The sequence below is a fragment of the Nocardioides sp. genome (assembly GCA_037045645.1).
Lineage (GTDB): Bacteria > Actinomycetota > Actinomycetes > Propionibacteriales > Nocardioidaceae > Nocardioides.
Genome location: JBAOIH010000001.1, coordinates 973,249 through 1,029,621 on the forward strand (window position 1 = coordinate 973,249; position 56,373 = coordinate 1,029,621).

58 protein-coding genes and 2 pseudogenes (2 of these 60 cut by a window edge) are annotated in these 56,373 nt (G+C 67.4%); 45 read left to right on the forward strand and 15 right to left on the reverse strand.

Annotated features, from left to right (window positions below; all coding sequences use genetic code 11):
• On the forward strand, positions 1–1,047 hold the 3' portion of the coding sequence (locus V9G04_04750) for an FAD-linked oxidase C-terminal domain-containing protein (GenBank protein ID MEI2712607.1). Its footprint begins 327 nt before the window's first position; 1,047 of the gene's 1,374 nt are visible here — the last part of the coding sequence; its start codon lies beyond the left edge, outside the window; its stop codon occupies positions 1,045–1,047.
• Positions 1,048–1,145: 98 nt separating this feature from the next.
• Positions 1,146–4,706 carry a chromosome segregation protein SMC gene (gene smc, locus V9G04_04755; protein ID MEI2712608.1) on the forward strand — a complete coding sequence of 1,187 codons (3,561 nt, stop codon included), beginning with the start codon at positions 1,146–1,148 and terminating at the stop codon, positions 4,704–4,706.
• Positions 4,707–4,821: 115 nt separating this feature from the next.
• Here the strand turns inward: smc and aceB are convergent, their stop codons facing one another.
• Entirely contained in the window at positions 4,822–6,438 is a 1,617-nt protein-coding gene (aceB, locus tag V9G04_04760; protein MEI2712609.1) for a malate synthase A, read from the reverse strand.
• A gap of 18 nt (positions 6,439–6,456) precedes the next feature.
• On the opposite strand from aceB, the gene V9G04_04765 reads away from it, so the two are divergent.
• The 6 genes from V9G04_04765 (at position 6,457) to V9G04_04790 (ending at position 12,660) form a co-directional block, all read left to right on the forward strand.
• The gene (locus V9G04_04765) at positions 6,457–6,900 is read left to right on the forward strand and encodes an acyl-CoA thioesterase (protein ID MEI2712610.1); all 444 of its coding nucleotides are present in this window, start codon (positions 6,457–6,459) and stop codon (positions 6,898–6,900) included.
• Between the two features lie 73 nt (positions 6,901–6,973).
• Positions 6,974–7,204 (forward strand): hypothetical protein, encoded by a 231-nt coding sequence (locus V9G04_04770; protein MEI2712611.1) that lies wholly within the window; start codon positions 6,974–6,976, stop codon positions 7,202–7,204.
• A gap of 57 nt (positions 7,205–7,261) precedes the next feature.
• Positions 7,262–8,389 (forward strand): signal recognition particle-docking protein FtsY, encoded by a 1,128-nt coding sequence (gene ftsY / locus V9G04_04775; GenBank protein MEI2712612.1) that lies wholly within the window; start codon positions 7,262–7,264, stop codon positions 8,387–8,389.
• A 331-nt stretch (positions 8,390–8,720) separates the two neighbouring features.
• Complete coding sequence (locus tag V9G04_04780) at positions 8,721–10,094, forward strand: ammonium transporter (protein MEI2712613.1); 1,374 nt, start codon at positions 8,721–8,723, stop codon at positions 10,092–10,094.
• Positions 10,091–10,429 (forward strand): P-II family nitrogen regulator, encoded by a 339-nt coding sequence (locus V9G04_04785; GenBank protein ID MEI2712614.1) that lies wholly within the window; start codon positions 10,091–10,093, stop codon positions 10,427–10,429. The genes V9G04_04780 and V9G04_04785 overlap by 4 nt, the downstream gene beginning before the upstream one ends.
• An 8-nt stretch (positions 10,430–10,437) precedes the next feature.
• A complete protein-coding gene (locus V9G04_04790; protein MEI2712615.1) occupies positions 10,438–12,660 on the forward strand; it encodes a [protein-PII] uridylyltransferase in 2,223 nt (740 codons plus the stop codon).
• Positions 12,661–12,896: 236 nt separating this feature from the next.
• On the opposite strand, the gene V9G04_04795 is transcribed toward V9G04_04790, so the two are convergent.
• The 3 genes from V9G04_04795 to V9G04_04805 are packed head-to-tail and all read right to left on the reverse strand — an operon-like array spanning position 12,897 to position 15,329.
• Positions 12,897–14,366, reverse strand: coding sequence for a DUF6297 family protein (locus V9G04_04795; GenBank protein MEI2712616.1), 1,470 nt, complete (start codon positions 14,364–14,366; stop codon positions 12,897–12,899).
• Positions 14,363–15,028: a heme ABC exporter ATP-binding protein CcmA gene (gene ccmA, locus V9G04_04800; protein ID MEI2712617.1), complete on the reverse strand. Its 666-nt coding sequence runs from the start codon at positions 15,026–15,028 to the stop codon at positions 14,363–14,365. The genes V9G04_04795 and ccmA overlap by 4 nt, the downstream gene beginning before the upstream one ends.
• A 7-nt stretch (positions 15,029–15,035) precedes the next feature.
• Entirely contained in the window at positions 15,036–15,329 is a 294-nt protein-coding gene (locus V9G04_04805; GenBank protein MEI2712618.1) for a hypothetical protein, read from the reverse strand.
• A gap of 61 nt (positions 15,330–15,390) precedes the next feature.
• Between V9G04_04805 and ffh the strand changes: the two are divergent.
• The 3 genes and pseudogenes from ffh to V9G04_04820 all read left to right on the forward strand — a co-directional run bounded on the left by ffh (position 15,391) and on the right by V9G04_04820 (position 18,440).
• Positions 15,391–16,980: pseudogene (gene ffh, locus V9G04_04810) on the forward strand (signal recognition particle protein).
• Positions 16,977–17,342 (forward strand): hypothetical protein, encoded by a 366-nt coding sequence (locus tag V9G04_04815; GenBank protein ID MEI2712619.1) that lies wholly within the window; start codon positions 16,977–16,979, stop codon positions 17,340–17,342. Before ffh ends, V9G04_04815 begins: the two are co-directional and overlap by 4 nt.
• Positions 17,343–17,363: 21 nt before the next feature.
• Positions 17,364–18,440, forward strand: a complete 1,077-nt coding sequence (locus tag V9G04_04820; GenBank protein MEI2712620.1) for an amidohydrolase family protein — start codon at positions 17,364–17,366, stop codon at positions 18,438–18,440.
• Here V9G04_04820 and V9G04_04825 read toward each other — a convergent pair.
• Genes V9G04_04825 through V9G04_04835 form a run of 3 tightly spaced genes read right to left on the reverse strand, consistent with a single transcriptional unit; the run spans position 18,399 to position 20,399 of the window.
• Entirely contained in the window at positions 18,399–18,959 is a 561-nt protein-coding gene (locus tag V9G04_04825; GenBank protein MEI2712621.1) for a GtrA family protein, read from the reverse strand. The genes V9G04_04820 and V9G04_04825 overlap by 42 nt on opposite strands.
• Positions 18,956–19,504: a hypothetical protein gene (locus V9G04_04830; GenBank protein ID MEI2712622.1), complete on the reverse strand. Its 549-nt coding sequence runs from the start codon at positions 19,502–19,504 to the stop codon at positions 18,956–18,958. The genes V9G04_04825 and V9G04_04830 overlap by 4 nt, the downstream gene beginning before the upstream one ends.
• Before the next feature lie 28 nt (positions 19,505–19,532).
• Complete coding sequence (locus V9G04_04835) at positions 19,533–20,399, reverse strand: VanW family protein (GenBank protein MEI2712623.1); 867 nt, start codon at positions 20,397–20,399, stop codon at positions 19,533–19,535.
• A gap of 380 nt (positions 20,400–20,779) precedes the next feature.
• Between V9G04_04835 and V9G04_04840 the strand changes: the two genes are divergently transcribed.
• The 16 genes and pseudogenes from V9G04_04840 to V9G04_04915 all read left to right on the forward strand — a co-directional run bounded on the left by V9G04_04840 (position 20,780) and on the right by V9G04_04915 (position 32,367).
• Positions 20,780–21,403, forward strand: coding sequence for a hypothetical protein (locus V9G04_04840; GenBank protein MEI2712624.1), 624 nt, complete (start codon positions 20,780–20,782; stop codon positions 21,401–21,403).
• Between the two features lie 72 nt (positions 21,404–21,475).
• Positions 21,476–22,042 (forward strand): GNAT family N-acetyltransferase, encoded by a 567-nt coding sequence (locus V9G04_04845; protein ID MEI2712625.1) that lies wholly within the window; start codon positions 21,476–21,478, stop codon positions 22,040–22,042.
• 234 nt (positions 22,043–22,276) lie between these two features.
• Positions 22,277–22,795 carry a 30S ribosomal protein S16 gene (gene rpsP, locus V9G04_04850; protein MEI2712626.1) on the forward strand — a complete coding sequence of 173 codons (519 nt, stop codon included), beginning with the start codon at positions 22,277–22,279 and terminating at the stop codon, positions 22,793–22,795.
• Positions 22,796–22,797: 2 nt separating this feature from the next.
• Entirely contained in the window at positions 22,798–23,040 is a 243-nt protein-coding gene (locus tag V9G04_04855) for an RNA-binding protein (protein ID MEI2712627.1), read from the forward strand.
• Between the two features lie 261 nt (positions 23,041–23,301).
• Positions 23,302–23,976, forward strand: coding sequence for a histidine phosphatase family protein (locus tag V9G04_04860; protein ID MEI2712628.1), 675 nt, complete (start codon positions 23,302–23,304; stop codon positions 23,974–23,976).
• Positions 23,977–23,990: 14 nt separating this feature from the next.
• A complete protein-coding gene (gene rimM / locus V9G04_04865) occupies positions 23,991–24,539 on the forward strand; it encodes a ribosome maturation factor RimM (GenBank protein MEI2712629.1) in 549 nt (182 codons plus the stop codon).
• Between the two features lie 6 nt (positions 24,540–24,545).
• Positions 24,546–25,211: pseudogene (trmD, locus tag V9G04_04870) on the forward strand (tRNA (guanosine(37)-N1)-methyltransferase TrmD).
• A 93-nt stretch (positions 25,212–25,304) separates the two neighbouring features.
• Positions 25,305–25,712, forward strand: coding sequence for a GNAT family N-acetyltransferase (locus V9G04_04875; protein ID MEI2712630.1), 408 nt, complete (start codon positions 25,305–25,307; stop codon positions 25,710–25,712).
• 181 nt (positions 25,713–25,893) lie between these two features.
• Entirely contained in the window at positions 25,894–26,244 is a 351-nt protein-coding gene (gene rplS / locus V9G04_04880; protein ID MEI2712631.1) for a 50S ribosomal protein L19, read from the forward strand.
• A gap of 28 nt (positions 26,245–26,272) precedes the next feature.
• Complete coding sequence (gene lepB, locus V9G04_04885; protein MEI2712632.1) at positions 26,273–27,079, forward strand: signal peptidase I; 807 nt, start codon at positions 26,273–26,275, stop codon at positions 27,077–27,079.
• Positions 27,076–27,822 carry a ribonuclease HII gene (locus tag V9G04_04890; GenBank protein MEI2712633.1) on the forward strand — a complete coding sequence of 249 codons (747 nt, stop codon included), beginning with the start codon at positions 27,076–27,078 and terminating at the stop codon, positions 27,820–27,822. The genes lepB and V9G04_04890 overlap by 4 nt, the downstream gene beginning before the upstream one ends.
• A complete protein-coding gene (locus V9G04_04895) occupies positions 27,819–28,127 on the forward strand; it encodes a DUF2469 domain-containing protein (GenBank protein MEI2712634.1) in 309 nt (102 codons plus the stop codon). Before V9G04_04890 ends, V9G04_04895 begins: the two co-directional genes overlap by 4 nt.
• 116 nt (positions 28,128–28,243) lie before the next feature.
• Positions 28,244–28,621, forward strand: coding sequence for a YraN family protein (locus tag V9G04_04900; GenBank protein MEI2712635.1), 378 nt, complete (start codon positions 28,244–28,246; stop codon positions 28,619–28,621).
• Positions 28,618–30,201 carry a YifB family Mg chelatase-like AAA ATPase gene (locus V9G04_04905; GenBank protein ID MEI2712636.1) on the forward strand — a complete coding sequence of 528 codons (1,584 nt, stop codon included), beginning with the start codon at positions 28,618–28,620 and terminating at the stop codon, positions 30,199–30,201. Before V9G04_04900 ends, V9G04_04905 begins: the two co-directional genes overlap by 4 nt.
• Positions 30,198–31,361 (forward strand): DNA-processing protein DprA, encoded by a 1,164-nt coding sequence (locus tag V9G04_04910; GenBank protein ID MEI2712637.1) that lies wholly within the window; start codon positions 30,198–30,200, stop codon positions 31,359–31,361. The genes V9G04_04905 and V9G04_04910 overlap by 4 nt, the downstream gene beginning before the upstream one ends.
• 109 nt (positions 31,362–31,470) lie before the next feature.
• Positions 31,471–32,367, forward strand: a complete 897-nt coding sequence (locus V9G04_04915; GenBank protein ID MEI2712638.1) for a tyrosine recombinase XerC — start codon at positions 31,471–31,473, stop codon at positions 32,365–32,367.
• On the opposite strand, the gene V9G04_04920 is transcribed toward V9G04_04915, so the two are convergent.
• Positions 32,284–32,955: a M23 family metallopeptidase gene (locus V9G04_04920; GenBank protein MEI2712639.1), complete on the reverse strand. Its 672-nt coding sequence runs from the start codon at positions 32,953–32,955 to the stop codon at positions 32,284–32,286. The genes V9G04_04915 and V9G04_04920 overlap by 84 nt on opposite strands.
• 393 nt (positions 32,956–33,348) lie before the next feature.
• Here V9G04_04920 and rpsB point away from each other — a divergent pair, with 393 nt between their 5' ends.
• The 12 genes from rpsB to rlmN all read left to right on the forward strand — a co-directional run bounded on the left by rpsB (position 33,349) and on the right by rlmN (position 42,931).
• A complete protein-coding gene (gene rpsB, locus V9G04_04925; GenBank protein ID MEI2712640.1) occupies positions 33,349–34,494 on the forward strand; it encodes a 30S ribosomal protein S2 in 1,146 nt (381 codons plus the stop codon).
• A 75-nt stretch (positions 34,495–34,569) separates the two neighbouring features.
• Positions 34,570–35,379 carry a translation elongation factor Ts gene (gene tsf / locus V9G04_04930; protein MEI2712641.1) on the forward strand — a complete coding sequence of 270 codons (810 nt, stop codon included), beginning with the start codon at positions 34,570–34,572 and terminating at the stop codon, positions 35,377–35,379.
• Positions 35,380–35,531: 152 nt separating this feature from the next.
• Positions 35,532–36,248, forward strand: coding sequence for a UMP kinase (pyrH, locus tag V9G04_04935; GenBank protein ID MEI2712642.1), 717 nt, complete (start codon positions 35,532–35,534; stop codon positions 36,246–36,248).
• A 56-nt stretch (positions 36,249–36,304) separates the two neighbouring features.
• Positions 36,305–36,859: a ribosome recycling factor gene (frr, locus tag V9G04_04940; GenBank protein MEI2712643.1), complete on the forward strand. Its 555-nt coding sequence runs from the start codon at positions 36,305–36,307 to the stop codon at positions 36,857–36,859.
• Positions 36,860–36,875: 16 nt separating this feature from the next.
• Positions 36,876–37,751 (forward strand): phosphatidate cytidylyltransferase, encoded by an 876-nt coding sequence (locus V9G04_04945; protein MEI2712644.1) that lies wholly within the window; start codon positions 36,876–36,878, stop codon positions 37,749–37,751.
• Positions 37,748–38,278 (forward strand): histidine phosphatase family protein, encoded by a 531-nt coding sequence (locus V9G04_04950; GenBank protein ID MEI2712645.1) that lies wholly within the window; start codon positions 37,748–37,750, stop codon positions 38,276–38,278. Before V9G04_04945 ends, V9G04_04950 begins: the two co-directional genes overlap by 4 nt.
• A gap of 44 nt (positions 38,279–38,322) precedes the next feature.
• A complete protein-coding gene (locus V9G04_04955) occupies positions 38,323–38,802 on the forward strand; it encodes a hypothetical protein (protein ID MEI2712646.1) in 480 nt (159 codons plus the stop codon).
• Positions 38,772–39,509, forward strand: coding sequence for a prolipoprotein diacylglyceryl transferase family protein (locus V9G04_04960; GenBank protein ID MEI2712647.1), 738 nt, complete (start codon positions 38,772–38,774; stop codon positions 39,507–39,509). Before V9G04_04955 ends, V9G04_04960 begins: the two co-directional genes overlap by 31 nt.
• Positions 39,506–41,113, forward strand: a complete 1,608-nt coding sequence (locus V9G04_04965) for a radical SAM protein (protein ID MEI2712648.1) — start codon at positions 39,506–39,508, stop codon at positions 41,111–41,113. The genes V9G04_04960 and V9G04_04965 overlap by 4 nt, the downstream gene beginning before the upstream one ends.
• The gene (locus V9G04_04970) at positions 41,110–41,451 is read left to right on the forward strand and encodes a hypothetical protein (GenBank protein MEI2712649.1); all 342 of its coding nucleotides are present in this window, start codon (positions 41,110–41,112) and stop codon (positions 41,449–41,451) included. Before V9G04_04965 ends, V9G04_04970 begins: the two co-directional genes overlap by 4 nt.
• A 12-nt stretch (positions 41,452–41,463) precedes the next feature.
• Entirely contained in the window at positions 41,464–41,814 is a 351-nt protein-coding gene (locus V9G04_04975) for a hypothetical protein (GenBank protein ID MEI2712650.1), read from the forward strand.
• 1 nt (position 41,815) lies between these two features.
• Positions 41,816–42,931: a 23S rRNA (adenine(2503)-C(2))-methyltransferase RlmN gene (gene rlmN / locus V9G04_04980; protein MEI2712651.1), complete on the forward strand. Its 1,116-nt coding sequence runs from the start codon at positions 41,816–41,818 to the stop codon at positions 42,929–42,931.
• A 4-nt stretch (positions 42,932–42,935) separates the two neighbouring features.
• On the opposite strand, the gene V9G04_04985 is transcribed toward rlmN, so the two are convergent.
• The 3 genes from V9G04_04985 to V9G04_04995 form a co-directional block, all read right to left on the reverse strand.
• The gene (locus tag V9G04_04985) at positions 42,936–43,457 is read right to left on the reverse strand and encodes a hypothetical protein (protein MEI2712652.1); all 522 of its coding nucleotides are present in this window, start codon (positions 43,455–43,457) and stop codon (positions 42,936–42,938) included.
• Positions 43,458–43,676: 219 nt separating this feature from the next.
• A complete protein-coding gene (locus V9G04_04990; GenBank protein MEI2712653.1) occupies positions 43,677–44,543 on the reverse strand; it encodes a Rossmann fold nucleotide-binding protein in 867 nt (288 codons plus the stop codon).
• Between the two features lie 58 nt (positions 44,544–44,601).
• The gene (locus V9G04_04995; protein MEI2712654.1) at positions 44,602–45,459 is read right to left on the reverse strand and encodes an RIO1 family regulatory kinase/ATPase; all 858 of its coding nucleotides are present in this window, start codon (positions 45,457–45,459) and stop codon (positions 44,602–44,604) included.
• A 155-nt stretch (positions 45,460–45,614) separates the two neighbouring features.
• On the opposite strand from V9G04_04995, the gene V9G04_05000 reads away from it, so the two are divergent.
• Positions 45,615–47,003, forward strand: coding sequence for a M1 family metallopeptidase (locus tag V9G04_05000; protein MEI2712655.1), 1,389 nt, complete (start codon positions 45,615–45,617; stop codon positions 47,001–47,003).
• Positions 47,004–47,062: 59 nt separating this feature from the next.
• Here the strand turns inward: V9G04_05000 and V9G04_05005 are convergent, their stop codons facing one another.
• The 4 genes from V9G04_05005 to V9G04_05020 all read right to left on the reverse strand — a co-directional run bounded on the left by V9G04_05005 (position 47,063) and on the right by V9G04_05020 (position 50,899).
• On the reverse strand, positions 47,063–48,037 hold the full coding sequence (locus V9G04_05005) for a type IV toxin-antitoxin system AbiEi family antitoxin domain-containing protein (GenBank protein MEI2712656.1): 975 nt from the start codon (positions 48,035–48,037) through the stop codon (positions 47,063–47,065).
• Positions 48,038–48,230: 193 nt separating this feature from the next.
• Complete coding sequence (gene ddaH, locus V9G04_05010; GenBank protein ID MEI2712657.1) at positions 48,231–49,046, reverse strand: dimethylargininase; 816 nt, start codon at positions 49,044–49,046, stop codon at positions 48,231–48,233.
• Between the two features lie 33 nt (positions 49,047–49,079).
• Positions 49,080–50,450, reverse strand: a complete 1,371-nt coding sequence (locus tag V9G04_05015) for an FAD-binding oxidoreductase (protein MEI2712658.1) — start codon at positions 50,448–50,450, stop codon at positions 49,080–49,082.
• Complete coding sequence (locus V9G04_05020; GenBank protein MEI2712659.1) at positions 50,435–50,899, reverse strand: Lrp/AsnC family transcriptional regulator; 465 nt, start codon at positions 50,897–50,899, stop codon at positions 50,435–50,437. The genes V9G04_05015 and V9G04_05020 overlap by 16 nt, the downstream gene beginning before the upstream one ends.
• A gap of 177 nt (positions 50,900–51,076) precedes the next feature.
• On the opposite strand from V9G04_05020, the gene V9G04_05025 reads away from it, so the two are divergent.
• The 5 genes in view from V9G04_05025 to V9G04_05045 are tightly spaced (at most 10 nt apart) and all read left to right on the forward strand, a layout consistent with a single transcriptional unit that may run on beyond the window.
• Positions 51,077–52,249 carry a spermidine/putrescine ABC transporter substrate-binding protein gene (locus tag V9G04_05025; GenBank protein ID MEI2712660.1) on the forward strand — a complete coding sequence of 391 codons (1,173 nt, stop codon included), beginning with the start codon at positions 51,077–51,079 and terminating at the stop codon, positions 52,247–52,249.
• On the forward strand, positions 52,233–53,396 hold the full coding sequence (locus V9G04_05030; GenBank protein ID MEI2712661.1) for an ABC transporter ATP-binding protein: 1,164 nt from the start codon (positions 52,233–52,235) through the stop codon (positions 53,394–53,396). The genes V9G04_05025 and V9G04_05030 overlap by 17 nt, the downstream gene beginning before the upstream one ends.
• A 10-nt stretch (positions 53,397–53,406) precedes the next feature.
• Entirely contained in the window at positions 53,407–54,510 is a 1,104-nt protein-coding gene (locus V9G04_05035; protein ID MEI2712662.1) for an ABC transporter permease, read from the forward strand.
• Complete coding sequence (locus V9G04_05040; GenBank protein ID MEI2712663.1) at positions 54,507–55,307, forward strand: ABC transporter permease; 801 nt, start codon at positions 54,507–54,509, stop codon at positions 55,305–55,307. The genes V9G04_05035 and V9G04_05040 overlap by 4 nt, the downstream gene beginning before the upstream one ends.
• A 1-nt stretch (position 55,308) precedes the next feature.
• Positions 55,309–56,373, forward strand: the 5' portion of a protein-coding gene (locus tag V9G04_05045; protein MEI2712664.1) for an FAD-dependent oxidoreductase. It continues 327 nt past the right edge of the window; only the first 1,065 of its 1,392 coding nucleotides appear in the window; the start codon lies at positions 55,309–55,311; its stop codon lies beyond the right edge, outside the window.

A 56,373-nucleotide genomic window follows, 5' to 3' on the forward strand; every position in this document is an offset into this window, starting at 1 on the left:
GCCGAACCCGGCGCGTTCAATGCCGAGGTCAAGACGGCAGCGCTCAGCCACGGGCTCTGGTATCCGCCGGACCCGAGCTCGTACGAGATCTGCTCCATCGGCGGCAACGTGGCTACCAACGCGGGCGGGCTGTGCTGTGTGAAGTACGGCGTGACGACCGACTATGTGCTCGGCCTCGACGTGGTGCTCGCGGACGGCACCCTGATCACGCTGGGCGGCAAGCGGATCAAGGACGTGGCCGGGCTGTCGCTGCTGAAGCTCTTCGTGGGCTCCGAGGGGACGCTAGGCATCGTCACTCGGGCGATCTTGCGACTGGTGCCCGCACCCCTGCCCGCCTCGACGCTGGTGGCGTCCTTCGATTCCGTCGCCGACTGCGCGGCTGCTGTCGTCGCGATCCGGCAGGTGATGCGGCCCTCGATGATGGAGTTGATGGACAACGCCGCCATCAACGCGATCGAGGACTTCACGCCGATGGGGCTCGACCGCGACACGGCCGCACTGCTGATCGTGCAGTCCGATGCCCCCGGCGCCGCGTGCGCCGACGAGATCGCACGCGTCCAGGCCGCCTGCGAGGCGGCGGGTGCGCGTGAGGTGTTCACCACCGACGACCCAGATGAAGGGGGGATGTTCGTCCAGGCACGCCGGGCCGCGTTCCCGGCGATCGAGGCGCGCGGCGCGCTGATGCTGGAGGACGTGGGGGCGCCGATCCCGGTGCTGCCGGAGTTGCTTGCGGCCGTGGCCGACATCGCGGAGACGTACGACGTGGAGATCCCGGTCGTGGCGCACGCCGGGGACGGCAACACCCACCCCATCATCGTCTTCGATCTGACCGACCCCGACGCCGAGAGGCGGGCGCGGGAGGCGTTCGCCGAGATCATGGCGGCGGCGATCCGGCTGGGTGGGACGATCACCGGCGAGCACGGGGTCGGGCGTACGAAGAAGGCGGCCTTGCCCGCGCAACTCGGCCAGGAGGTGATGGCGCTGAACCAGCGCATCAAGGAGGCACTCGATCCGGACGGGATCCTCAACCCCGGCGCGGTGTTGTAGGTCCCAGAGTGCGCGGTCGCCGTGACGTAGGCTGAGCCAGCGCTCGCTTCCCCGGCCATCCCGCGCACCGATGTTGTCGTCCCACGAGGAGCCGTGCGTTGTATCTGAAGAGCCTGACCCTCAAGGGGTTCAAGTCCTTCGCCTCCGCCACGACGCTCCAGTTGGAGCCGGGCATTACCTGCATCGTGGGCCCTAACGGCTCGGGTAAGTCGAACGTCGTCGACGCGCTCGCGTGGGTGATGGGCGAGCAGGGCGCCAAGAGTCTGCGCGGCGGCAAGATGGAGGACGTCATCTTCGCGGGTACGTCCGGTCGGCCCCCGCTGGGCCGCGCGGAGGTGCTGCTCACGATCGACAACACCGACGGCGCGCTGCCGATCGAATACTCCGAAGTGACCATCTCGCGCACGATGTTCCGCTCCGGTGGGTCGGAATACGCGATCAACGGGACCCACTGCCGACTTCTCGATGTGCAGGAACTGCTCAGCGACTCCGGCATCGGCCGCGAGATGCACGTCATCGTCGGCCAGGGCCAACTCGACACGATCCTGCACGCCACGCCGGAGGACCGGCGCGGGTTCATCGAGGAGGCCGCCGGGGTCCTCAAGCACCGCAAGCGCAAGGAGAAGGCGCTTCGCAAACTCGACTCGACCGAAGGCAACCTGACCCGCCTCAACGACCTGCTCGTCGAGATCCGCCGACAGCTCAAGCCACTGGGCCGTCAGGCCGAGGTGGCCCGCAAGGCGGCTGCGGTGCAGGCGACCGTACGAGACGCGCGGGCCCGGTTGCTCGCCGACGACCTCGTCACCGCGCGTACGGCGTTGGAGCAGGAGTTGGCCGACGAGTCGATCCTGGTCGAACGGCGTACGCAGGTCGAAGCCGCCGTCGCCAGCGCACGTGAACAGGAAGCCAGCCTCGAAGCAGCGCTGCGTGAAGACCTGCCGGCGCTGGCCGCGGCCCAGGACACCTGGTTCGCCCTGTCGGGGTTGCGGGAGAAGTTGCGCGGCACCCAGTCGCTGGCAGCAGAACGCGTACGCAATGCCGCGGGCGTGCAGGGCGAACTCGAGTTCGACTCCGGCCGTGACCCCGATGCTCTGGAGGCGCAGGCGGCGCAGGTGCGCGAGCAGGAGCAGGCGATCGACACCGAGATCAACGGTCTGCGTACTTCGCTGGAGACCGCGCTGGCCGCGAAGCGCGCCGCCGAGGACGCCGCGGCGAATGAAGAACGCCGGGTCGCGGGTCTGTTGCGAGCCGCTGCCGATCGGCGCGAGGGACTGGCCCGGCTGCACGGGCAGGTCAACGCGTTGAAGTCGCGTGCCAGTGCCGCCGCCGACGAGATCGGTCGACTCGGCGAGGCGCAGGAGGACGCCACGGCGCGTGCGGATCGAGCCCAACGCGACTACACGGCTCTGGAGACGCAGGTCGCCGGTCTGGACGCCGGCGAAGAGGGGCTGGACGCGGAGCACGAGGCCGCATCCGCGCTGCTCGACGACTTGGAGGAGCGGCTGGCCAAACTGCGAGACGAGGCCGCGCAGGCCGATCGCGACCGCGCCTCGCTGGCCGCGCGCCGCGATGCGTTGGAGATGGGACTCAATCGCAAGGACGGGGCGGGCGCGCTGCTCGCCGCGACCGACTCGGTCTCCGGTCTGCTGGGGTCGGTCGCCGCGCTGCTCACGGTGCGGCCGGGCTTTGAAGCCGCCGTCGCCTCGGCGTTGGGGCAGGCGGCCGACGCGGTCGTCGTACGCGACTCGGGCGCGGCGGTCGACGCGATCGGGCACCTCAAGAGCGAGGACCTGGGAAGGGCCGGGTTGTTGTTCCCGGTCTCGGCCGACGACGTCGCCAAAGCGCGCGAGGGCTGGCCGGCCTTGCCGGGCGAGGTGTCGTACGCCGTTGACGTGGTGGAGGCTCCCCAAGACCTGGCCGGCGCGCTCGACCGGATGCTGTTCAAGGTGGCCGTGGTCGACGACCTGGCGGCGGCGCGTTCTTTGGTCTCCGCGCTGCCCGACGTCACCGCCGTGACGCAGGAGGGCGATGTCTTCGGAGCGCATTTCGCCTCGGGAGGCTCGTCCAGCCAGCCGTCGCTGCTGGAGATCCAGGCCGCTGTCGACGAGGCTGCCGCTGCGCTGGCCGAGGCGACCGCGTCGGGCGAGCGATTGGGCTTCGAGATGTCGCGGTTGGACGCCGAGCGCCTGGACGCGCAGAAGCGGGTCGACGTAGCGCTTGCCCAGTTGCACGAATCCGACGCCACCTTGGCTGCGGTCGCCGAGGAGTTGGGACAGTACGGCTCGCAGGCCCGCTCGGCGCGCGCCGAGGCCACTCGGCTCGCCGACGCGATCCGAGCCGCAGAGGAGGCCCGTGATCGCGACCTGGCCGGACTGGCGGATCTGGAGCAGCGGCTCACCACGGCCGAGGAGGCACCGGACGAGGAGCCGGACACCGGCGAGCAACAGCGACTGACCGAGGCTGCCAGGGCGGCTCGGGGTGGCGAGATGGAGGCGCGCCTGCAGTTGCGTACGGCCGAAGAACGCGCTCGCGCCCTGCACGGTCGCGCCGACATGCTGCTGCGCAATGCCGCCGCCGAACGCGAGTCGCGCGCCAAGGAGGCAGCGCGCCGCGAACGGCTGATCCGTGAGGGTCGTGCCGCTCAGGCGGTGTCGCAGGCGTGTCGCGTCGTGCTGGAGCGACTGGACCGTTCGGTCGAGGCCGCCGCGGTGGAACGCGCCCGGGTCCAGGAGTCGCGTACCGAGCGTGAGCAGGCACTGTTGGAGGCGCGCGCATCTTTGCGTGACCTGGGCCGTGAGCACGACGAACTGGTCAACTCTGTGCATCGCGACGAGTTGGCGCGCACCCAGCAGCGGATGCGGATAGAACAGATCGAGGACCGCGCACTGGAAGAGCTCGGTCTGGAGCCGGAGGGCCTGATCGGTGACTACGGCCCGGACCAGCGGGTGCCGTTCGTGGGCGAGTTGGCAGAGGGCGAGGACGAGCCTGAGCCCCTGCCGTTCGTACGCGAGGAGCAGGCCAAGCGGCTCAAGGCCGCCGAGCGCGATCTCAACCTGCTCGGGCGGGTCAACCCGCTGGCATTGGAGGAGTTCACCGCGATGGAGGAGCGGCACAAGTTCCTCACCGAGCAGCTCGAAGACCTCAAGCAGACCCGCAAGGATCTGCTCGACATCGTCCGTGAGGTCGATGCCCGCGTCGAGCAGGTCTTCACCGAGGCGTACGCCGATGTCTCCAAGGCTTTCGACTCCACCTTCGCGCGTCTTTTCCCGGGCGGCGAGGGGCGCCTGGTGCTCACCGATCCGCACGACATGCTCGCGACCGGGGTCGAGGTCGAAGCCCGACCGCCGGGCAAGAAGGTCAAGCGGCTCTCGCTGCTCTCAGGTGGCGAACGCTCGCTGGTGGCCGTGGCCTTCCTCGTCGCGCTCTTCAAGGCCCGTCCGTCGCCCTTCTACATTCTCGACGAGGTCGAGGCTGCGCTCGACGACACCAACCTCGGACGCCTGCTGGAGATCTACGAGGAGTTGCGTGAGAACTCCCAACTCCTGGTGATCACTCACCAGAAGCGCACCATGGAGGTCGGCGACGCCCTCTATGGCGTCACCATGCGCGGCGACGGGGTGTCCGCGGTGATCAGCCAGCGCCTGCGCGAGAACGTCTGACCCTCGCGGGGGGCTCCTGACGGCCCGTCCCACGGTCGAAAGAACTGCGGCCTGGGTCTGGCCCAATGTCAGTCGCGGGCTGCCCGCGGCCGCAGTTCTTGGGTGACTCTGGGCCTCAGCCGCCGGCGCGCAGCACCGCGTCGTACGCCGGGAGTGTCAGGAAGTCCGGGAAGTCGGACGCCAGCGCCGTCTGCGCGAACAGATCGCGAGCCGTCTCCCACTGCGCCAGGGTCTCCTCGGAGGCACCCTGCACGCGGGCCGCGGCGACGAGGGCGTCGTACTCCGACGCGACGATCTGCAACACGAGTTCGCGCGTCACGGTCTCGCCGGACGCCAAAGTCGCGCCGTTGAAGATCCACTGCCACACCTGCGAGCGGGAGATCTCGGCCGTGGCCGCGTCCTCCATCAGGTTGTGCAGCGCGGCGGCTCCGTTGCCGGAGAGCCAGGCCTGCAGATAGGCGATGCCGATGTTGACGTTGCCGCGCAGGCCTTCGAGCGTACGTTCGCCGGGAGTCGCGGAGACCGACAAGAGGTCCGCAGCGGAGACGGAGACGGTGTCGCGCTGACGTTCGGCCTGATTGGTCGCCCCTTCCAGCACGTTGTCGAACATCTCCAGGCACAGGGGCACGAGGTCGGGGTGCGCGACCCACGAGCCGTCGAAGCCCGCCTGAGCCTCGCGGGTCTTGTCCTCGCGCACCTTTGCGAACGCGCGTTCGTTGACCTCGGCGTCGCGTCGCGAGGGGATGAAGGCGGCCATGCCGCCGATCGCGTACGCGCCGCGCCGGTGGCAGGTCTTCACCAGCAGGTCGGAGTACGCCGCCATCATCGGTGCCGTCATCGTCACCGCGTTGCGATCGGGCAGGGTGAACTCCGATCCGGCATCACGGAAGTTCTTGATGATCGAGAACAGGTAGTCCCAACGTCCCGCGTTGAGCCCGGCCATGTGCTCGCGCAACTCATAGAGGATCTCGTCCATTTCGAACGCTGCATTGATCGTTTCGATGAGCACCGTCGCGCGGATCGTCCCGTGGGGCACGCCGAGCGCTGCCTGGGCGTGGGTGAAGACGTCGTTCCACAGCCGCGCCTCCAGGTGTGACTCCATCTTGGGCAGATAGAAGTACGGCCCCAGTCCACGCGAGATCAGCTCGTGGGCGTTGTGGAAAAAGTAGAGCCCGAAGTCGACGAACGCCGCGACCAGGGGAGTGCCATCGAGGGTCAGGTGCTGCTCGTCGAAGTGCCAGCCCCGTGGACGAGGCAGGATGACCGGGACCGAAGAAGGGTCCTTGAGTGCGTACGACTTGCCCTCCGGCGAGGTGAACGAGATCGTCCGCCGCACCGCGTCGAAGAGGTTGACCTGGCCGCCGATCACGTTGACCCAGTGCGGGGTGTTGGCGTCCTCCAGGTCGGCCAGCCAGACCTTGGCGCCGGAGTTGAGCGCGTTGATGGTCATCTTCCGCTCGGTAGGCCCGGTGATCTCGACTCGGCGGTCTTGCAACGGCGCCGGCACAGGCGCGACCTTCCAGGCCCCGGCACGTACGTCCGCGGTGGAGGAGAGGAAGTCCAACGTGCCCGTCCGCGCGATCTCCTGACGCCGGGCGACTCGCGCCTGCAGCAGTTCGTCGCGGCGTGCACCGAACGTCCGTTGGAGATCTGCAAGGAACGCGAGCGCATCAGGGGTCAGGATCTCGTCGCTGCGCTCCACGCGCGGGCCGGTGATCTGGATCTCACTCATGGGACCGATACTCCCACCATGAGTGTGAAGCAGCCACCGACGCGAGAGGCGTACGCCGCCTGGCGTACCGCCACCACCAGATGGGCCGACATCGACGTCTATGGCCACCTCAACAACGCGCGCTACTTCGAGTTGATCGACACGGCTGTCAACGCCCACCTGGCCGAGGCCACGGGTGTCGACATCCGTACGTTGGACGCCATCGGGGTCGTCGCGGAGGTCGGCTGCCGGTACTTCGCCGAGGTCGGCTACCCGGACCCGGTCGAACTCGGGCTCGCGGTCGAACGCGTCGGCACCACGTCGATCATCTACCGGATCGGCATCTTCCAGGGGCGGGAGACGGCGAGTGCCGAAGGCCGCTTCGTGCATGTGTACGTCGACAACACCGACCCGGCGCGCCCTTCGACACCGATCCCGGTTCAGATCCGAGAGGTGGTCGCCGCGCTCCCGACGTACGAGTGACGTCCCCCACGTCGGACGCGACTCGCCGGGCAACGAATCGCGACATCTCGCCCTCGTCTGCCACCGTGGGGACATGACTGCCCTCGTGATCGCGATGCTCCTCATCGTCCTGGTCTCCGCGGCCGTCGTCGTGTACGTCGCCTACCCCCACCGCGGTGAGCGGATGCCGGTCGTACCGCAGATCGGCGACGCGATGAGCAAGGCCGTCGACCAACTGCCGACCGTCGATCAGACCACCGACTGGCCCGCGCCTGCAGAGCCTGGGGTCAAGAGCAGCGCGCAGTCGGGCTTGCACCGCTCCTGACCGGGCGCCGTTGCTGCCGAGCGCGCTCTCGTGCCGCGCGCGTGAAAGACTCGCCGCATGGGTGACTGGCTCTATCTGATCATCGGCATCGCCGTCGTCGGCGTGCTTCTTCTCGTCGGACTGGTGACGAGTGGTCGCCGCAAGGCGCCGCCCGCCCCGACCCGTGGCACGGACGTCATCGTCACGCCTCCGGGCGACACGGAGATCGAGGCTCCCGAGCAGCCGACCGACGTTGTCGAGCCGGTCACGCCCACGCTGGAGAGGCCGGAGAGCACGGCCTCTCGCCTCGTCCGCCTGCGCCAGCGTCTCGCGGGGTCGCAGGGCACTTTCGGTCGTGGTCTGTTGTCGCTGCTGAGCCGCGACCGACTCGACGAGGACACCTGGGAGTCGCTCGAAGACACGTTGCTGACAGCCGACATCGGCGTCGCACCGACGCAGCAGGTCGTCGAGAACCTGCGTACCCGGCTGCGCGTCCAAGGAGACAAGAAGCCCGACGTACGCGGAGTGCTGCGCGAGGAACTCGTCTCTTTGGTTGATCCGTCGATGGATCGCCGCCTGCAGATCTCGGGCACCGACGGCAAGCCGGGCGTCGTACTCATCGTCGGCGTCAACGGCGCCGGCAAGACCACCACGGTGGGCAAGATCGCGCGCATCCTGGTCGCCGAGGACAAGTCCGTCGTGCTCGGCGCGGCCGACACGTTCCGCGCTGCGGCTGTCGACCAACTCGCCACGTGGGGCGAGCGCGTCGGCGTCGAGGTGGTCCGCGGCGAGGAAGGTACGGACCCCGCCAGCGTCGCCTTCGACGCGGTCAAGGAGGCGGTCGCTCGCGACGTCGACACGGTGATCGTGGACACCGCCGGGCGCCTGCAGAACAAGGCCGGGCTCATGGACGAACTCGGCAAGGTCAAGCGTGTCATCGAGAAGCAGGCACCGGTCACCGAAGTGCTGCTCGTCCTCGATGCGACGACCGGGCAGAACGGCCTGATCCAGGCCAAGGTCTTCTCCGAGGTCGTCGACGTCACGGGCATCGTGCTGACCAAGCTCGACGGCTCCGCCAAGGGTGGCATCGTGGTCGCGGTGCAGAAGCAACTCGGCGTACCCGTGAAGCTCGTCGGTCTCGGTGAGGGCCCCGACGACCTTGCGCCCTTCGACCCCGAGGCCTTCGTCGACGCGCTGCTCGGCTGAGCGCCCATCGCTGCATGGTTTCGAGACGCTCGCTCCTCGACCACCGGCCAACCGTGGGGTAGTTCAGTACGAAATGGTCGCGATCCTTCGTCCGCGACGACCATTTCCGCACTGGACTACCCGGGGTGCCGACCGCTGGTTGAGGAGCGCCGAAGGCGCGTCTCGAAACCAGGGCGTAACACGACGCCGCCAGCGTTAGCGTGCTCGCAACACGAGACGTCGTACGCCGAAATCTTCGGCACGCAGAGTTCCACCCATCCGGGAGGGACCGCAGCCCGACAGCGTCGTCACTGCTTGCGCCTCCGATGAACCTTGAATCTCTGGAGGTCTCGTGGACGGCTATTACGCGTGGATGCTGGTGTCAGCCTCGCTCGTCCTGATGATGACGGTGCCCGCGTTGGCACTGTTCTACGGCGGCATGAGCCGCTCGAAGTCCGTGCTCAACATGATGATGATGTCGTACGTCTCCCTGGCGATCGTCGGCATCGTGTACGTCCTGTGGGGCTGGTCGATGTCGTACGCCGGGACCGACGTCGCCGGCCTCTTCGCCAACCCGTTCACCGCGTTCGGTCTCAAGGGCGTCGGCGCGGAGAGCTATGTGTACGTCGCATTCCAGCTCACGTTCGCGGTGATCACGGCTGCGCTGATCAGTGGTGCGATCGCCGACCGGGTGAGGTTCTCGGCCTGGCTGGTCTTCTTGCCGATCTGGATCACGATCTCCTACTTCCCGCTCGCACACATGGTCTGGGGCGGTGGCTTCCTCTCGGCTCTGAGCGAGAGCGGCCTCTCGGCCAGGCTGTTCGGCTTCGCCGACGGAGTCGCCAACGTCATACCCCAGGACTACGCGGGCGGCACGGTCGTGCACATCAACGCCGGCATCGCCGGCCTGGTGCTCGCGCTGGTGATCGGCAAGCGGCTCGGGTTCGGCAAGGAGCCGATGAAGCCGCACAACCTCACGCTCACCATGATCGGCGCTGGCCTGTTGTGGTTCGGCTGGTTCGGCTTCAACGTCGGCTCGATCGTCTTCGTCGCCGGTGACGGCGGGGAGAAGGACATCGCCCAGTTCATGTCCGAGACCGGTGTCACCTGGCTCAACACGACGCTGGCCACCTGTGCGGCGATGCTGGGCTGGCTCTTGGTGGAGAAGTTCCGCGATGGCAAGGCGACGTCGTTGGGCGCGGCCTCGGGCATCGTCGCGGGACTGGTGGCGATTACGCCTGCCTGCGGTGCCGTCGACATCTATGGCGCGCTGCTCATCGGGGCACTGGCGGGCGGGCTGTGCTCGTACGCCATTGGCCTCAAGCACCGATTCGGGTTCGACGACTCGCTCGACGTGGTCGGTGTCCACCTGGTCGGCGGTCTCGCGGGCACGATCCTGATCGGTCTGGTGTCGAGTGCGGCAGCGCCCGGAGGCGTGGATGGGCTGTTCTATGGCGGCGGCGTGAAGCCGCTGATCGTCCAGGTGCTCACGGCGCTGTTCGCGATGGCCTGGTCGGCGATCGCGACGCTCGCGGTCGCCCTCCAGATCAAGTACGCGATGGGCTGGCGCATCCACGAGGACGCCGAGGCCGAAGGCATCGACTTCGCCGAGCACGGCGAGTCGGCGTACGACCTCAGCCCGGTCGGGGGACGACGCGGCAGCGTGCTGGCCCCGTCGACCGGAGTGCTCAACGTCAAGGAAAACAAGGAAGAGGTCAGCGCATGAAGTTGGTGACCGCGGTAATCAAGCCGCACAAGTGGGAAGACGTACGCGAGGCGCTGGAGACCTTCGGTGTCACCGGGATGACGGTGTCGGAGGTCAGCGGCTATGGCCGGCAGAAGGGCCATACCGAGGTCTATCGCGGCGCGGAGTACGACATCGCGCTCGTGCCCAAGATCCGCATCGAGATCGTGGTCGACGACACCGATGTCGACGACGTGGTCAACATCGTGGTCAAGTCCGCGCAGACAGGTCGGATCGGTGACGGCAAGGTGTGGGTCGTCCCGGTGGAGACGGTGGTGCGCGTACGCACCGGCGACACCGACCACGCCGCGATCTGAATCCCCCCATGACCGCCGCCGAACGCTCCGCCCGGACACACCAAGCCGACCACCTGTGCCGGCAGGCGTACGAGGCCGCGTTCGGCGGCGATCAGGGGGGTTCAGCCTTCCTCGCGGTCGGGGGCTACGGCCGTGGCGAGTTGGCCCCGCACTCCGACCTCGACGTGGTGCTGGTCCACCTCGACCACGTCGATCCCACCGGAGCCGCCGAACGGATCTGGTATCCGTTGTGGGACTCCGGCACCCGACTCGACCACTCCGTGCGCTCGCTCGCACAGATGACCGAAGCGGCGCAGGCGGACGTACGGGTGGCCCTCGGCTTGCTCGACGCCCGACATCTGGCCGGGGACCCCAATCTCACCCTGCGGCTGCGTACGCAGGTGCTCGCCCAGTGGCGTGCCCAGGCACGCGCCCGGCTGCCCGAGTTGCGTCGCCTCACCGAGGCTCGCCACGAGTTGGTGGGCGAACTCGCGCACGCCTCGGTGCCGGATCTGAAGGAGGCGTACGGCGGCTTGCGCGACGCCACCGTGCTCAAGGCTCTCGTCGCGACCTGGCTCGTCGACGTCCCCCACGTCGAACTCGAGCGATCACGGCGAGTCTTGTTGGACGTACGAGACGAACTGCATGCCCTCACCGGGAGACCGCACGATCGGATTGCGGGGGAGTTGTGGCCCGATCTCGCCCAGCGGCTCGGCCATCCCGACGCGCTCGCGGCGCAACGTGCGGTACGTCTGCACGGCCGCCGGATCACTCATCTGTCCCGACTCACCTGGCGTCGCGTCGACGCGGCCCTCGGGCGGACCGTCGCCTCCTCGAAGCGCCAGCGTCCAGGGCCGTCGATGACACCTATCGCCCCGGGAGTCGCGGTCGCCGGAGGGGAGGTCGTCCTCGAAGCAAAGGTGCGCCCAGGCGACGATCCCACGCTGCTGTTGCGACTCGCGGCCGTGGCATCCGAACGTGACCTGCCGCTGAACCCTGCGGCCGTCGCGCGCCTGGTCCAGGAGGGGACGCGGCTGCCGGACCCGTGGCCGGACGAGGCCCGCGACCAGTTCGTACGCCTGCTCGCCGGCCCCGGCCTCATCGCCGTCTGGGAGACCCTGGACGAGACAGGGGCGGTCGACTCGTTCCTGCCTGACTGGGAGCGGATCCGGCTGTTGCCTCATGCCTCCCAGATCCACCGCTTCACCGTCGACCGTCACGTGGTCGAGACCTGCGCCGAGGCGGCGCGCCTGATCCGTCAGGTCGCGCGTCCCGACGTGTTGCTGGTCGCGGCGCTGCTCCACGACATCGGCAAGGGCGAACTCACCGAGCATTGCGCGGCTGGGGAGCCCATCGCTCGCAGGGCCTCGACGAGGATGGGCTTCAGTGCGGCGGATGTGGAGCGGATCGCGCTCCTCGTACGCCACCACCTGCTGCTCGCCGACCTTGCCACGACCCGTGATCCGGACGACCCCGCCACGCTGGCCGCGTTGGCCGAGGCGGTGCCTGACGTGGAGACGCTGTCCTTGCTCGCCGCGCTCACCGAAGCCGACGCCAGGGCGACATCGCCGCAGGCATGGAGCACGTGGCGGGCGAGCCTGATCCGGAAGCTGGCCGCGCAGGCTGCGGGCCATCTGGTCGCTCCCGGAATGCGCTCGACCGCGACGGTGTCGCTGCAGGTGCCGGCCGCTGTGCGGATCGACCCGGCGTACGTCGACCTGGATCTCGTGGCCGTGCCGGGTGGCACTCGGATCACCGTGGTCGCGCAAGACCGGCTTGGGCTGATGGCTGACGTGGCTGCCTGTCTGGCGCTGCAGCGGACCTCCGTACGCGCCGTGCGGGCGTGGAGCCAAGGTGACATCGCAGTGTCGAGGTGGGAGGTGGCCGACGACCACCTGGACGCCAGGATGCTGCGCCAGCGCATTGAGGCGTTGCGTGCGGGCACCCTGGATGTTCGTGCCCGGCTTCGTGACAACTCGACGGTGGGCTTGCCGCCCACCGTGGCCGTGACGAGCAACGCGTCGTCCGACTCGACCGTGCTTGAGGTGCGCGCCCAAGACCGGCCCGCCGTCCTCTTCACGGTGCTCGACGTATTGGCGCAGATCGGTGTGAGCGTGCGCTCGGCGCACGTCGACACGCTTGGCCCGCAAGCCGTCGACGTCTTCTATCTTCAGGAGGAGTCCGCGGGGGCGCTCAGCGAAGAGCGGGCGGTGCGCGCGGCGGCCGTCGTGCGCCGTGCCCTCGGGGGTTGAGCGGACCGTGGTGCGCTCAACCCCCGGCGAGCCGGGTGCTTAGCGGCCCGATCGGGGGCTGAGTTGGTCGTGCGCGTGTGTCTCGGGTGCTGGAGCGGACTGTGGTGCGCTCAACCCCCGGCGAGCCGGGTGCTTAGCGGCCCGATCGGGGGCTGAGTTGGTCGTGCGCGTGTGTCTCGGGTGCTGGAGCGGACTGTGGTGCGCTCAACCCCCGGAAAGGTCGGGCGCGCGGGCGCTCACACATCCACCACCACCGCCAGCACGACGAGCGACAGGCTCACGGACACGCAAGGCCCCCACCACCCGTTGAGCAGCAACAATGGCAGGGCCGTCAGCAACCAGACATCGAAGCCGCGCAGCAGGCTGCTGAACAAACCGGTCGGTACGGCACCCGCCGGAGTCGACACCATCGGCTTGGCGTAATCAGGCGCCGGGGAGGTCACCCATCGTGTCGCCGCCGAGAGTGCGGATAGCGCGACCGCCGCAGCGAGCGCCCAACCCTGGGCCGGTGTCCAGGAGTCGAGCCACGACGGCGCCGCAGCCGCCGCGAAGCAGATCAGCAGTAGGCCGGGATTGATCACGTGCTCGGTGAGGGCGGCGCGCCCGGAGAAGGGCAGCATCCGGATGAGGCTCGGCCCCCGGGAGAGCACGCGCAGTCCTGCGAGCAGGGGAACTGCCGCTACGAAACCCACCAGCGCGGCCACCACCGGTGTGAGCCGGCCGGCGCCGGCAGCGCCAACGGCGTACGGCACCAGCAGCGACCCCGCCAGGACCAGAGCCGGCTGCGGACTGCGCCGAAGCCGCACCAGGTCGCGGTGCCACAAGGCTGCTGCGCCGCGCCAGCGACCGGGTCTGCTGATGACGCGAGCCGCGGAGTTCCAGCGTCGATCCAAGAGGACGTCGAAGAGCAATCCGAGGTCGAGTGCGGCCAACGCGCCAGACAGGCTGGTGAACAGCCGCTGCGTGATGGCCAACACGCGGCGGTAGGAGGATGCCAGCGCCTGGTCGGCCCGCCGGGCGAACATCACCGCGAACACTGCTGTTGCGCCCACGAAGCCGGCAGCGATCCAGGTGGCGTGCGCCCAGTCGAGCCGGATCCCACCTGTTGCCGCCGCCCCGAGAATCAGCCACAACGCGAGCGACGAGGCCCACCAGATCCCGTGTGCGACTCGCGAACTCGAGAGTTGGCTCACTGCGGCCAGCCCGACCAAGCCGGTGGACAGGAGTCCTGTGCCGACCGCCACTGCGGACCCCGTCACCGGCCCAGTGGCGCCGAAGAGGATGATCGGCACGGGCACGAGAGACCCAGCAACCAGGGCCAGCAGCAGGGCGCGTACGAGCGCCGGTCGCAGCAAGGACCTGCGGTCCACGGGCGTGCTCAGCAGCCAGGTGGCTGCCGCGGGCGGACAAAAGATCGGGCCGAGCAGCCGAGCCGCTCCCAAGACCAGCACCCCGGTCGCGAACACACTGAGCACCGGAAGTAGCCCACGAGCATCCGCACATTGCCGATCGCACGTCGCATCCCAGATGTCACGCAGCCCGAGCAGCGCGCTGACTGCCATCGAGCCCAGCACGAGCGCCGAGAAGATCACGGTGTACGCCTCCGAGATCGCCTCGCCCCAACCCAGATCCGCCCGCCCGCGTCGCCAATGACGGATCTCCGAGCGCAGTTCTGCCGCGCTCGCAGCGAGGGCGACCTCGCTCATGTTGCGTCCGAGATCGGTTCTGCCTGCTCGGAGGCTTTGCGGCCGAGCGTGATGACCCGGTCGCAGACCTTCTCGACCAGCGCCTGGTCATGACTGGCCAGCAGCACCGCGACACCCTTGGCCTTCTCGGCGAGCAGCCGATCCCCAAGCCACGCCACGCCCTCCACGTCGAGTCGTTGCTCCGGCTCGTCCAACACCAGCACACGGCGCGGGCGTACGAACACCGATGCCAACAGCAACCGGCGCCGTTGCCCAGAACTCAAGGTGGAGGGGAGTTGGCCGGACACCTCGACCAGGCCGAGTTCGTGCAGCACCGCGTCCACGATCGGCTCGGGATCGTCTGACCCGTGAGCGCGCGCCATCAGATCGAGGTGCTCGACCACCGACAGGTCAGGAAAGAAGTCGATGTCATCCATCAACACGGCCAGTTTGCGGCGGATGTCGGGATGCCGCTCATCGAGCGTGCTGTCGTCGAGCACGATGTCGCCGCCGGTCGGCTCCTGCAGGCCGCAAATGCACCGCAGCAGGGTCGACTTCCCCGAACCGTTGGGGCCGACCAGGGCCACCGCTTCACCGGCTTCGACCTCCACGTCGATGGCGTCGAGGATCGTACGATCGCCGTACCTGACCGTGATCGCACGCGCGGACAGCAGGGGCGTCACCTGGATCTCAACGCTTCTTGATGCGCGCCGCGCGCGGCGTGCCGTCGGGATTGCGAAGGATGCGTACGCGGTCGTCCTCGTCGTCGTCCGGGGTCCGGGTTACCGGACCCTGGTTGAAGTGCTCCTTGATATCGCGCTGCTGGCGCGCCTTGCCCGGATCGAAGACATCGATCATGTTGCCGAAAGCGTCGCCCAGACCCGCCGATCCTGCGCCGGCGTTGCGGATCATCCGGCCACCGAGCGCTGCGACGACGATCAGGCCCACCACAAGGAAGGCGATCGCGAACACCAGAGCCAGCACAGGTCAAGGCTAGGCTGTTCCCTCAAGTCCACTGCACCCTCAGCCGTTCGGGATAGATCACTTGTTCGCCACACTCTCCGACCGTCTCGCCGACACCTTCAAGAATCTGCGAGGCAAGGGCCGTCTCTCCGAGGCCGACATCGATGCCACCGCACGCGAGATCCGGATCGCGCTGCTCGAAGCAGACGTCGCGCTGCCGGTCGTCAAGGAGTTCGTCGGCGCCATCAAGGAGCGCGCCCGCGGCGAAGAGGTCTCCCAGGCGCTCAATCCCGCCCAGCAGATCGTCAAGATCGTCAACGAGGAACTCGTCGAGATCCTGGGTGGCGAGACCCGTCGACTCCGTTATGCCAAGACCGGCCCCACCGTCATCTTGCTCGCGGGGCTTCAAGGTGCGGGCAAGACCACCTTGGCGGCCAAACTCGCGCTCTGGCTCAAGGGCCAGGGCAAGACGCCGGTCCTGGTGGCCGCCGACCTCCAGCGCCCCAACGCCGTGCAGCAGTTGCAGGTCAACGGTGAGCGGGCGGGCGTACCCGTCTTCGCTCCCGAGCCCGGCAATGCGGCAGGGATCGAGCACGGTGGCGACCCGGTCGCCGTAGCCCGCGCCTCCATTGAAGAGGCCAAGCGCAAGCTCTACGACGTCGTGATCATCGACACCGCGGGTCGTCTCGGCGTCGACGCGGAGTTGATGAAGCAGGCCGCAGACATCCGCGACGCGGTCCAGCCCGACGAGGTGCTCTTCGTCGTGGACGCGATGATCGGTCAGGATGCCGTCAACACGGCGCTGGCCTTCCGCGACGGCGTCGGCTTCGACGGTGTCGTGTTGACCAAACTCGACGGTGACGCGCGCGGCGGTGCGGCGCTGTCGATCCGCTCGATCACCGGTCAGCCGATCATGTTCGCCTCCGCAGGGAGAAGCTCACCGACTTCGACCTCTTCCACCCCGACCGGATGGCCGGCCGAATCCTCGACATGGGCGACATGCTCACCCTGATCGAGCAGGCCGAGAAGACCTTCGACCAGGAGAAGGCACTCAAGGCCGCGCGAGAAGCTCAGCGGCCAGGGCGGCGAGTTCACCCTCGACGACTTCCTGGAGCAGATGCAGCAGGTACGCAAGCTCGGCTCCATGCAGAAGATCATGGGGATGTTGCCCGGGATGGGGCAGTTCCGTGAGCAGTTGGAAGGCTTCGACGAGCGCGAGATCGACCGCATTCAGGCGATCATCTTCTCGATGACCCCCGGCGAGCGGGCCAACCCCAAGATCATCGACGGGTCCAGGCGCCAGCGCATCGCCAAGGGTTCTGGGCGCACCGTCAACGACGTCAATACCCTTGTCGATCGCTTCTTCGAGGCCCGCAAGATGATGTCGTCGTTGGCGCGTGGCGGCGGCCTTCCGGGGATGCCCGGGATGCCGGGCATGCCGGGCGCGGGTGGTGGTCGCGGCAAGCAGAAGGCCAAGCAGAAGCCGGCCAGGGGGCGTCGAGTCTCCGGCAACCCCGCGAAGGCGGCTCAGGCCGCCAAGGCCGCACAGGAGAAGGCTGCCCAGGAGAAGGCAGCCAACCCGTTCGGCAACCCCGGTGGCGAGGAGATCGACTACGCCAAGGCTGCCGAGCAACTCAACCTGCCCAAGGGCTTCGACAAGTTCCTCAAGTGACGCGGCTGCTGATCATCGACGCCGCCAACGTCGTCGGCGCGCGTGCCGACGGCTGGTGGAAGGACCGCGCCGGCGCCGCCGCGCGACTCCACGACGATCTCCTGCACGCCGACCTGCCGCACGAGGAGGTCACGTTGGTGCTGGAAGGTCAGGCCAAGCAGGGCGTACGCGCCGGAGGTGCTGCGTCGTTGCGGGTCGTACACGCCTCCAAGGACGGCGACTCCGAGATCGTGCGCCAAGCGGAGTCGGGCCATGCCCGCGGCTGTCGGGTGGAGGTCGTGACCGCCGATCGAGCCCTCGGCGCCAACCTGGCTCGCTATGCCACCACGCTCGGCCCCACCTGGTTGCTCGACCGACTCTGATCTGGTGACTACGGTCGGAGCATGAGTGCTCTGCGATTTCGCGGCCCGATCCTTCCCGACGGCGAGTCTCGCGACCTCTACGTCGTCCGCGGCACGATTACGTACGAACCCCAACCCGGCGCTGAGACGGTCGTCGAAGGCTGGATCGTCCCTGGTCTCGTCGACGCGCACTGCCATCTCGGCCTGGACGACTTCGGCCCCTCGACCGTCGACGAGACCGAAGAGCAGGCGATTGCCGATCGCGACGGGGGAGCGCTGCTGATCCGGGACGCCGGCTCGGCGGCCGACACTCGCTGGATCCAGGCTCGCGACGACCTGCCTCGGCTGATCAGGTGTGGTCGCCACATCGCCCGCAGTCGGCGCTATATCCGCCACTACGCGTGGGAGGTCGAGCCCGAGGAGCTACCCGCGTACGCCGCGCAGGAGGCGCGCGCCGGTGACGGCTGGATCAAACTCGTCGGCGATTGGATCAGCCGCGATGAGGGCGACTTGGCGCCGAGCTTCCCCGCCGAGGCTTTCGCTGCGGCCATCAACGCCGCGCACGCCGAGGGCGCCAAGGTCACCGCGCACTGCTTCGGCGCCGGGGTCCTGCCCGGTCTGATCGAGGCCGGCATCGACTGCCTGGAGCATGGCACCGGATTGTCGGAAGACCTGATCGACGCGATGGTGGCGAGGGGCACGGCCTTGGTGCCCACGATCATGCAACTCGACAAGTTCCCCGAGCATGCCGCCGCGGGTGCGGAGCGGTTCCCCGTCTACGCGGAGACGATGACCGACCTCTATGCCCGGATGCCCGCCACGATCATGTCGGCGTACGAAGCCGGCGTGCCGATCTACGCAGGCTCGGACGGCGGCGGCATCAGCCGGCACGGCAACATCGCCGGTGAGGTCGAGGCGCTGCACCGGATCGGAATGCCCGCCGCTGATGCTCTGGCCGCCGCCTCCTGGCGTGCGCGCGAGTGGCTGGGGCATCCCCTGCTCGGGGAGGGGGATCCAGCCGACTTCGTGGTCTATCGCAGCGACCCGCGCGCGGATCTGTCGATCCTGCGGGCGCCGTCAGCCGTGGTGCTGCGCGGTCAGGTCGTCGCGGGCGGCTGAGCGCGACTCTCGTACGGCCGCGAACGTCCAGATCTTGTTGAGTACGAACGACAGCGGCGTGATCAGCCCGATCACGATCAACTGAGCCCAATACAGACGCGTCAGCCAGATCGAGGAATCGTCGAACAGATCGTGGGGTAGGGCCAAGGGTGATCCCCGGTGCATCAGCAGGGTCAGCAGCAGCAGGCCCACCCCCTGCGTGAGCAGGCCGACCGTGAGGAACGGGACGTACTCACGCCACCAACCGGCTGCCCCCGATGACCGGAACGTCCATTGCCGGTTGAGTTGGAAGTTCCACAGGTTCGCCACGAAGAAGGCGACGGTGGAGTACGCGTGGTACCACCGCACGTGGAAGTCGGTGGGCCGCAGCGACACGACGTCGGCCTCCGCGTCCGGACCGAACTGGTTCACCAGGATCACCACGAGCAGGTTGACCAGCACACCGCTGGCGCCGACGGCCGCGAAGCGTGCCAGCAGGATCCAGTTGCGGCGGTGCAGCCGGCTTCGCAGGCTCGTCACGCGACCTTCTTCGGACGGCTGAAGAAGAGGATCAGGAGGACGACCAGCCAGAGGGCGCCGATGCCGCCGAGCAGGAACGTGCCGACGATGCCGGCGAACATCCCGCCGAAGAACGAGGCGAAGCGCGGCGCCTTCCCGATCTCGACGTCCCCTCCGCCGTCGGCTTTGCATGTGATTGACACCGCGGTGGAGTGCGGCGTGAAGGTCCAGGCTCCGCGCATCTCGACGGAGCCGAACGTACGCGTGTAGCCCGCCAACGGTGTCGCCATCGTCAACTCCTCGGCCGACTCCAAGTCGGTGATCGTGCAGTCGGCGCTTGACTCGACGAGTGGCTCCCACACCATCCGTGGTTCGGTGCCCTCCAACGCGATGGGATGCGGCTGACCGTCACGTGCGACCCGGGCGTCCGTGTGGCTCATCCCTTTGAGCAGCAGCACCATCATCACCACGAAGACGGTCACCGCCAGGGCAAGCATGATCGCCGGACCGAGGAACCACTTGACGTTCGGACGGAACTTCACGGGTGGGGCTGGCGTGTAGGACACCCGCACATCGTGCCCGAGGTGTCGCGAGTTAGTCCGACAACTCTCGGATGGGCACGTCGGCGGCGGGTTGGTAGATGACCAGCGCGCAGTTGGACTTCACCAACTCTTCGCCCACTTGCTGCCCCGTATGACGATCGAACACCCTGCGCCAGATCTCGTTGCTCCGAAAGACCTCGCCGTGATGGCGTACGAACTCCTCGCGCCGGGCCTCGACCTTGTAGGAGTGCGCCGGAGTCCGATCGGCGAGGAGTTCCCCGTGCAGATAGCGCTCGCCGACGCCCACGCGAAGCGCGAAGGTGAGGTCGGTGTCGTTGCGTACGACCAGGTCGACGTAGTTGTAGACGATCGAGCACCCCACCCCCCACGGCAGCACCCGGCCGGCGTCAGGGAACGGGTCGAAGGAGTGCTCCGAGCGTTCGACGATGGTCAATGGCGAGTGCAGGAACATCCAGTGCAGCAGGTTCGCCAGTTGACAGATGCCGCCGCCGACACCCGCTTCGGCTTCACCGTTGGAGAGTTTCATCCCGTCGACATAGCCCTTGCGGCGGGTACAGTTCCCGACGACATGGTTGAACGAGAAGGTCTCGCCCGGCGCGATCACCACGCCGTCGACCTGCGCTGACGCGAGCCGCAGGTTGGTCACCTTGCTGTGCTGCAGGTGCATCTGGTCGGGGTCGAGTTCGCGCAACAACAGCGAGGCGTGCCGCTTGATGCGTACGGGGGTCTCGCTCTCGGCCTTGCCCGCCCAGCGCACCCGTCCGCTGACACCGTCTCGCAGCCACAGGACGCGACGTTTGGCGCGCAGCACCCGCATCGCGACGGGGAAGAGCCAGGGGTGGCGCTGCGTCAACCGTGGCGGTGCGCTCAATCGCGGCGGGAGGGTGAACTGGCTCACGCTCCCATTGACGCACATTGGCCACATCAGGTTGCTCACGTTGCGGATCTCGAACCCGTCGAAGCCCAGCGCAGGGGTTGTTGCACGGGCTGTGCCCCGGGGCTTGTTTTCGCGGCGGCCCCACGCCGGAGCAACCGGCGGCGGATGCGCGTGACGCTGATGGGAAGGCTGACACACGTTTGCACTGTTGAGTAAAAACTTAGTCAACATTCCCGCAATGCCTTGTCAGAGCGGTGCGGGTCTCACCAAGATGGCCGCAGGGCCACCTGGGTGCTGGGGTTTGAGGTGTTGCCGACGGATGGGTGGGGTCATCCGATCGGGGCGTGGACACGCAGGGATGCGGACTGTCCGCTGCGGCCACGACGAAGTGGGGGCTTCACGTGTCTGAACAATTGCAGGGAATTTCACGACGCAGACTGGCGCAGGGGGCGGCTTGGGCCGCGCCGACGATCGTGTTGGCCACCGCCGCGCCTGCACTGGCTGCCAGCGATATGCCGGCGTGCCCAACGTGTCTCAACGCCGGTGTCGGTGGCCTCTTCACCGCGCAGGCGATTGCTGCTCTTGGCACTGCCAACGTCTCGGGCACGTCCGGGTTCAACGTCGACTCGACCGGCTGCGACCTGAGCCTGTTCGTGCCGACGTACACCACCGCCGGACTCGGCGGCACCATGACGTGGTCGGACGGCAGCACCACCGCTATGTCGGCGGTCGCGCTCGGGGGCGGCACATTGGGCCAGATCAGCGCGATCAGTGGCAACTACACGACCAACAACGCGACGTTCCCCGACGGGTTCTACGGGGGGACGCTCGGCAAACACCCGACGAAGTTGTGCTTCGACGTGCAGATGTTCTTCATGTTGATCGGGATGATCCCGATGCCCGCATGCAACTACCGCATCTGCTACGACATCTGCGGAGTCGTGGGTGTTGGAGTCATCGGCTTCGGCACCGGGACGGTGAACTGGACCGGGACCTTGTGCAACGGCACGGTCACGCCGCTGTAGCCCGGTCAGGTCGCGGGCGCCCCGGCGATTTTTGAGGTGCGCCACCCCTGAGGCCCGGGGTTGAATGCGGAGATGAGCAACCTTCTCCCCATGCTGGATTTGCGTGTCGTCGCCGGCGACCTGGAGTTGCGGGGGATCAGCGACGACGACCTGGGCGTGCTTGCCGACGTCGCGCTCGGCGGAGTGCACGACCCGGCACGTACGCCGTTCACTGTGCCGTGGACCGATGCGCCGGCTGAGGAATTGCCGCTGCGCTTCGCGCAGTACCACTGGCGTACGCGTGCCGACTGGTCACCGGATTCCTGGGCGCTCAATCTGGGTGTCTGGCTGGACGGACGTTTGCTCGGAGTGCAGGGCTGCACCGCGTCCGACTATCTGGTCACGCGAACGGCCGAAACCGGGTCCTGGCTCGGACGGGCTGCTCAAGGCCGTGGAATCGGGACGCGGATGCGACAGATGCTGTGCGCGTTCCTCTTCGACCACCTTGACGCCGCGGTCATCACCTCGGGCTACTTCGTCGACAATCCCGCGTCTGGAGCGGTGTCGCGCAAGGTGGGCTATCGCGAGAATGGTGTCGAACGGCGACAACGTCGCCCCGGTGAGCTTCGCGTCGTGCCAGCACATGGTGCTGTCGCGTGACGATTTCGTACGGGGGGAGCCGATCGAGGTGCACGGGCTGGCCGCTTTCCGGCTCTCGATCGGCCTCGATTCGGACTGACTCGCCTGCTCTGGCACAATCGCGCGTTGAGTCGTGGCGTCGTACGGACCCTCTCACCCGGACGGCGCAGCGCCCCTCGAGACCACCGACGAAGGTATCCCCACCTGGGTTCGGTGCCTCATCACGTACACAAGATTCCAAGGAGACACCCACACGTGTCCGTCAAGATCCGTTTGAAGCGCCTGGGCAAGATCCGGGTGCCGCAATACCGCATCGTCGTCGTCGACTCGCGCAAGAAGCGCGACGGTCGCGTCCTCGAAGAGATCGGCAAGTACCACCCCAAGGAGGACCCCTCCTATATCGAGGTCAACTCGGAGCGGGCGCTGTACTGGCTCGGTGTCGGCGCGCAGCCGTCCGACCCGGTGGCCGCGATCCTCAAGGTGACCGGCGACTGGCAAAAGCACAAGGGTGAGCCCGGCGCTGAGGGCACCCTGAAGGTCAAGGAGCCCAAGCGCTCCAAGCTCGACATCTTCAACGAGGCGCTGGCCCAGGCGGCCAACGAGCCGAAGACCGAGGCCGTGACGAAGAAGTCGTCGAAGGCAGCCCAGAAGGCCGAAACTCCGGCCGAGGAGGCGCCTGCCGTGCCCGCCGACGAGACCCCCGAGGGTGCTGCCGAAGCTGCTGAGGCCGCTGAGGAGATCACCGCCGAGGACGCCGGCAAGAGCGAGTCGTGACCATGCTTGCCGAAGCGCTTGAGCATCTCGTCCGGGGCGTCGTGGACAACCCCGACGAGGTGAGCGTGCGTGACAAGCAGTTGCGTCGCGGCTCAGTGCTGGAGGTCCGGGTCAACCCCGCCGACCTTGGCAAGGTGATCGGCCGCAACGGGCGTACGGCCACCGCGTTCCGCACGGTCATCTCGGCCCTCGCGGGCCGTGACGGCGCGCGGATCGACTTCGTGGACGTGGACCGCGGCCGTTAGGCCGCGGGGAGCGGAGACGAACAATCGGGCTCAGCGTGGACGTGGACCGCGGCCGTTAGGCGATCGCAAGACAGAACGGGCGTCACCTTCGGGTGGCGCCCGTTCTGCTTTCTGCAGCTGTTGGAGTCCCCGGCTGGCCGGTGACTTTCACGGTTAGTAACCAATGCATCGGTTACACACCATGAGACTCCCCGGCCAGCCGGGGACTCCAACAGCGTGGTGCGCCCCGATGCACACCCCCGCACCCAGGAGACTGGACCCGTGGATCTCGTCCTGATCAGACACGCCCAATCGAGCAACAACCACCTCTGGGCCCAGACTGGGGGCACCAGTGGTCGCGACCCCGAACCCGATCTCACCGAACTCGGCGAGCAGCAGGCCGAGGCCCTGGCGCAGTGGGCGCGATCGTCCTGGTTGGCCCCGCGCGCGATCTATTCGAGCCTGATGACTCGGGCGCTCCGCACCGCAGCGCCTCTGGCGCAAGCCCTTGATGTGGCGCTGATCGGTCACAGCGCGGCGTACGAGGTCGGTGGCCCCTACGTCGAGGACGATGAGGGGGTTCGCCGTCACCACCCGGGCATCGGCCGCGACGCGGCAATCGGTCTGGCGCCGACGCTGAGTTGGCCGGACGACGTTGAGCCGGGCTCGTGGTGGTCGGGGCCGGTGGAGGACGGCGCGGATGCCGTACGCCGGCGCGCGGCCAACGTGATCGCCGACCTGGATCGCCGACACCCGGGAGAGCAGCAGGTGGCGCTCGTGACGCACGGCTTCTTCACCCAGTTCCTGGTCCAGAGCCTGCTCGGGATCCCCGACATGACGGGATGGATCCGGATCAACAACACCGGCGTCAGTCGCATCCACGTGGACGGCACGGTCCGCATCGCCGTCGACATCAATCGCCTGGATCACCTGACGGGCGACCAGATCACAGACTGACTAGGCTGCGGTGCGTGGATCCGGTCGAGGTAGTGGTGGGTCGCGTCGGCAAACCGCATGGCCTTCGCGGTGAGGTGACGATCGACGTACGCACCGACGAGCCCGACGCGCGCTTCGCGCCCGGAGTGGTGCTCAGAGTCGAGCCCCCGCGCGGATCAGCCTGGTCGGCCAGGACCGTCACGGTGACCAGCACGCGATGGCATCAAGGGATTCTGCTGGCCAGGTTCGAGCAGGTCGCCGACCGCACTGGGGCTGAGGGCGCGCGCGGGCTGATCCTGTACGCCGACATCCCCGCTGACGCGACACCCGAGGACCCCGACGAGTTCTACGACCACCAACTCGTGGGGCTCACGGCGTACGACCTGGACACCGACACGGTGCTGGGGACTGTGACAGCGATCGCGCACAACGCGGCCCAGGACCTGCTGACGATCCGTACGCCCGACGGTCGCGACGCCCTCGTGCCGTTCGTGACCGCGCTCGTGCCCGAGGTCGACGTTGGAAACGGCCGCATCGTGATCGCGGATCGTCCGGGCTTGGTGACGCCCTTCCCCGAGGACTGAGGCGACGTGCGCATCGACGTCCTCTCGATCTTCCCGGACTATCTGGCACCACTGAAACTCTCGTTGCCGGGCAAGGCGATCGAGTCTGGCCTCCTCGAACTCCGTGTGCACGACCTTCGTGACTGGACGACTGATCGCCACCGCACCGTCGACGACACGCCCTACGGCGGCGGCGCGGGCATGGTGATGAAACCCGAGCCCTGGGGTGCGGCGTTGGGTGAGGTTGCAGCCGGGGCGACCATCATCTTCACCACCCCCGGTGGCGCACCCTTCACCCAAGCGATGGCGCACGAACTCGCTACTCACGACCACCTCGTCTTCGCCTGCGGGCGCTATGAGGGCATCGACCAGAGAGTGATCGAACACGCCGCCACGATCGGCGAGGTCCGCGAGATCTCGCTGGGCGACTACGTGCTCAACGGCGGAGAAGTGGCCGCGTTGGCGATCACCGAGGCGGTCGTACGTCTGCTCCCGGGATTCATGGGCAACGCCGAGTCGCTGGTGGAGGAGTCGCACGAGGACGGGCTGCTCGAATACCCCGTCTACACCAAGCCCGCCTTGTGGCACGGCCGCGAGGTGCCGTCCGTCCTGCTGAGCGGCGATCACGGGCGCATCGCCGAGTGGCGACACGAGCAGCGGATCAGGCGTACGGCCGAGCGTCGCCCCGACCTGGTGCCTGCCAGCCAGGTCTCAGGCGAGTGGGCCATCGAGTCCGCGCACCCGGCCGACGCGCCCGAGTTGCTGGTGCTCCAGCGTGCCTGCTGGATGCAGGAGGCGCTGGCCAACGACCACCTCGGCATCCCGGCGCTGCACGAGGATCTCGATGACGTACGGGCGTGGCTGGGCGTGTGGAACACATCGCTCGTACGCGTGGCCGGACGCCTCGTGGGCGCTGTTCGGGCGCGGCTGGTCGAGGACGCCTGGGACATTGGTCGCATCATGGTGGCCCCGGACCTGCAAGGCCGCGGTCTGGGTCGAGCTTTGCTGGAGCACGCCGAGCGACAGGCGCCGCCGACGGCACGTCGGCTCGTGCTCTTCACCGGTGCGCGCAGCGAGCGCAACATCCGGATGTATCGCAAGGCCGGTTATCGGCCCGTCCCTGACGGCCAGAGCCCCGACGACGGGGGCCGTTGGGCCGGGCGCGTCCTCCTGGTCAAGCGGATTTCTCGCTGACGCCTGTCCTCTGGCAGACTTCCGCCTTGGTCCACACCAGTGCTGAGATCGCCCGGAGACACGCCCCGGGGATCGCCGAGCCGCACCTGCCACAGGGGGCGCGCCGGCCGGCCGTCACGGAGGACCGCACCACCGTACGCAACTATCCGCGAGCGACCTGTGGCGATCGCGAGGAGCAGATATGAACCCGCTCGTTTCCGAGATCGGTGCCGCCGCGAAGCGCACCGACGTCCCCGACTTCCGCGCCGGCGACACCGTCAAGGTCCACGTCAAGGTCATCGAGGGCAGCCGTTCGCGTGTCCAGGTGTTCCAGGGCGTCGTGATCCGCGTGCACGGTGCCGGTGTCGGACGCACCTTCACCGTCCGCAAGGTCTCGTTCGGCGTCGGTGTCGAGCGCACCTTCCCGCTGAACTCCCCGATCTTCGAGCAGATCGAGGTCGTGACCCGCGGTGACGTACGCCGCGCCAAGCTCTACTACCTGCGCAACCTGCGCGGCAAGGCTGCCAAGATCAAGGAGCGTCGCGAGGCGTGATCGGACGGCCTGCGTTTAGGCTTCCTGCGTGACTACCGAAGACCGCGAAGACCTCCCCGCTCAAGAGCAGGAGGATTCGCGGTCTTCGCATTCCAACGGCGAAAGTCGGGACAAGGAACAGCTCCCGTTGTGGCAGGAGACGATCCTGCTGCTCGGAGTGGCTTTGGGTCTGGCCATCCTGATCAAGGCCGTGCTCGTCCAGGCGTTCTACATCCCTTCGGAATCGATGGAGCCCGGGCTGGTCAAGAACGACCGGATCCTGGTGCAGAAGGTCTCCTACTGGGGCAGCGCGAGCCCGCAACGCGGTGACGTGGTGGTCTTCAAGGATCCGGGCGGCTGGCTGCCGCCCATGCCGAAGACCGGTGCGCGTGCCGTGGTCACCAACGTGATGGCCAAGATCGGGCTCTATCCCGAGGGCGGGCACTTGGTGAAGCGCGTCATCGGTGTCGCGGGCGACAAGATCAAGTGTTGTGACGCCAAGGGACGCATCATGGTCAACGGCACCCCGCTCGACGAGGGGTCGTACGTCAAGGTCGACGACCCCAACACCCCCGAAGACGAGGACGGTCAGTGCCGGGGCCCGATGAAGGGCACCTGCAAGTGGACTGCCGGACCGGTCCCGGAGGGTCACCTCTTCGTGATGGGCGACAACCGGGCACATTCGGCGGACTCGAGCTATCACCTGTGCGCGCCGCAGGCCACCGACTGCGTCGACAGCGATGCGTACGTCCCGGTGGGGGACGTCGTCGGCAAGGTCTTCGTCGTGTTGTGGCCGGCCAACCACTTCCGCTGGGTGACGCGTCCCGACGACTTCACCGAGGTCACCAGTCCTTGAGCGACCTTCCCCGCGGAGCGACCGTACGTCGTGACTCCGGGATCTATGGCTACGAGCGCGCGCTGCATCGCGTGGGCATCGAACCCGTCGCGGGTGTCGACGAGGCCGGTCGTGGTGCATGTGCGGGTCCGCTCGTCGCCGGTGCGGTGATCCTGCGGCCGGGCAAGGCCGGACAGATCCCTGGCCTGGCTGATTCCAAACTGCTGACGCAGGCCGCGCGAGAGCGCGTCTATGCCCAGGTCGTACGCCGGGCGTTGGCCTGGTCGGTCGTCTCGGTGTCGGCCGCAGAGTGCGATCGACTCGGCATGCATGTGGCCAATCTGGAGGCGCTGCGCCGGGCGGTGGCACTGCTGGGCACCCGGCCGGCGTACGTGTTGACCGACGGGTTCCCCGTCGACGGCTTCGACGTGCCGGGGTTGGCTATCTGGAAGGGCGACCGGGTCGCCGGCTGCATCGCGGCCGCCTCGGTGATCGCCAAGGTCACGCGCGATCGGCTGATGACGCACGCCCACGACGACTTTCCCGACTGGGCGTTCGATGTGCACAAGGGCTATATCACCGACCTGCACACCGCGCGGCTGCTGGCCCACGGGCCCTCGGCGATCCACCGCTGGCGCTTTGTCAATGTACGTCGAGCCGCCGGACTCGAGGTCGAGTCGCTAGATTCGACCACTGCGGATGTGGGCACTGCGGATGCGGGGCCGCGAGCGTCCCAAGATCACGAGCAGAGGCTGGAGAGATGAGCACCGAGGATCTCGAGAAGTACGAGGCCGAGATGGAGCTGACGCTCTATCGCGAGTACCGCGACGTCGTGGGCATCTTCAAGTACGTCGTGGAGACCGATCGTCGCTTCTACTTGTGCAATCAGGCCGACATCAAGGCGCGCACCGAGGCCGGTGACGTGTTCTTCGAGGTGACCATGACCGATGCCTGGGTCTGGGACATGTACCGCCCGGCGCGATTCGCCAAGAACGTGAAGGTGCTGACGTTCAAGGACGTCAACATCGAGGAGTTGTCGCCGTCGGAGATCGACCCACCGAAGGCCTGAACTCGCCACTTCCTCTCCACAGGCAGCTCTTCACGCCACGTTCTCCACAGGCGTCGACCTGATCACCTCCCAACGTCGGTCCGTGCCGTCATCGTCGTGTCTCGAAGGAGGTCACGATGGAGACTTCGAGGACGGCGGCGCGACGCAGCGCTTTGGGCCGATATGGAGAACGGGTCGCGGCACGGCATCTGGTCGAGGCCGGCATGACGGTGCTCGATCGCAACTGGCGCTGCCGCCAGGGTGAGATCGACCTGGTCGCACGCGAGGGCGAGGTGCTGGTCGTGTGCGAGGTCAAGACGCGTACGTCGGACGCCTGCGGCAGCCCGCATCAAGCTGTGACCGAGGACAAACTCGCCAGACTCCGCCGCCTTGCGGCGGCCTGGGTGGCCGCGCACCAGGCGAAACCGCAGGGGATCCGCATCGATCTGGTGGCCGTGATGCGACCGCCCAAGGGTGCCGCGGTCATCGACCATGTCAGGGGGTTGGGCCAATGAGCGTCGCGACCACCAAGTGCGTGAGCCTGCGCGGCACGATGGGCCAACTGATCGACGTGCAGGTCGACGTGTCGCCGGGGATGGTGGCCACCGTGATCAGTGGCCGCGCCGACCCGACCTTGAGCGAGGGACGGGATCGGGTTCGGATGGCGGTGATCAATTCCGGTCGCAAGTGGCCCAACGAGCGGCGTACGACCGTGTTGTTGGCTCCGGCAGAAGTCCCGAAATCGGGCACCCACTTCGACCTCAGCATCGCGATCGGCGTGCTGGCCGTGACCGATCAACTCAAAGGGGGGCGTTTCCACGACGCCGTCTTCATCGGCGAACTCGCCCTCGACGGTGGCCTGCGATGCGTCCCCGGCGTCTTGCCGATGACCCTGGCAGCCGCGTCCCAGGGCATCCGTCGGGTGTACGTGCCCGAGCCGCAGGCGGCCGAGGCGGCATTGGTGCCGGGCATCGAGGTGTTCGGGATGCGCAGCCTTGCCCAAGTCGCGGCCGAGGTGTGCGGCGAGGAGGTCCCCGAGGCCGCACCGATTGCGCCGCTGACCGCCCAGCCCCTGCTCAGATGGCAGGGACAGGACCGCTCCGACTCCCTGGATCTTTGCGACCTGGAGGGCGTCAGTGACGCCAAGTTCGCCCTGGAGGTGGCCGCGGCTGGTGGTCACCACCTGATGTTCACCGGCCCGAAGGGCACCGGCAAGACGTCCCTGGCCGAGCGACTCCCGGGTCTGCTACCGGATCTCAAGCCGGAGCAGGCCCTCGAACTCTCGGTGATCAACTCACTCTCCGGCACCTTCCAAGCCGGTGCCGGGCTCCCGACCAGACCACCGTTCACCGCACCACACCACCACGCCTCCCGGACCAGCCTGCTGGGTGGCGGCAGCGGGAGGGTGCGGCCCGGGGAGGTCAGCCGGGCACATCATGGCGTGCTCTTTTTGGATGAATTTCCGCTACTGGCCACGGACGTGATCGAGGCCTTGCGCCAGCCGTTGGAGAGCGGTGAGGTGACGATCGCCCGGGGGGAGGAGTCCGCGACCTATCCGGCTCGCGGGATGGTGGCCTTGGCGTGCAACCCGTGCCCGTGTGGGGAGTGGAACGCCGAGCCGACCAACGACTGCACGTGCAGCAGGGTGCAGCGACGCGACTATGCCCGCAAGCTCGAAGGCCCGCTCATCGATCGGATCGACATCGTCAGGCAGGTCCACCCGGAGCCGACCGGTTTCGGTGCTCACTCGGGCCCGCGGCCGGAGGGCAGTGCGCGCGTGGCGCAGCGGGTGCTGGCGGCCCGACAGCGTCAGGCCGAGCGGTATGCCGGGCACGGGTTCAGTCTCAACGCGCATGTGCCGGCGTCGTCGATCGAAGAGCACTGGCCGATTTCGGCACCGGCGAGCCGACGTCTCGACGAGGTGGCCCGGTCCGGTCGACTGAGTCGTCGTGGGCTGGTCCGAGTCAGCAGGATCGCCTGGACGCTCGCGGACCTGCGCGGGATCGAGCGTCCAGGACTGGCCGAGTTGGACGTGGCGTTGGCCCTGCGGCTGGGCGATCCCCTCGCGGACACCACGTTCAGGAGAGTGGGATGACACCCTCACACGCTGAGCGTTGCGCTCGTCTTCGGCTGCTGCGCGCCGCCGACGTCGGAGACCTGCGGCTGCTGGAGCACGTACGCGAGCGCGGCGCCGAGGAGATGGTCGGACTGCTGCGCGCCGGGTCCCGGGCGTCGGCCGCGTCGGCCGAGGTCGTGGCCAGGCTCGACGCAGTCGATCCCGAGTCAGAGATCGCGGCCGGTCACGCCCTCGGAGCACGTTTTGTGATTCCCGGTGACGCCGAGTGGCCGAACCGACTCCATGACCTTGCGCGCATCACCGTCACACCACGCAAGGGCGGGGTGCCGCTCGGGCTGTGGGTGCGTGGTCCGCTTGGTCTCGATGAGTTGGAGCATTCGCTGTCGATCGTCGGCACCCGAGCCGCTACGCCCTATGGCACCTCGGTCGCCGCTGAGATCGCCGCGACGTGTGCCAGCGTGGGTCTCGTCGTGGTGTCCGGGGCGGCGTTCGGCGTGGACTATGCCGCGCACCGAGGAGCGGTGACCGTCGGTGGGCACACCGTCGCCGTGCTCGCCTGTGGTGTCGACAAGCACTATCCGGTCCAGCACGAGGAGATGCTGGAGCATCTGGCCCGCACGAGCGCTGTGGTCTCCGAAGCGCCCTTGGGCGCGCACTGTCAACGGCAGCGGTTCCTGGCGCGCAACCGCATCATCGTGGCGCTGACGCAAGGCACCGTGGTGGTCGAGGCGGCCCTGCGCAGCGGTGCGCTCAACTCCGCAGAGTGGGCCGACAAGTTGATGCGTCCCGCGATGGGAGTCCCAGGTCCGGTGACGAGCGGCGTGTCGTCGGGCGTCAACGACTATGTGCGCAACGGCAAGCTCACGCTCGTCACGCGCGGAGAGGAGGTGCTCGAACAGGTGAGCCCCATGGGGGTCGCCTTGCTGGCGCAACGCCGCGGTGAGGAGCGGGCCTATGACGCCTTGGACGAGGATCAGCAGAAGGTGTTCGAGGTCTTGCCCGCGCGCGATGCGCTCGATCTCGTCAGCATCGCTCGTGAAGCGCTGATGGACCGCGACGACGCTGCGTTCATCCTGGGTGAGCTCGCACGTGGGGAGTGGGTGATCAACGAAGGCGACGACGCCAACGGGCCCTGGCGGATCACTTCGCCGGGAGTGGCGGATCGGGCGGCGTCTTGAACGACGACGAGCCGCGTGGGCTGGTTCGGGTGCGGTGTTGCGCCCGGGTGAGGAGAGCTTCGCGGCGTACGGTCGGGGCGTGAGTGAACCGACCGAGTTGCCCGAGCAGATGGCTCAGGTGCTGGGGGAGTACGAGCGCCATCTGCGCCGTGAACGCGACCTCACCGACCACACCGTGCGCGCCTACGTGGGCGATATCGCCAGCTTGCTGGATCACTGTGCCAGGCTGGGCCACACCGACGTCGGGTCCGTCGACCTGCGCGCCCTGCGCAGTTGGTTGGCCAAGCAGCAGTCGATGGGCAAGGCGCGCACCAGCCTGGCGCGGCGGGCGACGGCGGCTCGTGTGTTCACGGCATGGCTGGCGCGCACCGCACGCATCGCGACCGACGTCGGGGCCCCACTCGGCTCGCCCAAGGCCCACAAGACCCTGCCGGGAGTGCTCCGCGTCGATGAGGCCGAAGCGCTGTTGACCGCCGCGACGGCTGCGGCCGAGGACGGTCCGGTCGGACTTCGCGACGCGGCGATCTTGGAGTTGCTCTACGCGACCGGGATCCGTGTCGGCGAACTCGCGGCCCTCGATATCGACGACGTCGACCGTGGTCGCAACGTCGTACGCGTCTTCGGCAAGGGCCGCAAGGAGCGCACGGTGCCGTTCGGCACGCCTGCGGCAGGCGCCCTTGACCGTTGGCTCTCCACCGGCAGGTCGCAGTTGCGCCGCGAAGGCTCCGGCCCGGCCCTCTTCCTGGGGGCTCGAGGTGGCCGGATCGACCAGCGTGCCGTACGCGGTCTCGTCCACCGACGACTGGCAGACGTGCCCGGTGCGCCCGACCTCTCTCCGCATGGACTGCGGCACTCGGCAGCGACGCATCTGCTTGAGGGTGGTGCCGACCTGCGTTCGGTCCAAGAACTCTTGGGGCACTCCTCACTCGCGACGACGCAGCGTTATACCCACGTCTCCACCGATCGGTTGCGTCGCGCCTTCCAGCAGGCCCACCCGCGCGCCTGACGTCGGGGCAGTTGCCCAGCCCCGAGCCGAGCGTGGCAACGGTCGAGCCGAGCGTCCTTGTGCGCCTGGGAGACGCGGCACCGGCTCGTCACGCCACAGCGGCAGCAGCCTGATCGGCCCGCCGCCCACCAGCCGCAGCGGATCCAAGTAGGTATGGTCGCGGACCCATCCCCAATGCAGACACGAGGCCGGGAAGCAGTGTGATCCCACCCGTTCGAGGGCACCGATCACGGTTCCAGCGGGGATCCGATCGCCCACTGAGACCGAACCCAGCACCGGTTCGTACGTCGTCCGCGTGTCGCCGTGATTCACCGTCACCGTGCCTCGACCCGCGATCCTGCCGACGTGACTGACGGTGCCGGGCAGGGCGGCGCGCACCGGTTGTCCGAATCTGCCCGCGAGATCCACGCCACGATGGCCAGGGCCCCACCGGGTCACGGGTGCGTCGAAGACCGCCACCACCTTGGGCGTCGGCTGCAACGGCCAGACGCCGACCGGGTCGAGCTCGGCAGCCCCGCTGGGGATTGCCACCCACGCAACGGCGGTCAGGAGCACACTCAAGAGCACAGGGAGAAGTCGAAAGCGCATCGTGTCAGCGTGGGGCAGATCTCGGTGTGGCGCTCGTGGTCCTCACGCGCCTGTGGACAACCGGTCGGCAACGCGGTCCTGTGGAGAAGAAGTGGCTCTCCCGCGATTCGTCAGGGCGGCGATACCGGGACTAATCTTCTCGGAGCGGAGCTCCCAGGAGTTCCGACTTCGCACGTGCACAGACCGCGACGTGACTCCCTGGAGTCGCGATCGCCCGCGGGCGTCGTTCCTCGGTCCGGCTTCACAGCCGGTCGGAAGGCGTGTGTGCGTCAGGGCCGAAGGCACCCCGCCGGAGGCAACGAACTGAAAAACTACGGAGCACGTGACCCGGCTCGTCCTCGTACGCAAGGACGAGCACACCGGCGAGCGCCTCCCCACACCAGGAGATTCACCATGGCAGTCGTCACCATGCGCCAGCTGCTCGAGAGCGGCGTCCACTTCGGTCACCAGACCCGTCGTTGGAACCCCAAGATGAAGCGCTTCATCATGACCGAGCGCAACGGCATCTACATCATCGACCTGCAGCAGTCGCTCGCCTACATCGACCGGTCGTACGCCTTCATCAAGGAGACGGTCGCCAAGGGCGGCACGATCATGTTCGTCGGCACCAAGAAGCAGGCCCAGGAGGCCATCGCCGAGCAGGCGACTCGCGTCGGGATGCCGTACGTCAACCAGCGCTGGCTGGGCGGCATGCTCACCAACTTCAACACCGTGCACCAGCGGATCAACCGCCTCAAGGAGCTCGACGAGGTCGACTTCGACAACGTGGCCGGCTCGGGACGCACGAAGAAGGAACTCCTGCAGATGAAGCGGGAGCGCGACAAGCTCGACAAGACCCTCGGCGGGATCCGTGAGATGACCCGGACGCCCTCCGCGGTCTGGATCGTCGACACCAACAAGGAGCACCTCGCCGTCGAAGAGGCGCGCAAGCTGCGCATCCCGATCGTCGGCATCCTGGACTCCAACTGTGACCCCGACGAGGTCGACTTCCCGATCCCGGGCAACGATGACGCGATCCGCGCCGTCGGTCTGCTCACCCGCGTTGTCGCCGACGCGGTCGCCGAGGGCCTCGTGGCCCGCTCCGGGGCGAAGGCCGCCGAGGGCGAGGAGTCCGTGGGCGCCGAGGAGCCGCTGGCCGAGTGGGAGCAGGAGTTGCTCACCGGTGGCGCCGCTGACGCTGCTGTCGAGGCCACCGGCGGCGACGCCGCTGCCGCCGACGCGACCCCTGCCGCCGAGTCGACCGGCGCTGCCGGTGAGTCCACCGAGGCCGCGCAGGCTGCCGACGCTGCCAGCGACGAGGCGGCCGCCCCCGTGGCGTTCGCAGCGGTTGCCGGTGAGTTCGGCGAAGACTCCGCCGCCGCCAACGAAGACGGTTCGGCTCCCGAGGGCTTCACCATCAAGGGCAACAAGAACTCGATGAAGTTCCACGCCGAGTCCAGCCCGTGGTACGACCGCACGGTCGCTGAGGTGTGGTTCCGCACCGTCGAGGCCGCCGAAGCCGCCGGCTTCGTCAACGCCGAGAAGCCGGCCGAAGACTGATCACCGTGTAGCCGGCGGCGTGGCGCAAACGCCCGCCGCCGGTCACGTTCAACCCCCGATTTCCCAGGAGGAAACATGGCTATTACCGCTGCCGAAGTCAAGCGGCTCCGCGACCTCACCAGCGCGGGCATGATGGAGTGCAAGAAGGCGCTGACCGAGACCGACGGCGACTTCGACAAGGCTGTCGAACTGCTCCGCGTCAAGGGCGCGGCCAAGGCCGCCGCTCGCGGCGCCGAGCGTGAGACCGCTGCCGGTCTGGTCGCCACGTCGGGCAACGCGCTGGTCGAGCTCAAGAGCGAGACCGACTTCGTCGCCAAGAACGAGGACTTCGTCGCCGCTGCCCAGCGCATCGCCGACGCCGCCAACGCCGCGAAGGCCACCGACACCGAGTCGCTGAAGTCTGTCGAGCTCGACGGCAAGACCGTCGGTGAGGTCGTCGAGGACCTCGCGATCAGCATCGGCGAGAAGATCGAGCTGGGCGGGGTCGCGTACTTCGACGGTCCGGTCGTCACCTACATGCACAAGCGTGCCGCCGACCTGCCCCCCGCGGTGGGTGTGCTGGTCGAGTTCGAGGGTGACGAGCAGGCCGCGCGCGCCGCGGCCATGCAGATCGCGGCGATGAGGGCGCAGTACCTCACCCGCGACGAGGTGCCCGCCGACCTGGTCGAGTCCGAGCGCTCGATCGCGGAGCAGAAGACCCGCGAGGAGGGCAAGCCCGAGCAGGCGATCGCGAAGATCGTCGAGGGTCGCCTGGGTGGTTTCTTCAAGGAGATCGTCCTGCTGGAGCAGGAGTCGGTCACCGAGGCCAAGAAGTCGGTCAAGGCCGTCCTTGACGAGGCCGGTACCACCGTCAAGCGCTTCGCCCGCTTCGAGATCGGCGCCTGACGCACTCAGGCACGCACCCGAGCGCGTCAGCGATGATGAGAGCTGTGGAAAGGGGGCGGTACGACGAGAGTCGTACCGCCCCCTTGCGCATCCCGGGTCGACGCCCGATAGGTTCTTCCTGATCGAGACGCGACCACGGCGAAAGGCCCTCGGTGACGGCATACAAGCGAGTCCTGCTCAAGCTCTCCGGTGAAGTCTTCGGTGGTGGTGCCGTCGGCCTCGACCTCGACGTGATCAACGGCCTCGCGGGAGAGATCGCCGAGGTGGCCAAGGCTGGCACCGAGGTCGCGATCGTGGTCGGCGGCGGCAACTTCTTCCGCGGCGCCGAGTTGCAACAGCGAGGCATGGAGCGCGCCCGAGCCGACTACATGGGCATGCTCGGCACGGTGATGAACTGTCTGGCCTTGCAGGACCTGATCGAAAAGCATGGGGTCGAGACCCGCGTCCAGACTGCTATCACGATGGGTCAGGTCGCCGAGCCCTATATTCCGCGCCGGGCGATCCGGCACCTGGAGAAGGGGCGCGTCGTGATCTTCGGCGCCGGCGCCGGCATGCCGTTCTTCTCCACCGACACCGTGGCGGCCCAGCGTGCGCTGGAGACGCGCTGTGAGGTCATCTTGATGGGCAAGCAGGGCGTCGACGGCGTCTTCGACTCCGACCCGGCGAAGAACCCTGCGGCCGTGATGTTCGACCGGCTGACGTACGACGAATACCTCGCGCGCGACCTCAAGGTCGCCGATGCCACCGGCATCGCCATGGCACGCGACAACAACCTCGACATGGTCTTCTTCAACCTGTCGACGCCGGGGACGATCCGGCGCGCGGTGCAGGGTGAGAAGATTGGCACATTGGTGAGCCAAAGTGCCTGAGCGCTGACGGTCCACCGCCACCAGAGCACGACGACACAAGCAGGAGCAGACCCGTGATCAACTCCATCCTCAACGAGACCGACGACAAGATGGACAAGTCGGTCGAATCCACCCGCGAGGAGTTCTCCGCGATCCGGGCCGGCCGCGCGAACCCCAACATGTTCTCCAAGATCAACGTCGACTACTACGGCACGCCGACGCCGTTGCAGCAACTCGCGTCGTTCAGCACGCCCGAGGCGCGCATCGTGCTGATCGCCCCGTACGACCTCTCGCAGATCGGTGCTGTCGAGCGCGCCATCCGAGACTCGGATCTGGGCGTCAACCCGGCCAACGACGGCAAGGTGCTGCGCTGCGTGTTCCCCGAACTGACCGAGGAGCGCCGCAAGGAGTTCATCAAGGTGGCTCGCGCCAAGGCAGAGGACGGCCGAGTTGCCGTACGCAACCTGCGCCGCCACGCCAAGCAGGCCATGGAGAAGCTCGAGAAGGATGGTGACGTCGGCCAAGACGACGTCACCGGCGGCGAGAAGCGACTCGACGCTTTGACCAAGCAGCACACCGACAAGATCGACGAGTTGCTCAAGCACAAGGAAGCGGAGTTGCTGGAGGTCTGAGGCCTCGGACATCTTCATGACCACCACACCCTCTGTCCCCGCCCAGAAGGACCACGGCCGGGCCGGGCGCAACCTGCCCGCGGCGATCGGCTCTGCCGTCGTACTGCTGGGCGCGATCGCGGCCTCGCTCTACTTCTGGAAGACCGCGTTCATGTTCATCGTCGCCGCGGCGGTGGTGATCGCGGTCTGGGAGTTGCGCAAGGGGTTCCTCGCCAAGGACATCGACCTGCCCGAACAGCCACTGATGGTGGGTGGTGTCGTGATGGTGATGGTGGCCTACTTCTTCGGCTCTGCCGCCGTCATGACCGCCACGGCCGTGACCGGATTGTCGGTCATGCTGTGGCTGCTGCACCGAGGGGTGGAGGGATACGTACGCACTGCGACCGCGAGCGTGTTCACGCTGATCTATGTGCCTTTCTTGGGGTCGTTCGTGGCGCTGATGTTGGGTGAGGGGGGTGCCACTGACTTCGAACGCTGGGACGACGGCGTCAAGGGGATCATCACCTTCATCCTGGTCACGATCGCCAGCGACATCGGCGGGTATGTCGCGGGCGTGCTCTTCGGCAAGCACCCGATGGCTCCGGTGATCTCGCCGAAGAAGTCATGGGAAGGATTCGCCGGGTCGGTCATCTTCTGTGTCGCTGCTGGCTGGGCTCTGGTGGAGTTTCTCTTCGACGGGCCGATCTGGGTAGGCGTGGCGCTCGGCTTGATCGCGGTCGTGATGGCCACCTTGGGCGACCTGTGCGAATCGGTGATCAAGCGCGACCTCGGCATCAAGGACATGAGCCACATCATTCCCGGCCACGGGGGCCTGATGGATCGGCTCGACTCACTGCTCGCGACCATCGCGCCGATCTGGCTGCTGCTGCACTACACCGTCTTCGCCTCATGAGTCTCTATCTGGTCCGCCATGCCCGGCCGATCATCGACCCGGAGCGCCCGCCCGAGCAGTGGCGACTCGACCCGGCGTACCTCGGCGATATCGAGGCGATCCGTCCCCGGCTGCCGCGCAAGGCGTTGTGGGCCTGCTCGCCGGAGCCCAAGGCGGTAGACACCGCCCTGCTCCTGGGAGCCAAGCGGCCCCGCCAACTCGAAGAACTCCGCGAGGTCGAGCGCACCTGGATCGACCCGGCCGACTTCGAAGATGCCGTCCGGCGCAGCCTCGCCGATCCTGATGTCGCACCGGTCGAAGGCTGGGAGACCGGCCGCGAGTGTCAGACCCGCATCACGCAGGCCACGCGAGACCTCCTCGACGAGGCCGGGCGTGGGCACGTGGTATTGGTCGGCCACGGGACCGCGTTCACGCTGCTGGTCGCAGCACTCACCCAGACGCCGCCCGACATCCGCCGCTGGCGCTCCCTGGTGATGCCGGACCTGATCCGGGTCGACTGGCGCCAGATCGTCCGTCCGAGTGAATAACCGTCGGCGTCTCGGAATGGTCCTGATGTGACACCCTGCTGAGCATGAGCCAGCAACCGCCGAACGGCCCTGACTACGAAGGCGGCTCTCAACCGCCGGTTCCGCCCCCGGGGGATCCGGCGTACGGCGGGCCGAGTGGTCCGTACGGTCCCGGGTACGGGGGCCCGAGTGGCCCGAGTGGCCCGTACGGCGTGCCACCGGGGGCGGACCCGATCAAGCCCTGGCCGGTGATCCTGGGGGTGCTGCTCGGCGCCGTGGTGAGTTGGGTCTACCTCGCCGTGGTGCTCTTCGTAGGCTTCGCCCGCTCCTACGACGCCAGCTCTCAAGGTGAGGAAGCCGGGATCTGGTTCGCCGGGGCTTTGATTCTGGCCGTGCTCCCGATCATCGCGGCGATCGTGCTGCTGTGCATCCGGAGGACCCGTCAGCTGGGTGCGGGCTTCGTGATGGGCCTGTGCATCGGCACCATTATCGGCGCAGGAGTTTGTGCGCTGCCATGGTTCGCCATGTTCATGCCGGTCGCCTGATGTACCCCACCCTCGCGGAAGTCCCCACGCACGGGCTTTTCGTCGCTCTCGGCATCGCGGTGGCCGCGCTCGTCTTCACCGTCGAGGCCCGCCGGCGGGGCGCGACCGACGAGAGGATGCTCTACATCGTGATGGGCGCGCTGCTGGGCGGCGCGATCTTCATGCGCCTGGGCACCTGGGCTCAGCACCTCGACCCGAGCGCGAATGCCTCACTGGTGGAGCAGTGGGTCCGCGGCAACCGCTCCATCCTCGGCGGTCTGGTCGGGGCGTGGCTGGGTGTTCATGTCGCCAAGTGGGTCGTCGGCTATCGGGCGAGGACCGGAGACCTCTTTGCTCCGGCGGTCGCCGCGGGGATGGCGGTCGGAAGGATCGGCTGTTATCTCAGCGAAAGCCCCGCAGGCCGGTCCCTGCACTGGACTTTCCTCGCCGAGAGTGCCTTCCACGCGGTCGCGTTCGTCGCCTTGTGGTGGTGGCTGCGCCACCGTGACCTGCCGCCGGGGGAGACGTTTGTCTGGTACGTCGCGGCGTACGGTCTCTTCCGCTTCGGCATCGAGTTCTGGCGCGGCAACGAGGTCGCGTGGCAGGGCCTGACCCGTCCGCAGCTCTTCTTGGCGGTGACGATCCCGTTCGTGCTGGCCAGGATCTGGTGGCGGTGGCGCCGTGACGTCGAGACCACCGCACCGACGACCCAGGAGGTCCCTGCATGACGACGACCCGAGGCGCCGGGATGCCGCTGCGCGGCGACCGGATCCACCGCTATGTCAACGCGTTCTGCCCGCTGTGTCACGAGGAGCACCCTGAGCGGCCGCTGGCTGACGTACGCCGCCTCAGCGGTTGGCTCGCCGAGCGCGACGGCCGGATCTGGCTCGAGCGTGGGTGCCCCTACCACGGCCTGGTCCGCACGCTGTATGACGAGTCGCCGGAGATCTTGAGCTATCTGGAGGAGTGGACCGCGCCGACGAAGATCCACGAACCCGACATCCGTGGCAACTTCGCGCCGATTCCCAGTGCGTACGCCGACGGCCTGCCGGAGATGCAGACCCAGCACACCTGCATCCTGCTGGAAGACCTGCTCGACCACTGCAACCTCAAGTGCCCGACCTGCTTCGCCTCCTCGGCTCCCGCATTGGCGTCGGTCGCACCGCTGGAGCAGGTGCTCGCCAACATCGACACCCGGCTCGCGCGGGAGAACGGTCGCCTCGACGTCGTGATGCTGTCGGGCGGTGAGCCGACGCTCTATCCGCAGCTCGCCGAGTTGCTCGACGCGCTGGTCGCGCGGCCGGTCGTACGCATCCTGCTCAACACCAACGGACTCGCGATCGCCCAGGACGACGACCTGGTGGCACTGCTCGCGAAGCACCGCGAGCGGGTCGAGGTCTATCTGCAGTACGACGGGGAGACCGCCGAGGCGTCGGCGTTCCACCGCGGTGCCGACATCCGGCGCTTCAAGGAGCAAGCGATCGAGCGACTGTCGGTGGCCGGTGTTTTCATGACCTTGACGATGACGGCGGCGTTAGGGGTCAACGATGACGAGATCGGATTCGTGGTCAAACGCGGCCTCGACACGCCCTACGTCGGTGGGGTCACCATCCAGCCGGTCTTCGGCTCGGGTCGCTCGGCTGGCATCGACCCGATGGACCGGCTTACGCATACCGGGGTGCTCGCCCGGTTGGACGAGCAGACCGCCGGTGCCGTCACCTGGCGGGACCTGACCGCGCTGCCGTGTTCGCATCCGCACTGTTGCTCGGTGGGCTATCTGCTGCGCGACGACTCCGGCACCTGGCGTTCGCTGGTCTCGCTGATCGGTGTGGAGCGACTCAAGCAGTGGCTCGATCTGGAACCGGACGTGCTCGCCAATCGGATTGCCGACGACGCGATCCCGGCATCGCTGAAAGAAGCCGTGAAGGACTCTCTGCTCGGCCTCTTGTCGGAGCAGTCGTCGTTGTCGCACCCGAGGATCGGCAACATCTGGCGCGATATCTGCACCACTTGCGACCTCGGGATCGGGACCCTGACCACCCTGGCGGCCAGTCGGCTGCCCGGGCAGCATCAGCGGCTGCGCAAACTGCTGGGGGAGCGGGTGCTGCGGGTCACCGTGAAGCCCTTCATGGATATGAACACCCTGATCGAGGAACGGCTCACGCAGTGCTGCGTGCACGTCGGCACGGTCAACTCGCAACCTCACGACGACGGCACCCCGGTCCACCAGTGCGCGCCCTTTTGCGCCGTGCAGGCCTGGCAGCCCTTGGCCGTACGCCGCCTCTCGACCGCCACGGGGACGGGCGCGGGCGCAGAGCCGGTCACTCCATGAGCACGCCGATGGGTCACGAAGACCCGCCGAGGGGTCACGAACTCACCGATCCGCGGCTGGTCAGTCCTGATCGCGTCGTCCCCGGCGCCGAGCCGGCGTACGACCCGCTGCGGCTGTGCGTGTTCGCGACCGTTGCGCTGCTCGGCTGGATGCTGGGACCGGTCGCCCTGGTGGGGTTTGCGGCACTGGGATTCGTCGGCTATTGGCGTGCCCGGCGTGCCGGCCTCATGACCTCGAGGTGCAAACTCGGCGACACCCGACTCGTACTGCTCTATCTCGCGGCGCTGATCGTGGGCGGTGTCGTCGGTGTGGTGCAGGGTTGGTTCGTCTGGACGTGAGACGCTAGCGCCATGACGACGGAGCAGTCCGCCCCGCCGCAGCAGGCGGCCGTGGAGAAGCACACCTGGCCGCGCGACCACCCGATCTTCATCGCCATCACCGCGTTCTTCGCCGGGCTGGCATACACCTGCCTGGTGCCCGCGGCGTACGTCGGGCTGACCCGGGTTGCCTTCGACCAGGACACCGCAGACAGGCTCTTCCCTTTGCTCGCGATCTTGTTGGCGTTGCCGTTGGCGCTCCTCGTGCCAGCGCGCACGCGATGGTTCGCCAGGCACTTCCTGCTGGGGATGTTCGTCACGTCGATCGTCATCGTCGGCGTCTCCGCGCTCGTGCTGTGGCTGATGATGGCGCGCGAGGGCTGACGTGACCGAACCCAAACAACTGCCTCTCGTCTTCGAGGCCCCCAAACGCGGCAAGCCGCCACGGCACCTGGCCGACCTGACGCTAGACGAGCGCGTTGCCGCGCTCACCGAGGCCGGGCTGCCGGGCTTTCGGGCAAAGCAACTGTCCAACCACTACTTCACCCGCCTGGTCGACGACCCCGACCAGATGACCGACCTGCCCGCGGGTCAGCGCGACGAGATGGTGCACACTCTGCTGCCCAACCTGATGACCGCCGTACGCACCCAGGAGGCCGACGGGGGCACCACCCGCAAGACACTGTGGCGGCTGCACGACGGCGCGCTGGTCGAGTCGGTGCTGATGCGGTATCCCGGCCGGGTGACGATGTGTGTGTCGTCGCAAGCCGGGTGCGGGATGGCGTGCCCGTTCTGCGCGACCGGACAGGGCGGCCTGCAGCGCAACATGTCGACCGCCGAGATCGTCGAGCAGGTGATCGCCGGTGCGCGTGCCCTGCATCGCGGTGAGGTCGCCGGGGGCGACGGACGCGTCACCAACGTCGTCTTCATGGGCATGGGCGAACCGCTGGCCAACTACAACGCGGTGATCGGCGCCGTACGCCGCCTCACCGATCCGGGGCCGGCCGGTCTCGGCATGTCGGCGCGTGGCGTGACCGTCTCGACGGTCGGCGTCGTGCCCCGGATCAACCAACTCGCCGACGAAGGCATCCCGGTCACCCTGGCGCTCTCGCTGCATGCTCCCGACGACGAACTGCGCGACGAACTCGTCCCGGTCAACACGCGTTGGAAGGTGGAGGAGGCCGTCGCCGCGGCTTACCGCTTCGCCACGATCACCAAGCGGCGCGTCTCGATCGAATACGCCATGATGCGCGGCATCAACGACCAGGCCTGGCGTGCCGACCTGTTGGCCGACGTACTCCTGCGCGGAGACTGGGGCTGGGTCCACGTCAACCTGATCCCGCTCAACCCCACGCCTGGCTCGAAGTGGACGGCCAGCGACCCGGCCGACGAGCGAGAGTTCGTACGCCGCCTCGAAGCGCGCGGCATCCCGACCACGGTCCGCGACACCCGCGGTCGTGAGATCGACGGCGCGTGCGGGCAGTTGGCGGCGGCCGAGTAGGCACCTACGCGTCGCGGCACCCGTCCACGAACTCCACGAAGTTGTTCGCCATCACCTCGGATGTGAACTCCGCGAGGATCCATCGCTCGTCATTGACGTAGGTAAACAAGGCGAAGACTTCGCCGTCGGTGCTCGGCACGGCCCAAAGGCGTGCCGAGCCATGGGCTCCCCCGGTGACCCGCACTGCGGGGTCAGGGTCGTCGTTATCCTTTAAAGCGCAAACCCACTCGACACCAGGGTGATCGTTGGCCTCTTCGCCTCGAAGCCCGAGGCCTTCCGCGACGGTTGCTCCTCCGATACGAGCAAACTCGTCTGCGGTGAGGATACGGTCGATGCGCTCAGCGGCGAGACTCGCGATCTCCTCGCTCTCGAACCACGCCATCACGTCGAATTCCGACATCGACTGGTTCTTGTAGACGAGGAGGGGCGGGTACTGATCGGGGTCTTCTTGAACGACGATGCCAAGGAGAGCCTTCGTATCATCCTCTTCGTTCACCCATCGCCATTTCCCAATGTAAGTGCTCATGAGCAGGACACTGCACTAAGCGACCGACAGTCGTAACCAGAGCGACCCGGCAAACAAGCGAGCGATCGCGTGTCAGTCGCGGGGAAGTTCGTTGCGACGCAGGCGTCGGTTGGCTCCGAGCTGCGTCGCACGCTCACGGGTTCCTTCGCTGCTCTCCCTGCCTGCCTTGCCAGGAGCAGGACACAGGGCAAGCGCGCAGGAGTAGGTCGTGCCGCAGGGTCAGGGAGCCACGTCGCGCCCATCGGCGAGCAGCGCGACCGCGTCGTCGACACCCTCGACAAGGTGGACGTACGACTCCATCGCCCGCCCGCGAGCCAGCGTCTGGAGCAGCGGCCAGACCGGCAGGGTCTGGGTCCAGAACTCGTGCCCCACGAGGATCATCGGCGTCACGCGTGACTCGTCTGCGTAGTAGTTCTCGCAGGCGTCCTGGAACACCTCTTGGATCGTGCCCGCCGCGCCGGGCAGGAAGACGATCCCGCCGTCGCAGATGTGCAGCAGGATCGCCTCGCGCTGGGCGTTGCGGAAGTACTTGGCGATGGCCGTGGCGAACACGTTCGGCGGCTCGTGACCGTAGTGCCACGTCGGGATGCCCAGGCTGTCGTGCGGGTCGGGCACGTCGACTGCCAGCGTGGATCGGACCCAGGCATCGATATCGGGCCGAAACGACGGGACGGCGGCCAACTCCGCCAGCGCCTCATCAAGGGTGGCCACATCGTGTCCGGCCAGCCGCCCACCCAGGTTGGCCGCCTCCATCGCGCCCGGACCGCCGCCAGTGGCGACGACGGTGGCGGTGCCGAGACCGTGAGCGAAAAGCGCTGCGTCAACATACCTACGACTCCCACGCTCAGCGGCGTGCCCTCCCATCACTCCGACGAGCCGGCGCCCGCGGATCCATGCGGTCAGGGCCTCGTCGATCGCGTGGTCGTGCAGCACCCTGGCCAGCGCGTCCGGCTCGGCGTAGGGAAAGCGAGACCAGGCGTACGCGCGAGCGTCCAGCGAGTCGGCGTACGAACCTCCCGCGAGCACGCTGTCGTAGAGCTCGCTCGCGGTGTAGAGCGTGCTTCGCTGAGGATCGACGGGCGCCACGGGGAGACGATAGCCACGCGAGGCCCAACTCAACGCCCCGCGAGGCCCAACTCAACGGCTAGAAGGCGTGGGCGACCAGATGGGCGTACGTCTCCTCGGGGTCGACGTCCAGACCTCGTGCGCCGAACCAGCCACACACGTTGGCCACGTCGCGGTGCAGGAAGTCGAAGCCTTGCGGATTGCCGACGAGGTCGACGATCTGCGGCAGATCAATGATCACCAGGCGTTCGCCGGTCGCGAGGATGTTGTATGCCGAGAGGTCCCCGTGCACGATTCCCTCCTGCGCCATCAGGGCAAGCGCGTCGACAAGTTGATCGAAATAGGCACGCAAGAGCACCGGCGAGGGACGCGTCTGCGCCAGCCGCGGCGCCGACTCACCCTCGGTGTCGCGCACCCACTCCATCAGCACCTCGGTGCCGTCGATCTGCACTGGGTAGGGGACTGGTGCACCGAGGCGCCACAGCCGAACGAGCGCGTTCCACTCCGAGGTGGCCCACTCATACTTCGCGACCTCGCGCCCCCAGTTGGACTTGCGCTTGAGGGCACGTTCGTCGCGTGAGCGCTTGACCGAGCGGCCCTCGGTATAGGTCGCGGCGCGGTGAAACGAGCGATGGTCGGTGTCGCGATAGCGCTTGGCGGCCATCACCACCGACGTGCCGAGATGCGGATCACTGCGTTCGAGCAGGAAGACATCGGCTTCCTTGCCGGTCTTCAAGATGCCGAGTTCGGTGTCGATGGCACCGCGCGAGATATCCACCCAGTCAGGTCGCGGCTCGGGGCCGCGACACAGCGGGTCGACCTCCCACCAGGTGCTCCAGCGTTGGGTGGACTCGTCGAGTTCGTCATAGGGCCGGAATTCGAACGTGAACTCCGGGTCAAGCGAGGGGAGCGGCTCCCCGTACGCCTCGTGCGTCAACGTTGCTCCAAAGAGAAGTGATGGATGACATGCAGGGCATGTCGAGGACATTGAGGGACATGTCGCGACTCCTCTCAGACGGAAGGAATCCTGATCCTGCTCACAAGCATGGTTGTGTGCAACTGAATATCGGCCGATGCCCCTATGCTCCCGGCGTGAAGAAGACTCTCGCGACCCTGGCCGCAGCCACCATGATCGCGACCCTGGGCGCCCAGGCGCTGGCAGCGCCCGCGCGTACGTCCCTCGACCCCTACTTCCCCCTCGACGGCAACCCGGGGATCGACGCGCTGGGCTACCGGGTGAAGGTGGCCTACGACTTCGACTCGCGCGTGCTGCGCGGCACCACGCGGATCCGGCTCAAGGCGACCCAGGACCTGTCGGCGTTCAACCTCGATTTTCTCCTCGACGTCGACAGTGTGCGCGTCGATGGAGCCAAGGCTGCCTTCCAACGCCAAGGCACTCACGAACTGACGATCACACCGGCGACCGCGCTGGCTGCAGACAGCACGCACACGGTGGTCGTGCGCTACGCCGACCGGCCCGGGCGACACCACTACGCCGGGGAGCAGAACTGGAACGCGAACCGTCGCGAAGTGGTGGCGATCAACGAGCCGCACATGGCGCCGTGGTGGTTCCCGAGCAACGACCACCCAAGTGACAAGGCGCTGATGGACATCACGGTCGCAGCACCCGCCGGAATGCAAGCCATCGCCAACGGGCGCCAGGTCTCTCGCAAGAAGCACGGCCAGAAGACACTGTGGAGGTGGCGTTCGTCCCAGCCGATGGCCACCTATCTGGCCTTCTTCGCACTCGGTCATTTCCAGATCGAGCGCGGCACGGACGCGGGCGTGCCGTGGGTAAACGCAGTGTCGCGCGGGCTCGGCAAGACGCAGAGCAGATTCGCGCTCAAGTGGTTGCGGCGCACTCCCACGATCTTGCGTTGGCTGGTCAAAGAGCTTGGCCCGTACCCGTTCGACTCAGCCGGTGGCCTTGTGACGTCCCTCGGCTTCGGCTTTGCGCTTGAGAACCAGACTCGGCCGGTCTATCCCTGGGCCGGCACCGAGGACTGGCTGCTCGTCCACGAGTTGGCGCACCAGTGGTTTGGCGACTCGGTGTCTGTCAGCAAGTGGCAAGACATCTGGCTCAACGAGGGATTCGCCACCTACGCCGAACAGCGCTGGGCAGAGACCCACGGGGGAGCGACCGCCGACAAGTGGCTGCGCCATCAGTACGAGGTGCTCAGCGCGGGCAACGAGTGGTGGCGGATCAGTCTGGCCGACCCTGGAGCGGAGAACATCTTCGAATCGGCTATCTATCTGCGCGGCGGGATGGCGCTGGTGGCGTTGCGTCGCGTGATCGGCCCCGACACGTTCGCGAACCTGCTGCGGACCTGGGTGTCCGATCACCGACTGGGACACGGCACGACCGCGGAGTTCCAGGCTCTGGCCGAGCAGGTGTCCGGGCAGGACCTCGACGCGTTCTTCGCCGTGTGGCTGGCGGGCGCGACCCCGCCCCCCGACACCGCGGCGTACGGCCTGGGCTAACTGTGGTGGATCTGGTGCACCTGGTGCATCACATCCACCACAGTCCTGGCGGCGTTCGTTCAACTCGCCCTGTCGAACCAGGCCGACACGTCACACCCCGGACCGCAAGCCTGCGGGCGGCGCTCCCAGCCCCGACGGGCCAGGAGCACCGCGATCTTGCCGGCGGTCGAACACGGCCGCTCGTAGACCTGGCCCCAAGAGATCCGCCGGGTGTCGAAGCCCGAAACCGCCGCATCCAGATCCCGCTCGAAGTCTCGCTCTCGGTCGGCGACCGAATCATGGTCGAGCCTTCCGTCGAGTTCGATCAACAAGTCGAAGTCGTAGGCCGCGTCGCGATAGAGCAGTCCCTGAGTTGATGTGCCGGGGAGTTGACGCGAGGCGACCGGCAGCCCGTGCGCTCGCTCGACGAGGGTCAAATAGCCATGCTCCAGAACCGAGCACGTCCCCTCGTCGATGTCCTTGAGCACCGCGGTCAACCACGCGCGGCGGCTGGCTCGTGGTCGCGCGTCGAGGACTTCCAGCAGGCGACCCGCGGTCGTACGCCTGCCCTGCACCGCTCTGCTCAGCACGGCGATGGCGTCGAGGTCTGTCGCGCTCCGGATGGCGACCTCGAGCGCAGCATCGTCATAGCGCATTCTCGGCGGCCCGAGATTCCATTGGACTCGCTCATGGAAGCGAGGGACCCGATGCACCTGCACGCCGAGGGGTGCGACGACGTGGCGCGCCCGGTCGACTCCGACCTGGAGCAGCGCTGCTGAGTCGCCGCGCCGACCCGGACCCTCGTACGCCCGCAGGGCCGAACCATGCACCAAAGCGGCGGGCCACACCGCGAGTACGCCGGCCCATGCGGATTGCAGCCACGATGGCTCACCCGTGTGATCGAGGTAGACGCCGGGATGCACCCGGTTGAGCAACCGGTTGCGCACGAGCCGCTGCACATCGGCCGGCCGATATCCGCATTCGTCGAGCTGGGCTCGTCGCACCACGCCAGCCTGCTCGCTGAGCAGTGTGTCGAGTTGAGGCCGAAACTCCATCTCTGGAGCCTGCGCAGCCGAGCCGGAACTAACCCACCGAGAGATCACCCTGTGGAAAACGAGGAGTGTGGTGGATCCGACGCACCAGGTGCACCAGATCCACCACACTCCCGCCGTTGGCGCGCCAGATCAGGCTTTGAGTCCGCTGCGGACTCAAAACGCCAGCCGGCCAGACCCAGACTCAGACTCAGACTCAGGCCGATGGCCCATGGCCGATGGCCGATGGCCGGTGCCGCAGCCGCACCGACAGGCAGGTCACGCAACCTTCGAGTTTCTCGAACTCGCTGATGTCCACGGCGATCACGTCGAGCCCGCGATCCTCGAAGAGTGCGCGTGATCGAGGAGCCGCAGCCGACATCAGCACGCGCTCGCGACCATCGGCTCCCGCTCCGAGGAGCACCACGTGTGCCCCGGGCTCCTCGGGCATGCCGACGAAGGAGTCCCACACAGAGGGATCATCTACGACCGGCGCATACCCGATCACCGTGCCGTCCGGCAGTGCCGTGACGGCCGACTTCAGGTGCAGGACGCGTGTCAGCGAGACCGTGATCACCGCAGCGCCGAGCGGAGCAAGGTGAGCGGCCAACTGCGCGATCCCTTCGGGATTCGTACGCCCGCCGTGCCCGACCCACACGGTGCCGTCGTACTTGAGCACGTCACCACCGTCGAGTGTGCCCGGGGTCTCGATCCGCGCGATCCGGTAGCCGAGCGAGCGCAGGGTCGCTTCGGTCGCCTCCACCTCCGGCTTGCGCTCGTCAGCTCCTGGACGGGTGATCACGGCCAGATCGCCGTACATCACTACCGTGTCCTCGACGAAGGCCGCGTCCGGGCAGCCGTCGGCCGACGGCACCTCGATGGTCTCCCAGCCCGCGTCCTGGAGAGCGCTGACGTACGCCTCCCACTGTGCGAAGGCCAGGTCCACGTCGACCGGCGCGCGTTCGAGATGGGTCAGCAGGCCCTCGGCGAGACGAGGGGAGGGGCGGCGTACGAGGGCCTGGCGATTGTCCATGCGCCCATCGTGCCGCGTCCGCATCACCGCGGACTAGTGTCCACCGACCAGTGGCGCCATCAGCCGGGCCAGCACCGAGCGGCGGCGCGTCAACCGCTCCTCCGCGTCGGCGAGAGTCATCGCCCGCAGACCCGTGTTGACCCCCAGCCAGCGCAGTGGTTCGGGCTCCCAACGCGGTGAACGATGCCCGACCCACGGCAGCCTGGTCAGCTCCGAGGGGCGGCCCAGGATCAGGTCGGCCAGCGTCCGGCCGGCCAGGTTGGTGGTCGTCACCCCGTCACCCACATAGCCACCCGCCCACGCGATCCCGGACCCGCGATCGAGACCGACCGACGCGATCCAGTCCCGTGCGATGCCGAGCGGGCCGCCCCAGGCGTACTCGATCCGGGCTGACGACAGCGCCGGGAAGAGGTCCACGAGGGTTGAACGCAACGACGCGAACACGCGGGGCTCGCTGTCGTACGACGCTCGCACCCGCGAGCCGAAGTGATAAGGCGCGCCACGACCACCGAAGACCATCCGGTCGTCGGCCGTGCGCTGGCCATAGATGATCAGGTGTCGGTGGTCGGAGAACGTCTCGCGACGGGCCAGTCCGATCTCGTCCCAGACCGCGGCGGGCAGTGGCTCGGTCGCGATGATCAGCGAATACACCGGTGCGATCGCGCGCCGTGCCCCCGCCAGCGACGGCGTGTAGCCCTCCGTCGCCCGCACCACCACCTCGGCCTTCACCGTGCCGTGCGCCGTCACGGCGCGGCCGGGCTCGATCGCGGTGACGCGGGTGCGTTCGTGGATTACGCCCCCGCGAGCCTCCACAGCCTCGGCGAGCCGGGTCGCGAGCAACAACGGGTGGATCGCGGCACAGTGCGGGGTGTACGTCGCCCCGAGCGTCTTCGACGCGCGCAACCGGGCGCGGGCCGAGGCAGCGTCCAGCAGGATCGGATCGTGCAGACCCCACGAGCGGGCGTACGCCACCTCGTCCTCAGCGCGCCGCAGTTGTGCGCCGCTGCGCGCCAGCACGATCGTGCCGCCCCGCGCGCACGGCACCCCCCATGAGGCGCAGCGAGCGGTCACCTGGTCGACGGAGTCCACCATCGCGTGGTGCAGGCCCAACGCGGCCGCGCGCGAGGAGGAAGGCAGCGCCGCCATCGTGGTCAACGAAGCGGGGAAGAGCGCGGAGGCCCAACCGCCGTTGCGTCCCGAGGCTCCGAAGCCGACGCGTTCGGCCTCCAACACCATGATCCGCAAAGTGGGATCCTGCTCCAGCAGTGACAACGCGGTCCACAGGCCCGTGAAGCCGGCTCCTACGATCGCGACGTCGCAGTCGCGATCACCCGACAGCGGTTCGCGCGCAAGATTGGGCAGGTCCGGGTGCGCGGACCACAGCGAGGTCAGCGCACGCCCCAGGAGTACGTCTGCTTGACCAACTGCAGATACATGAACGTCTCGGTGGTCTCCACGCCCTCGATGGCGCGGATCTTGTCGGAGATCAGGGTCAGCAGCGCCTCGTCGCTCTCGCAGACGGCCTCGACCAGCAGGTCGTACTTGCCTGCCGTCACCACGACGTAGTCGACCTCGTCCAGGTCGGCGATGTCGGCCACCACGCGTGACAGCGAGCCTCGCACGGTCACCCCGATCATGGCCTGCCGGGCGAAGCCGAGCTCGAGGGGGTCCGTCACCGCGACGACCTGCATCACGCCGGCGTCGGTGAGTCGCTGCACGCGTTGCCTGACGGCGGCCTCGGAGAGGCCGACCACCTTGCCGATGGCGGCGTACGAACGTCGACCGTCCTGTTGAAGTTGCTCGATGATGGCCTTGGCGACGTCATCGAGATGGGGTCGGGAGCGCTCAGGCACGGTGCCATGGTGGCACATTCGACGACCCCACCTTCGAAATCGTTACTTTTCCCAAACGATCACTGCGGAATCCTTGCCGTGACGGGGGTCACGTGCGACGATCCAGCCCAGACTGTCCGAGGCCACCTGTTCGTGAGGTTCAGGAACCCGGCCCGGCCACTCGGGAAAGGGTTGGGCATGGGGAGGCTGTCGCGCCGCACGTTGCTTCGGGGCGCGGGTGGTGCCGCCTTCGCAGCCGGCAGTCTGGCGGCCTTGAAGTTGCCGTTCTTCGACACGCCGAGCGGGGTGCAGGATCCCGCCAAGTGCATGGCCAGGGACGTCTCCGAGTCCAGCAAGAGGCTCATCGTCAGCAACTGGCCGGCGTACATCGATCCGCGCAAGAAGCAGAACGGCACGTTCCAGACCTTCATGCGCGAGACCGGCATCGACGTCACCTACAACGATGACGTCAACGACAACACCGATTTCTACGCCAAGATCAAGAACCAGTTGAGTTCGTGCCAGCCGGTCGGCCGCGACATCATGATCGTCACCGACTGGATGGCCGCGCGCCTGATCGACCTGGGCTGGATCCAGCCGCTGGACCTGTCGAAACTGCCCAATGTCACGGCCAACCTGCTGCCGACGCTGAAAGGCAAGGCTTGGGATCCCCAGGACAACCACCACGTACCGTGGCAGAGCGGGTTCACCGGAATCGCCTACAACTCCAAGGTCACCGGTGAGGTGAGCAGTTTCGCCGAACTCCTCGATCGCAAGGACCTCAAGGGCAAGGTCACGTTGCTCACGGAGATGCGCGACACGATGGCGTTCGTACTCAAGGTGATCGGCGCGGACCCGGAGAAGTTCAACGACGACGAGTGGAAACAGGCCATCGAGCGGCTGGAGAAGGCGGTCAAGGACGGTCAGGTCCGGGCGTTCAACGGCAACGACTACCTCAACGACCTGGCGTCGGGCAACACGGCAGCATGCGAGGCCTGGTCGGGTGACGTCATCGTCACCCAACTGGAGAACCCCGACATCAAGTGGGTGCCGATGCCCGAGGAGGGCCTGTCGTTCTGGTCCGACAACATGATGATCCCCAACATGGCCAGTCACCAGGCTAACGCCGAGAAGTGGATGAACTTCTATTACGAGCCTGAGATCGCCGCGAAACTGGCGGCCTGGAACTACTACATCTCCCCGGTCGAGGGTGCCTTGGAATACATGAAGAAGATCGATCCTGAGGCGGCCGAGAGTCCGCTGATCTTCCCCGACAAGGAGGTCTTGGCTAACACCTTCGACTTCATGGCACTCGACGACCGACAGACCACTGAGTACGAGAGGGACTGGGCCAATGTCCAAGGCGGCTGACGAGATGGAGTCCAACACCCGCGACGGGTCGTACGCAGGGCTGCGGATGCGCGCACTGACCAAGGAGTTCGCCAACTTCACGGCCGTACGCTCCCTCGACCTCGACATTCCGGCGGGGTCGTTCTTCGCGCTGCTCGGGCCTTCTGGTTGTGGCAAGACGACGACGCTGCGGATGGTGGCGGGTCTGGAGACTCCGACGTCTGGCTCGATCATGCTCGGGGATCAAGACATCACCTACGCCAAGCCCTACCAGCGCCCGGTCAACACCGTCTTCCAGAACTACGCGCTGTTCCCGCACCTCGACATCTTCGAGAACGTCGCGTTCGGGCTGCGTCGGCGCAAGGTCAAGGATGTCGAGACGCAGGTCAAGGAGATGCTCGACCTGGTCGAACTCGGCAGCCAGGCTCGCAAGAAGCCGGCTCAGATGTCAGGTGGTCAGCAGCAGCGGGTCGCGCTCGCGCGCGCGTTGATCAACCGGCCCGAGGTGCTGCTGCTCGACGAGCCGCTCGGTGCGCTCGACCTCAAGTTGCGCCGGGCCATGCAGATCGAGCTCAAGCGGATCCAGACCGAGGTCGGTCTGACCTTCGTCCACGTCACCCACGACCAGGAGGAGGCCATGACGATGGCCGACACCATCGCGGTGATGAACCACGGCGTGATCGAACAGATGGGCGCTCCCGAAGAGCTGTACGAGAACCCGCAGACGACCTTCGTGGCGAACTTCCTCGGTCAGTCCAACCTGATCGAGGCCGATGTCAAGAACCGTTCCGCCGACGTCGTCACGGTCGACATGCACGGCATCGACGTCTCGATCCCGGCCCAGCGGGTGCACGCCGAGGGCGACCAGGGGTGGGTCGGCATCCGACCCGAGAAGGTGCTGATCGGCGACGAGGGCGAGGCGCTCGACGCACCGGGCAACACCGTGCCCGGTGGTGTGGTGACCGACGTGTCGTTCGTCGGGGTCAGCACGCAATACCTCGTACGAATGCCGTGGGGCCAAGAACTCCAGGTCTTCGAGCAGAACACCGGTCGCCGCCGGATCTTCGCGGTCGGCGACAAGGTGGAACTGTCCTGGCGTCCTGAGTACGCCTTCCTCCTCGACCACGCCCAGGACGCCAATGCCGGCGCCGACCTGGGTGACGACTGAGGAGTAGACCATGGCCGAGATGGTGCGCCGCCGGGGGAGGACCGGCTATCTGCTGCTGATTCCTGGGCTGGCATGGCTGATCATCTTCTTCCTGATCCCGTTCTACTCCCTGGTGGCTGCCAGCCTGTACGGCCCGAACGGGTCGGACGTGCGCGGCTACAAGATGACCTACCACTGGCAGAACTACCGGCAGGCGCTGATCGACTACGGCAAGCCCACCGGCTACGACAATGTGCAGGTCTGGCTGCTCGCCTTCCTGCTCGGCTCGGTTGTCGCTGCCCTCCTGGTGGTGCTCTTCGGGCGCTGGGGACTCGGCCCCGCAAAGCATCCCGAGATCACGGGTCGAGTTGCTGTCTCTCTGGCTGCCAGCATCGTCGTGGTGGGCCTCGTGATCGCGTTCTTCCTCTACCCGCTCCTGCACGGCATCGCCGGCTCCAGGGGGGAGAACAGTCTCAGCCCGTTGCTGCGTTCGCTGGTCTACGGCGCCATCGCAACGGGGCTCTGCCTGCTGCTCGGCTTCGTGCTGGCGTACGCCATCGCCTTCAAGGCGGGACGCTGGAAGAACCTGATGCTGGTGCTGGTCATTGCGCCGTTCTTCACCAGCTTCTTGGTGCGTACGTTGTCGTGGAAGTTGTTGCTCGGAGACGGCGGCTGGATCGTCGGCACCCTGAAGGCGTTGCACATCCTCGGCGCGGACGGACAACTGCTCTACACCCCGATCGCGGTGATCGCGGGGTTGACCTACAACTTCTTGCCGTTCATGGTGCTGCCGCTCTTCGCGAGCCTCGACAAGATCGACTACCGCCTGATCGAGGCGTCGCGTGATCTCTACGCCAACCCGATCGTCGGCTTCTTCCGCGTGACCTGGCCGCTGGCGCTGCCCGGCGTCATCTCCGGCACCCTGCTCACCTTCATCCCGGCGGTCGGCGACTACATCAACGCCGAACTGCTGGGTTCCACCAAGACCCGGATGATCGGCTCGGTGATCCAGAGCCTGTTCACCGACGCCAACGACTACCCGGCAGCCAGCGCGCTCTCGGTGATGTTGATGGTGCTGATCGTCGGCATGGTCTTGGTCTATGTCCGCCGCGCGGGAACGGATGAACTGCTGTGAGGTGGCTACGCGAACGGATCGTGCTGATCCTCGGACTGGCGGTGTTGTTCTACACCTTCGTGCCGATCTTCGTGGTCGTGCTGATGAGCTTCAACAAGCTCCCCAGCGAGCAGAGCAAGATCTATGCGTTCAACAAGTTCACCCTCGACAACTGGCTCAACCCGTGCGCCGATCCCTCGATGTGCAGCGCGCTGGTCAAGAGCCTGGAGATCAGCGCGTTGGCGACCCTGGTGGCGACGATCCTGGGCACCTTGATGGCGTTCGCCCTCGTACGCCACGAGTTCGCCGGGCGCTCGCTGATGAACCTGACGATCTTCATGCCGATGGCCTCGCCCGAGATCGTGATGGGCTCCTCGCTGCTCGCGCTCTTCGTCGCCTCGGGCTTTGCCGGCCAGTTGGGCTTCTGGACGATCCTGATCGCGCACATCATGTTCTGCCTGTCCTTCGTGGTGGTGACGGTGCGAGCTCGCTTGGCCGGCATGAACGACACGCTCGAACAGGCCGCGATGGATCTCTACGCGACCCCGGCCCAGACCTTCTGGAAGGTCACCTTCCCGCTCGTCTTCCCCGGCATCCTGGGTGCCGCGTTGCTGGCGTTCTCGCTGTCGTTCGACGACTTCATCATCACCAACCTCAATGCGGGCAACACCACGACCTTCCCGATGTACGTCTGGGGTGTCGCGCGCAAGACCGTGCCGATGCAGATCAACGTGATCGGCACCGTGATGTTGCTGATCTCGATCACGATCGTGCTCATCGGCGAGGCCAACAATCGGCGGCGGCAGCAGGCGAGCTGACATGTCACACCCGGCTCTGGCCGGAGCCAAGGCGGGGGTCTACTGGCTCGATGATCCGGCGCGCCCCGAGCCGACCCCGCCACTGCGGGGCCATCGCCACGGCGATCTGGTGGTCGTGGGCGGAGGGTACGCCGGTCTCTGGTCGGCTCTGCGCGCGGTCGAGCGCGAACCAGGCCGCGACGTGGTGGTGCTGGAGGCGGCTCAATGCGGGTGGCAGGCGTCGGGGCGCAACGGCGGCTTCTGCTCGGCCTCCCTGACCCACGGGTACGCCAACGGGGTGGAGCGCTGGCCCGACGAGATTGACACGCTCCAGAAGATGGGTGCGCGCAATCTCGACGAGATCGAGGAGACCCTCGAACGTTATGGCATCGACTGTGGGTTCGAACGCACCGGCGACCTGATCGTGGCCACGCAGCAGCACCAACTGCGCGATCTGGCTGACAGCGTCGAGGAGTTGCGGGCGGCCGGGCAGGACGTACGCCTGCTCGACGCCGCCCAGACTCGCGCCCGGATCGACTCCCCGACGTTCTTGGGTGCCTTCTTCGACCCGGAGGAGACCGCGTTGGTGGAGCCGGCTCGACTGGCCTGGGGGCTGAGGGAGGCCTGCCTGCGCGCGGGCGTACGCATCTTCGAACAGACTCCCGTGACCGGCGTGCACACCGACGGCGCCGGTGTCGAGGTGACCACGCGGGGTGGTTCGGTGAGTGCTCGTCAGGTGGTCTTGGCGACCAACGCGTTTCCGTCACTGTTGCGTCGACTCCGCCTGATGACGGTGCCGGTCTATGACTATGTGCTGATGACCGAACCCTTGTCGCGGGGCCAGCGAGACGCGATCGGCTGGCAGGGGCGTGAGGGGCTGTCCGATTCGGCCAACCTGTTCCACTACTCCCGGCTCACCCGCGACGGCCGGATCCTGTGGGGTGGCTACGACGCGGTCTACCACTTCGGCTCGCGAATCGACCCGGCGCTGGAGTACGACGGGCGCACCCACGACCTGTTGGCCCATCAGTTCTTCGAGACGTTCCCGCAACTCGACGGCCTCGGCTTCAGCCACCGTTGGGCGGGC

What these genes read in the sequence shown, in the direction of transcription:
- V9G04_04905 (MEI2712636.1), top strand. Translation starts at nt 28,618, where the DNA reads ATGAGCGTCGCGACCACCAAGTGCGTGAGCCTGCGCGGCACGATGGGC.
- V9G04_05025 (MEI2712660.1), top strand. Translation starts at nt 51,077, where the DNA reads ATGGGGAGGCTGTCGCGCCGCACGTTGCTTCGGGGCGCGGGTGGTGCC.
- V9G04_04960 (MEI2712647.1), top strand. Translation starts at nt 38,772, where the DNA reads ATGGTTCGCCATGTTCATGCCGGTCGCCTGATGTACCCCACCCTCGCG.
- V9G04_04920 (MEI2712639.1), bottom strand. Translation starts at nt 32,955, where the DNA reads ATGCGCTTTCGACTTCTCCCTGTGCTCTTGAGTGTGCTCCTGACCGCC.
- V9G04_04785 (MEI2712614.1), top strand. Translation starts at nt 10,091, where the DNA reads ATGAAGTTGGTGACCGCGGTAATCAAGCCGCACAAGTGGGAAGACGTA.
- V9G04_04910 (MEI2712637.1), top strand. Translation starts at nt 30,198, where the DNA reads ATGACACCCTCACACGCTGAGCGTTGCGCTCGTCTTCGGCTGCTGCGC.
- V9G04_04855 (MEI2712627.1), top strand. Translation starts at nt 22,798, where the DNA reads ATGCTTGCCGAAGCGCTTGAGCATCTCGTCCGGGGCGTCGTGGACAAC.
- V9G04_05005 (MEI2712656.1), bottom strand. Translation starts at nt 48,037, where the DNA reads ATGGAGTTTCGGCCTCAACTCGACACACTGCTCAGCGAGCAGGCTGGC.
- V9G04_04845 (MEI2712625.1), top strand. Translation starts at nt 21,476, where the DNA reads ATGAGCAACCTTCTCCCCATGCTGGATTTGCGTGTCGTCGCCGGCGAC.
- V9G04_05035 (MEI2712662.1), top strand. Translation starts at nt 53,407, where the DNA reads ATGGCCGAGATGGTGCGCCGCCGGGGGAGGACCGGCTATCTGCTGCTG.
- V9G04_04895 (MEI2712634.1), top strand. Translation starts at nt 27,819, where the DNA reads ATGAGCACCGAGGATCTCGAGAAGTACGAGGCCGAGATGGAGCTGACG.
- V9G04_04770 (MEI2712611.1), top strand. Translation starts at nt 6,974, where the DNA reads ATGACTGCCCTCGTGATCGCGATGCTCCTCATCGTCCTGGTCTCCGCG.
- V9G04_04900 (MEI2712635.1), top strand. Translation starts at nt 28,244, where the DNA reads ATGGAGACTTCGAGGACGGCGGCGCGACGCAGCGCTTTGGGCCGATAT.
- V9G04_04975 (MEI2712650.1), top strand. Translation starts at nt 41,464, where the DNA reads ATGACGACGGAGCAGTCCGCCCCGCCGCAGCAGGCGGCCGTGGAGAAG.
- V9G04_04915 (MEI2712638.1), top strand. Translation starts at nt 31,471, where the DNA reads ATGGCTCAGGTGCTGGGGGAGTACGAGCGCCATCTGCGCCGTGAACGC.
- V9G04_04945 (MEI2712644.1), top strand. Translation starts at nt 36,876, where the DNA reads ATGACCACCACACCCTCTGTCCCCGCCCAGAAGGACCACGGCCGGGCC.
- V9G04_04795 (MEI2712616.1), bottom strand. Translation starts at nt 14,366, where the DNA reads ATGAGCGAGGTCGCCCTCGCTGCGAGCGCGGCAGAACTGCGCTCGGAG.
- rpsB (MEI2712640.1), top strand. Translation starts at nt 33,349, where the DNA reads ATGGCAGTCGTCACCATGCGCCAGCTGCTCGAGAGCGGCGTCCACTTC.
- V9G04_04955 (MEI2712646.1), top strand. Translation starts at nt 38,323, where the DNA reads ATGAGCCAGCAACCGCCGAACGGCCCTGACTACGAAGGCGGCTCTCAA.
- V9G04_04765 (MEI2712610.1), top strand. Translation starts at nt 6,457, where the DNA reads ATGAGTGTGAAGCAGCCACCGACGCGAGAGGCGTACGCCGCCTGGCGT.
- V9G04_04965 (MEI2712648.1), top strand. Translation starts at nt 39,506, where the DNA reads ATGACGACGACCCGAGGCGCCGGGATGCCGCTGCGCGGCGACCGGATC.
- ddaH (MEI2712657.1), bottom strand. Translation starts at nt 49,046, where the DNA reads ATGGACAATCGCCAGGCCCTCGTACGCCGCCCCTCCCCTCGTCTCGCC.
- V9G04_04875 (MEI2712630.1), top strand. Translation starts at nt 25,305, where the DNA reads ATGCAGGAGGCGCTGGCCAACGACCACCTCGGCATCCCGGCGCTGCAC.
- tsf (MEI2712641.1), top strand. Translation starts at nt 34,570, where the DNA reads ATGGCTATTACCGCTGCCGAAGTCAAGCGGCTCCGCGACCTCACCAGC.
- V9G04_04985 (MEI2712652.1), bottom strand. Translation starts at nt 43,457, where the DNA reads ATGAGCACTTACATTGGGAAATGGCGATGGGTGAACGAAGAGGATGAT.
- V9G04_04950 (MEI2712645.1), top strand. Translation starts at nt 37,748, where the DNA reads ATGAGTCTCTATCTGGTCCGCCATGCCCGGCCGATCATCGACCCGGAG.
- V9G04_05030 (MEI2712661.1), top strand. Translation starts at nt 52,233, where the DNA reads ATGTCCAAGGCGGCTGACGAGATGGAGTCCAACACCCGCGACGGGTCG.
- aceB (MEI2712609.1), bottom strand. Translation starts at nt 6,438, where the DNA reads ATGAGTGAGATCCAGATCACCGGCCCGCGCGTGGAGCGCAGCGACGAG.
- rplS (MEI2712631.1), top strand. Translation starts at nt 25,894, where the DNA reads ATGAACCCGCTCGTTTCCGAGATCGGTGCCGCCGCGAAGCGCACCGAC.
- V9G04_04970 (MEI2712649.1), top strand. Translation starts at nt 41,110, where the DNA reads ATGAGCACGCCGATGGGTCACGAAGACCCGCCGAGGGGTCACGAACTC.
- ftsY (MEI2712612.1), top strand. Translation starts at nt 7,262, where the DNA reads ATGGGTGACTGGCTCTATCTGATCATCGGCATCGCCGTCGTCGGCGTG.
- V9G04_04820 (MEI2712620.1), top strand. Translation starts at nt 17,364, where the DNA reads ATGAGTGCTCTGCGATTTCGCGGCCCGATCCTTCCCGACGGCGAGTCT.
- V9G04_04790 (MEI2712615.1), top strand. Translation starts at nt 10,438, where the DNA reads ATGACCGCCGCCGAACGCTCCGCCCGGACACACCAAGCCGACCACCTG.